Origin of the sequence: Vibrio chemaguriensis (genome assembly GCF_012275705.1) — a bacterium.
Classification (GTDB): Bacteria; Pseudomonadota; Gammaproteobacteria; order Enterobacterales; family Vibrionaceae; genus Vibrio; species Vibrio diabolicus.
Window position 1 is genome coordinate 115,344 of sequence record NZ_SHOE01000009.1, and the last position, 57,671, is coordinate 173,014.

The window sequence follows — 57,671 nt, forward strand, 5'->3', positions numbered from 1 at the left end:
TCCAAATAAAGATCAACACTCCCCTGTTCTGCGGTGTAGTTCGGCCCAACTAACCATTCAATTCCATGATAATCAACGGTGATACCCGCTTTTTGATACGAGCTACCAGGCTCTACCCGTAAGTTGTATTCATACGAATAGTCACTATTAAATACTGCCCCGCTTGCACCCAACGCAAAGCCAACATGAGCAAGAAACATAGGCATTAATTTGCTCTTGTTTTCTGCACAAAACAGCAATAGCACATGAGAAACCACTACCCACGTCGCTAATACCAGAGTAATCAAAGTCGTTATATGAAGCTCTTTAGTAGCAAAAACGAAAATAGCGCTAACCGCAATAACATGAATACCGACAAACCCAATGGTTTTAACGGCATGAGGACTGGCTCCTTTCGTCCACTTCAACACGGGCATAAAGGCGAGAAAGGTCAGAGCAAGTAATGTAAGGGGAAAAACGAGGCTTTTAAAGTAAGGTGCCCCAACGGATATATTACCCAAGCCAAGCAGTTGATAAAGCATTGGGTAAAAGGTACCGAGGAAAACAATCGCCATACAAACAACGAGAAGTCCAATAGCGATGTATACCATGTAGGCACGACTTATTAACGAATCGAGCGTAAAACGAGGAATATGTAGCCCTCGCATAATGAGCACACCAAAGGTGACAATCACCAAAATGCTGAGAACAGCAAGAAGTACTACACCTTTGGTTGGATCAACCGCAAACGCGTGTACTGAGGTTAATACACCCGATCTCACCACAAATGTGCCGAGAATACTCAAACTGAACGTCGCAAAAGCCAATGCGTAGGTGCTCCAAATTGCTCCTTTATTACGCTTCGACAACACACCGCTATGCAGTAGTGCGGTACCCATTAACCAAGGCAGCAAAGACGCGTTTTCTACCGGGTCCCAAAACCACCACCCGCCCCAACCTAACTCATTGTATGCCCACCAAGAACCGATCAAAATTCCAATTGTTAGCGTACCCCAAGCAAAGAAAGCGGCACTACGGGCAACACCATACCATTCATTTATAGGTCGTTTCGCTAATAACGCAGCTAAGGCGAACGCCAGTATCGCGGCATAACCAACGTAACCCAAATACAACAGCGGTGGATGAATAATAAGCCCGATATCTTGCAACATCGGATTGAGATCTCGTCCCTCCAACGCTAGCGTCTGAGCATACTCAAAAGGATTGGACGTGGTGAGGGTAAACCAAGCGAAAATAGCAATAAGTAAGTTCATGATACCCAAGCAATCGCCTGTATATTGAGTGCAAACTGGCGACTTGATAGCAATAAAAGACGCCCATAAGCTCAACGTAACCACCCAAAACAACATAGACCCTTGATGGCCGCCCCAAGCAGCTGCAATCTTAAACGCGATAGGTAACTGGCTGTTCGAGTGTGTAACCACATACTCAAGCGCAAAATTATCCTGAATAAAACAGACTATCAAAAGCGCCAAACAAACTAAGGAGGCTAAGCTGATAATATGAGACGTTGCGGTTTGGTGTGGCAACACTCCCTTCTTCCGCAGCGTAAAGCAAACCCAATGCAGCAGCGTCGCACATGTCGATGCGACAGCCACCAATATCAACAAAAAGAAACCGAGCTCAGCCTCCATTTAGCCTCCTTACACGATGGTCATTTGACCAGCATAGAGAATGAAAGTACGCAGCATGAGTACGCCAACCAAACTCAACGTTGTGACCGCAAAAACGTAACTTCCTCTATGACGAACTTCTGAAGGCGTCAACCAATTGAGAGTCAAAGGCGTTATCATGCCGATGAGCACCACTCCAACCCAGAACCACTGAGCCCAGAATCCACTCGAAATGGCATTCCAAGCCGCGGCTTCATTTTGCCCGCCACTAAAGATAAGCCCGGTAAAAAACGTTACTAAGACGAACAACTCAAATAGCACCACAGGACGCTCAAATCCGTGTACCCAAGACACGCTTGGTCCGTCGGCTGATTCTTTAAACACCAGAATGCCAAACATCAAGCAGGCTGCAGCTCCCGAAGACAAGCTTGAGAACAAGAACAAAATTGGCAGCACCGGGTTATTGAGCATTGGGTAAGTCTTCAGCGCAGACAATAAGAAGCCCGTGTATGCCGCAAGCACGATGGCTAAGAATCCCAATAATAATTCAATGGCGTTGTTGGCTTTCCCCGCCTTAATTAAAATGCCGTCAGCAAAATCCAACAGTTTGCTCGGCAACTTCCCTTCACAAAAGCTGATGATTTGATGGCGGAAGATAACGCCGATCCAAACAAACAGCACTAGCATGTACACTTGGAACAAGATCACGCCCATCGACATTACCGACGTTGGGTTGTAGTAGATCATGATCTTCCAAAACTCTAAAGGCTTGGTTAAATGGAAAATCAAAATTACCAACCCAGCAATGATGCCAAATGGTGCGAGCCAAGCCATCGCTTTCATGATGCCGTTGTTTGCGGGATCACCTTCAATCACTTTGCGTTTTAAATAGATAGAAATCATCACCGCACCTGCTGACATCCCAGCAAGGAATAAGTAAATCGCGATGATCCAATCCCAGACTAGTGAGTCAAAGTGGAATGCACTTTCGAAGCCGTTCATGATGACACCTCCCCTTTGCTATGCGGAATTTTGTACAGTTTAGGTTGCGTACCTAAATGCGATTTATCGCGATAGACAACATGGCTTTCGATAGCTTTGCTCACCTCGCTAGTTGGATCGTTCAAATCACCAAAGATGAGTGCTTTTGTTGGGCAAGATTCCACGCAAGCTGGCTGCTTACCTTGTGCTAGGTTGGTATCACGGCAGAAGTTACATTTATCCGCAGAGTGATCGACTGGATTAAAGAAACGCACTTGGTAAGGGCAAGCCGCTAAGCAATAACCACATCCGACACATTTCTCTTTGTGTACATCCACAATGCCCGTCGCTTCATCTTTGTATGCTGCGCCTGTTGGGCATACGTACACGCATGGTGGGTTATCGCAATGCTGACAGGATTCGCGAGTAAACTGGTATTCCACATCTGGGAATTCGCCAATCGGTTCACTGCGATGAATTTTAAGTCGCGTCACGCCTTCAGGGACTTTATTTACTTCGCGACAAGCATCAGTGCAGGCGGTACAGCCAATACAGGCATTTTCATCATGAACCATACCCATGCGCTTCGCTTGTTCACTGTTGCTGGCATAAAGAGAGGAGCTAACAACGGAAGTGCCTGCAACGCCTGTAGTTAAAATCAACGCGCCGCTACCGGCTAAAAAGTTTCTTCTCGAACATTTCATGCTATCTCTCCTCTTCTTTGGCAAGTTCAGGTTCGACGGCAAATTCAGAGTGACAGTCGACACACTGCTTAATCAGCTGTTTTCTGTCGTACGACAACGCTTTGGTTTTCGCTGCGTGTACATCGTGGCAATTTGAACAAGTGAGGTTTTTGGCGTGCACATCGTGCGTCCAGTGGCTTTCTCTAAGCTGTGTCGGTGCATGGCAATCCACACATTGGCTATTAGCTTTAAGAATCATGCTTGGATCAAGGAACACTTTGTCGTGCACCGCTTTCGATTGCGCGGCAGAAAACTTAATCACATCAGGTGCCCCTTCACGATGGTCGGGACCAATGTTGCTATGGCAATTGGTGCAATTAAGTTGCTTCCCTTGGCCGAGTAGAGCTTGCGGGTCATGCGATAGATTCAGAGTATCTTTAGCATCCTTATGACATTGAAGACATTTATAGTCTCGGTCACGGATCAACTCGACTTGATGACGCTCAGCTTGAGCACCTTCAACTGGCTCTGAAGAAGTCGCATGGGCGGCGGTGAAAAAACCATAGATGGCAAAGATGAAGAGAAATTTCAGCATTGTCTCTATGGTCAATTTTATATTGCCCATATTTTTCTTTCCTTAGCTCGATAATAATTGATAACTCTTATCAACTATTATTTGAGCAACAATTAATTTCCTCTGAAGATATTTTTACACCTTCAAATGACATCAATTCTTATTTTGGAAAGCCACAACGCTAAACCTGTATTTATAATACCTCTATAATTCCTAAGAGGTAGAATCACATGTTCAAAAAGCGAACTTAATCACCTTATTTTTAAAATGGTTACCACCATAACACACTGTGATTAAAGGGGATTACAACATACCACTTTAGGGGTATATGAACTTAAACATGATTAAGATCACTAGCATAAATTGATCTAAAACAAGGCCAATTTCGGTCACTATTTCATCTATTCAATTCACTATTAATATTAACGATAGATCTCCGATTCTTATTTGGAATAGCTCCTCACAACGCTGCTAATAAAAACGAATATGGAGATAACACCGTGAGCATAAAACACTGGATGAGCGCACCTATCGCGGTTGCGACCTTATTCGCCAGCCAATTATTTTTGGTTGGTGCTCCTTTGGCGGCAGAGGATACTGGTCTCATAGAGCCTCGCAATGATACCTTTGAACAAAACCATCCTGACCAATATCACTCTTGGAAAGCCACATCGGAAAGCGAGCATATTGAAGATGCCTTAAGTGAAGACCCAAACATGGTGATCTTGTGGGCCGGTTATGGTTTTGCTAAAGACTACAACAAAGCGCGCGGTCACTTTTACGCGCTTGATGATGTGAGGCAAACCCTCAGAACTGGCGCACCAGCAGACGAAAACTCCGGGCCAATGCCGATGGCTTGTTGGAGTTGTAAAAGCCCAGATGTCGCCCGCGTAATTGAAGAGCGCGGTGAAGACGGCTATTTTGAAGGTAAATGGGCGCGCTTGGGCTCAGAAATCGTCAACCCTATCGGTTGTTCCGACTGTCACAATACGGGTTCTGAAGCCTTCAAGAAAGGCGAACCCGCACTGGCACTGACTCGCCCATACGTCGAGCGTGCTTTTGACACCATCGGCAAAAATTTTGACCAACAATCTCGCTTAGATAAACAAGCGTCAGTCTGCGCTCAATGTCATGTCGAGTACTACTTCACAGGTCCGACTAAAGCAGTCAAATTCCCATGGGACATGGGGACCAACGTCGCTGATATGGAGAAATACTACGACGCGTTGAACTTTAAAGATTGGACGCACGCCGTTTCTAAAGCACCAATGCTTAAGGCGCAACACCCAGGTTTCGAAACTTGGAGAGCGGGTATTCATGGCAAAAACAAAGTGGTGTGTGTGGACTGTCACATGCCTAAAGTAACCAAAGAAGACGGTACGGTATACACTGACCACAAAGTGGGTAACCCGTTTGATCGTTTTGAAGACACCTGTGCGCAATGCCATACTCAAACCAAAGAGCAGCTACAAGGCATCGTTTCGACTCGCAAAGCGCAAGTACTAAACATGAAGCTAACCGCCGAGAAGCAAATTGTGGCAGCGCACTTTGAAGCTGGTGCAGCATGGGAAGCAGGGGCAACAGAAGAAGAGATGCAACCTATCCTACAAGATATTCGCCATGCACAATGGCGTTGGGACTACGCGATTGCTTCTCACGGTGTTCACATGCATGCTCCTGAGGTAGCACTTGAAGTACTCGGTACCGCAGTTGATCGCGCTGCTGACGCTCGTACTAAGTTAGTTCGTTTACTGGCAACAAAAGGCATTACTGACCCAGTTCAAATTCCAGATATCTCGACCAAAGCAAAAGCGCAACAAGCACTAGGTATGGATATGGAAAAGATGAATGCAGATAAGAAGCACTTCTTAGAAACGGTGGCACCAGAATGGGATAAAGCAGCTGCTGAGCGCGAGGCAACGTACTGATCAGTATCGATTACACTAGCTTAAATGGATAAAACGAAGGGCGCACGTTGCGCCCTTTTTGTTTGATAGAAGGCAGAGGAAAACAGATTAGCGACGAGGAAGTCTCGGCCTAGGCTGAATATGTGGACGTGTTTTAGGCACCTGCACATTTGGGCGTGTAACTGGGCGCTGGATCTTCGTTTCCGGCAATGCTTTTCTTTGTTGAACCTTTTCTGCCACGGCTTTGTCTTGTAAAGCCGTAGACTCGATGCGCTCGGGGCGGTTCTCCCACTTGGTTTGAATCTCCTGCTTTTGCTCGTCAGGCAGCGATTGCCAATGATCGTCAAGCTGTCGCTTCATGTTATCGATATTGGCGGACATATCGTCGTCTTTCCAATCTTCGACTTTGTCTTTGATGGATTGCTGTTGGTCTTCATCTAAACCATTCCACCACTCTTCCAGTTTCTCTTTGTATTCATCGTCGTAGTCGCAACAACCCGGATAGTAATAAATCCAGTAGTCGTCATGATCGTACCACCAAGGGTCGTAATAACCGGAAGAGTAATAAACCGTAGATGAGGTGCCAGAATGTTCGGAAGAGCTACAACCCACTAACACGGAGCCGCACAGCACCACCAATATTCCGAACGCTTTATTCTTCATTCGTCCCCCACCTTTCTTCTACTACTTATTAGAGTCTACTCCTACAACAGCTCTTTAGCTTTATTGATCGAGTTAATAATTTGTACTCGATCCAAGCTTGGATCGTTCGAGTCGAGTAATAGCACCCAAGTATCAATGGCTTCCTGAAAGCGGAATGACAAAAAATGATCATTGGCGATCAAAGACAAAGCCGCTTCATTGTGCGGTTCTATCTGCAAAGCTTGTTCTAGAAGCAAACTGACTTCTTGCGTCATTGATTGCTGGTGAATGTAGTATAAGGTCGTCGCTTTCGCAGCAAGTTGCGTGGCACCGACTGGCTCAGTTAGTTGGATGGCGTAATCAAAACAAATCAGTGCGCCATCCAGTTCTCCCTCTAGCAGGTAGCCCTGCCCTAACTGAAACCACAATTCGGCATTGTTTGGTTCTTCACGTAATTGGTCTTGAATTTCCTGCATGATATCGCGAGCAGTCATCATTCGAGAGACTTCAGCTTGAATAGGTTGTGGAGGAGATTGACGCAACAATAAGAAGCTAGCGCTGGTTAACACTAGTACCAAAGCACAAAAACCGAACCATTGTGTCGCTCTTACTCTTGAAGCGCTGAGCGATAATACGACGACGAATAATCCCATCAAAGTGATGGCAATGAAAAACCAAACAGACATAACGCGCTCCCTAGACAAACTGAGTATTAGTGTACTGGTTTAATGCTTGTATTGCGTTGATACAGGTACAAAAAAGCCGAGCAACTGAGGCTCGGCTTTTTACATTAGAATAGTAACGAAAGATTACTCTTCGTTACCTTCCTCTGCATCATCAGCGGCTGGCGCTTCTGGAGTATCTTGCTGCGTATTTTCGTCTGTTGACTCTAACGCTTCTGCTTCTTCACCAGCAGGCAGCTCTTCGTCATCAACTTCTTCAATACGTTGCAAACCAACAACAGATTCGTCTTCCGCAGTACGGATAAGCGTTACACCTTGCGTGTTACGACCAACCTGGCTAACTTCACCCACACGAGTACGTACTAGTGTACCAGCGTCGGTGATCATCATCATTTCATCACCTTCAACAACCTGGATAGCACCAACTACCGGGCCGTTTCGCTCAGAAACTTTGATAGAAACGACACCTTGAGTGCCTCGACCTTTTGTCGGGTACTCGCTCAGCGCTGTACGTTTACCATAACCGTTTTCTGTAACCGTTAGGATGTCGCCTTCGTGCGAAGGAACGATAAGTGATACAACTTGGTCATTTTCAGCCAGTTTCATACCACGAACACCAGAGGCGGTACGCCCCATAGGACGAACACCTTTAAACTTGATCTCTGGCTGACCGTTCTCATCAAGAACTGGCTTACCATTTTCGTCAAGTACTGGAATTTCTTCTGCTTCTTTAAAGCGAACCACTTTACCCGCTTTAGAGAACAGCATGATTTCGTTTTCGCCGTTAGTGATATCCACACCGATTAACGAATCGTCTTCACGTAGGTTTACCGCAATCAGGCCATTTGAACGAACATTTGCAAATTGGTTCAACGGCGTTTTCTTAACCGTACCGTCACCTGTTGCCATGAAGATGAATTTGTCTTCAGAGAATTCATCAACACGCAGAATCGCGGTAATGCGCTCACCTTCTTCTAGTGGAAGGATGTTCACAATTGGCTTACCACGAGCAGTGCGGCTCGCTAGAGGCAATTGGTAAACTTTCAGACGGTATGTTTTACCGCGAGTAGAGAAACACAAGATGTTATCGTGGGTATTCGCCACTAGAAGACGCTCAATGTGGTCTTCATCTTTCATCTTGGTCGCACTCTTACCTTTACCACCACGGCGCTGTGACTCGTAGTCGCTCAGTACTTGGTACTTAACGTAACCACCATGCGATAGAGTAACCACAACGTCTTCACGCGCGATCAGCTCTTCCATGTCGATATCATGGCTCGCAGCTGTGATTTCTGTACGACGAGCGTCACCAAAGCCGTCGCGAACGGCTTCAAGTTCTTCGCGGATCACTTCCATCAAACGCTCAGTGCTTGCAAGGATATGCATGAGTTCAGCGATTTCTTCTAGAAGTGTTTTGTATTCGCCAAGAATCTTCTCGTGTTCTAGACCTGTCAGTTTATGTAAACGTAGATCTAGAATTGCTTGTGCTTGTTGCTCAGTCAGGAAGTACTGACCATCGCGGATACCATATTGAGGCTCTAGCCACTCAGGGCGCGCAGCATCTGTACCAGCACGCTCTAGCATTGCTGAAACGTTGCCTAAATCCCAACCACGAGCGATAAGGCCCGCTTTTGCTTCAGCCGGTGTTGGCGCCTTACGGATAAGCTCAATGATTTCATCAATGTTGGCAAGCGCTAGCGCTAAACCTTCAAGGATGTGGGCACGTTCACGCGCTTTACGTAGTTCGAAAATAGTACGACGAGTCACAACTTCACGACGGTGATCAACGAAGCACTTCAACATATCTTTCAGGTTGAATAGCTGTGGTTGGCCATTGTTTAGGGCCACCATGTTGATACCGAAAGTGGTTTGCAACTGAGTCTGAGCGTATAGGTTGTTTAGAACCACTTCGCCCACAGCGTCGCGCTTACATTCAATAACAATACGCATACCATCTTTATCTGACTCGTCGCGCAGTGCACTGATGCCTTCAACTTTCTTATCTTTAACTAGCTCAGCGATCTTTTCGATCAAGCGAGCTTTGTTTACCTGGTATGGGATCTCAGTGACGATGATGGTTTCTTTACCATTCTTCTCCACTTCGATGTCCGCTTTCGAACGCATGTAGATTTTGCCGCGACCTGTTTTGTACGCGTCTACAATGCCTTTACGACCGCTGATCAGCGCCGCCGTTGGGAAATCAGGACCAGGAATGTAATCCATTAGTTCATCAATAGTGATTTCTTCATTATTGATGTATGCAAGACAGCCATCGATCACTTCGCCAAGGTTATGAGGCGGGATGTTGGTTGCCATACCTACTGCGATACCAGAAGCACCGTTAACCAATAGGTTTGGAATTTTAGTTGGAAGAACCGCTGGGATCTGCTCAGTACCGTCGTAGTTTGGTACGTAGTCTACGGTCTCTTTGTCTAGGTCAGCCAATAGTTCGTGGGCAATTTTTGCCATTCGAACTTCGGTGTAACGCATTGCCGCAGCAGAGTCGCCATCGATAGAGCCAAAGTTACCTTGACCATCGACCAGCATGTAACGAAGCGAGAACGGTTGAGCCATACGTACGATTGTGTCGTACACAGCACTATCACCGTGTGGGTGATATTTACCGATTACGTCGCCGACAACACGGGCTGATTTTTTATATGGTTTGTTCCAATCGTTGCCTAGTACGTTCATCGCGAATAAAACGCGGCGGTGTACTGGTTTTAGGCCATCACGCACATCTGGAAGAGCACGACCCACGATGACTGACATCGCATAGTCTAGATATGAACCTCTAAGCTCATCTTCAATGTTTACGGGCGTGATCTCTTTAGCTAAATCGCTCATAGAGCCATTATCCCTCTATTATCTGATCGTAATTACGATACGTGTAAGGTGCAAAAATATAACACACAATTCATCACTTCGGCATCACTTTCCCTCTCCTTTTATCAGGTTGTGAGCTTGGTTATGAATCAAATGTCGAGAATTTGCACACTCATCCCATATCTTTCTGATTAGTGGTTATATTTCGGTCAATATTGAGCAAAATCGGACTCTGTACGTATGGAACTTAGTTGAAATCGTTAATCCCAATATATCCACACAACGTCAAAAATGCCGGTTTTAGAGTATTGTCACTGGCACTAGTTCAAGGATGAACCAAAAACATGCAAGCCCTTTCAAAGTTACAGAAACCTGTTGTTGCCGCGCCAGTGAGCTCTGTCATGTCCCTTCACTAAGCACATCGAGGTTGTTTGGTTATAAAACGTTGGAGTATACTGACGCCCTCTAAAGGACTCAGATTGAATGCAATAAAACCAATTATGACTAAAGCACAAAACGTCGACCCAAGTGAAATTAAGAAATTCGAGGACATGGCTTCTCGATGGTGGGATTTAGAAGGCGAGTTTAAGCCCCTTCATCAAATTAACCCACTTCGTTTGAACTATGTACTTGAAAAAGCAAATGGCTTGTTTGGCAAGCGCGCACTTGATGTCGGCTGTGGTGGTGGCATTCTTGCTGAAAGCATGGCGAAAGAAGGCGCTATTGTGACTGGACTTGATATGGGCAAAGAACCTTTAGAAGTCGCACGACTACATGCATTAGAAACAGGTACTCAACTGACCTACATTCAGAGCACAATAGAAGACCACGCTATAGAAAACGCAGGGACTTACGATGTCGTGACTTGTATGGAGATGCTTGAACACGTTCCAGATCCTCTCTCCGTTATCCGCTCTTGTGCTGCGCTAGTAAAACCTGGTGGTCACGTGTTTTTCTCAACCTTGAACCGAAACATCAAGTCATACTTGTTTGCTATTGTCGGTGCAGAGAAGCTTCTTAAGATTGTTCCTGAGGGGACTCACGAGCACGAGAAGTTTATCAAGCCTGCCGAAATGATGAAGATGATAGACCAAACAGACCTAACAGAAATGGGCATTACAGGCCTGCATTACAACCCTCTTAATGACAGTTACAAACTCGGCCGTAATGTAGATGTAAACTACATCGTTCATACTAAAAAATACTGAACGCCGTTATGTTAAAAAATGCGTTTTGTAATTGACATTTTTTGTAGAAAATGAATCGAAAGCGGTAGCACAAAGTTGCCGCTTTTTTTGTCTTTTTATGCCTAAAATTCGTGCTCTAGATTCCATTTTAACCAACCTATTTTTCGTAGATAAAAACGGCCAAAGATCAAGGAAAATATTTTTGCATGCGGTTATTTCTAAACCGATCTCAAAACCGTGCTTTTAACCATTCAAGTCTGCCCTTTTCTCATCGGTTAGTGTTCACTTACTGATTTTTTTCATTTTGTCAGTTATCCACAAGTCATCCCCGATCTGTACCTTGATAAATCAGTGTAATAGCACTATCTTGTAACCCGCAAACAAATGAACCCCTATATGTTGTGTTTAAGCGACAATATATAGATAGACTTTGATCACAAAGCCGCCGCAAGCTTTACTCATATTGCACATAAACAAACAAAAATACGGCTTTTATCAGTTTTCTTAGGGAAATAAAGCAGAATGAACCAACAACTTACCGTCACCAAGCGTGATGGCCGTAAAGAAAGTATCGATCTGGATAAAATCCACCGCGTTATCACTTGGGCTGCAGAAGGTCTAGATAATGTTTCGGTTTCTCAAGTAGAACTTCGCGCTCACATCCAGTTTTACGACGGCATCACAACGACAGATATTCACGAGACAATCATCAAGTCTGCGGCAGACCTGATCTCTGAAGAGACTCCGGATTACCAATACCTAGCTGCTCGCCTAGCGGTATTCCATCTGCGTAAAAAAGCGTATGGCCAATACGAGCCACCAACGCTTTATGATCACGTGTCTCGCCTCGTCGATATGGGTAAGTACGATCAACATATTCTAGAAGACTACACAAAAGCAGAACTCGACGAACTTGATGCGTACATCGACCATAAACGCGACCTAAACTTCTCATACGCGGCAGTTAAGCAGCTAGAGGGCAAGTACTTCGTACAAAACCGTGTAACGGGCCAAATTTACGAAAGTGCTCAGTTCTTATATATCCTTGTAGCAGCGTGCCTATTTGCGAAATATCCAAAAGCAACGCGTCTTGATTACATCAAGCGTTTCTACGATGCGACATCGACATTTAAGATTTCTCTACCTACGCCAATTATGTCTGGCGTGCGCACCCCTACTCGCCAGTTCAGCTCATGTGTTCTGATCGAGTGTGGCGACAGTCTTGATTCTATCAACGCAACAGCAAGCTCGATTGTTCGTTACGTATCTCAGCGCGCTGGTATTGGTATCAACGCTGGTCGTATCCGTGCATTAGGCTCAGAGATCCGCGGTGGTGAAGCGTTCCACACTGGCTGTATCCCGTTCTACAAATACTTCCAAACCGCAGTAAAATGTTGTTCGCAAGGTGGTGTTCGTGGTGGCGCAGCGACTGTATTCTACCCAATGTGGCACGGCGAAGCTCGCTCTCTAATGGTGCTTAAAAACAACCGTGGTGTTGAAGAGAACCGCGTTCGTCACATGGACTACGGTGTACAGCTGAACAAACTGATGTACCAACGTTTGGTTGAGGGTGGCAACATCACACTATTCTCACCTTCAGACGTACCGGGTCTATACGACGCATTCTTCGAAAACCAAGAAGAGTTTGAGCGTCTATACGTGAAGTACGAGAACGATCCTTCAATCAAGAAAGAAACGGTTAAAGCGATTGAAATGTTCACTCTGCTAATGCAAGAGCGTGCATCAACAGGTCGTATCTACATTCAGAACGTGGACCACTGTAATACTCACAGCCCATTTGATTCTGAAGTAGCGCCAGTTCGTCAATCGAACCTATGTCTAGAAATCGCACTGCCAACGAAGCCATTAACTAACGTTGAAGATGACTCGGGCGAGATCGCACTATGTACGCTTTCTGCCTTCAACCTTGGTGCTATCAAGTCTCTAGATGATTTCGAAGAGCTATCTGATCTTGTTGTTCGTGCGCTAGATGCACTGCTTGATTATCAAGATTACCCTCTACCAGCGGCATACAAATCGACGATGAACCGTCGTACGCTAGGTGTTGGTGTGATCAACTTCGCTTACTACTTAGCGAAACATGGCGTGAAATACTCTGACGGTAGCGCAAATGGCCTGACTCACCGTACGTTCGAAGCAATGCAGTACTACCTACTAAAAGCATCGGTAGAACTGGCGAAAGAGCAAGGCAAGTGTCCTTCATTCGACGAAACGAACTACGCGAAAGGCTTACTGCCGATTGATACGTACAAGAAAGATATCGACCTAATTTGTGACGAAGCGCTGCACTACGACTGGGACAGCCTACGTAAAGAAATTATGGAGCACGGCCTACGTAACTCAACACTGACTGCGCTAATGCCGTCTGAGACTTCTTCTCAGATTTCAAACGCCACTAACGGTATTGAGCCACCACGTGGTTATGTTTCAGTAAAAGCTTCGAAAGACGGTATTCTGAAGCAAGTTGTACCTGAGTTCACTGAACTTAAAGACAACTATGAACTGCTTTGGAACATCGGTTCGAACGACGGTTACCTACATCTTGTGGGTATTATGCAGAAGTTTGTTGACCAAGCTATCTCTGCTAATACTAACTACGATCCGTCACGCTACGAGACTGGCAAGGTACCAATGAAGAAACTACTTCAAGACCTGCTAACAGCGTACAAGTTTGGTGTGAAAACGCTTTACTACCATAACACTCGTGATGGCGCAAAAGATGAACAGAAAGACGCTGTTCAACCACAAGATGACGATTGTGCTGGCGGCGGTTGTAAGATTTAATCTACCCGCACCTAACACTCCGTAAAGACAGACTATCGATAACCTCCCCTTATGGGGAGGTTTAAAAGGAATTGAGGCATTATGGCTTACAGTACTTTTAACCAAAAAAAGAATGACCAATTGAAGGAACCAATGTTCCTAGGTCAATCAGTAAACGTTGCACGCTACGACCAACAAAAGTTTGAGATTTTCGAAAAGCTTATCGAGAAACAACTTTCTTTCTTCTGGCGTCCAGAAGAAGTAGACGTATCTAGCGACCGTATCGATTACAACAAACTGCCAGATCACGAGAAGCACATCTTCATCTCTAACTTGAAGTACCAAACGCTTCTAGACTCTATCCAAGGTCGTAGCCCTAACGTGGCACTGCTGCCGCTTGTATCTCTGCCGGAACTAGAGACTTGGATTGAGACTTGGTCTTTCTCTGAAACGATTCACTCTCGTTCTTACACGCACATTATTCGTAACATCGTGAACGACCCTGCTGTGGTATTTGATGATATCGTTGAGAACGAGCACATCCTGAAGCGTGCAAAAGACATCGCGCACTACTACGACGATTTGATTCAAGCGACGAATGATTACCATCGCTACGGTGAAGGTGAGCATGTCCTTAACGGTGAAACGGTTAAGGTTAGTCTGTACGACCTTAAGAAGAAACTGTACATCTGTCTGATGTCTGTGAACGCTCTAGAAGCGATTCGTTTTTACGTAAGTTTCGCATGTTCTTTCGCTTTCGCAGAACGCGAACTAATGGAAGGTAACGCGAAAATCATCAAACTGATTGCACGTGATGAAGCGCTTCACCTGAACGGTACGCAACACATGATCAACCTGCTACGTAACGGTCAGGATGATTTCACTTTCATGCAAATCGCAGAAGAAGCAAAACAAGACTGTTTTGACCTATTCAAAGAAGCGGCTGAGCAAGAAAAAGAGTGGGCAGAGTATCTATTCAAAGATGGCTCGATGATCGGTCTAAACAAAGACATCCTAAGCCAATATGTTGAATACATCACCAACATCCGTATGCAAGCAGTAGGTCTACCTGCAGCTTATCCAGAGGCAACAACCAACCCAATCCCATGGATTAACGCTTGGTTGTCTTCAGATAATGTTCAAGTTGCGCCTCAAGAAGCGGAAATTTCTTCTTACCTTGTGGGTCAAATTGACAATGAAGTTCGCGCAGACGACTTCGAAGGATTCGAGCTGTAATGGCAACACTCAAAATCAACAAACTCATCAGTATTGAATCCAACCCTTCCAATACAATTTTGGAAACAATGGAGCAAGCTGGCTTATTACCAGAATACAACTGTCGTGATGGGCACTGTGGCGCTTGTCGCTGCAAGTTGGAATCTGGTGAAGTGGAGTATGTTGGTTTTGCCATGGCTTACACGCAAAGTGATGAGATATTACCTTGTATCTGTAAAGCAAAATCGGATTTGTCACTCAGTGGCGTTAACTACGCGATGAAAGAAAAGCAGCGCGCATAACGTGACTCGACGGTATAAAACGCAAAAGCCAAGGTGATTACCTTGGCTTTTTTGTATCTACGTGTTTTATCTCTCAGGCTGTTATAGGTCTCTGGTTATAAAGCACTACCTGGGAGATGCATCTCTTTAACTTTCTCTAAAAATGCATAATGTGCAAACATCGGTTTACGTTCTAGGTAACGACGCAACAAGTCTAGTGCTGCCGTGCTGATCACTTTAACTTGATCATTGCGCGGATACTTTTTCGAGAGTTTATATAACGCTCCCCACTCGCCTGACGGTGTCGATAAAGCGACGGAAAAAACACCCTCTTCAATATCACCAGTGACGAGTGATAAATCCGTCCCACACTTCTCTCGCGTCGCTCCTGCCAGAGCAAACGTTTCTGCTAATGGGTCTCCGCTGTTGCTCATCGCTTGAGTCTGGCTTGGTAGTACCCAACCATGTCCAAGTTGCCTTTCAGCGTTTTCATCACTATTTAACCAATAAGTTAAGTATCCACCACTGCTTTTTTCGGAAACCGACACGGTTAACTCTTTATCCACCAACAGCTGGCCGACATTTTCAACCATAGGTAAATCAATACTAACGGTATTGCTTTCAAGATGCTTATTGATCATCTGTACCAACTTCAAACGCTGTTCAAACTGGTCAGAAGGGCCAAAGAGTTTCACTTCAATAAAAGGTAAGTAAGAGCGATAACCAAGCTCATACCCTTGAGGAAGTTTTAGCTGATCAAGCTTGTCCGAGATGCCGGATTCGGAAAGGCCAAACGTATAGATTCGACTACAACATGAACCTTGCACCTCTGGAAAAGCTCTTCTCAGATCAGGCAAAATTTGCGTCTCTGCCATAAGCTTAAATTCACTTGGCACACCCGGCGTAAAATAAAAAATGGCATCATTAATCAGCATCTTGAAACCACAGGCCGTGCCTATCGGGTTATCCAGAATCTCAGCCGTTTCTGGTAGCATGGCTTGTTTTAAATTACTGTCTGGCATTGGGATGCCACGTCGAGCATACAAACTTTCTAGATGCTGCAACCACTCTTTGAAAAGCACGAGTTTACACTCAGCAGCTCTCGCTGCGGCGGCCGCACTCATATCATCGGTCGTTGGCCCTAAACCACCATTCACGATCACCACGTCATTGTTGAAGCTCAACATTAAAAACTCTTCAACCAAGCTCGACAGGCTATCACCAACCGTTGAGCGCTTTGTTAAGCCAAATCCATGTTGATAAAACAGGCTAGATAACCATGCCGCATTAGTATCAACAATATCACCGTGGAGCACTTCCTCACCGGTACTAAGCATTGCTATTTTCACAACTGACTCCTGAACATAAGCACAATCCTATTATTCGTTATAGTGCTTATTTTTCTTTTTATTTGGACGAATCTCGACGAGATATATTGGGACTAAATAAGGATCAAGTATTTAAATGGTTGATGTTTTGAGGGATAATTGCGAGCCCGATCATCACACCATCAACTCGGAGACCTTTGTGTCAAAATCATCCATGTTCAAGAAAACTCTAACTGGCCTTTGCTTGACTTCGTCAGCGCTTGCGCACGCAAGTCAGTACGATATGACCAGTCATACGGAGTTTTCTTACACACCTGATTGCTTGTCAGGTTACTGCGAAACGACGACTCTGTACACCTTCGAGTCTCAAAATCGCGGTCTTATGTTTGAACAGAATAATGATGATTCATTAAATCTTGATGCAGGGCTTCAGCCTAAACATCTCATTATCCCTCAAGATAAAGACTGGGATTACCTCATGGGTCAAACATACACCATTCTTGGCCTGAGTATCGCAACCGTTGGTATGATGACTTTCCTTCCAGAAAGTATCACTAAATGGGACGAAGAAGACCGAGACATGAGTAAGCTGGGTCAAAAATGGAAAGATAATGTCTCTGACGGGCCTGTTTGGGATCGTGATGAACATGTCCTCAACTACATCATGCATCCTTATTTTGGCGGCGTTTACTACACAGCCGCACGCCACGCTGGCTATAACGAGTTTCAGTCATTCTTGTACTCCGCAACCATGTCAACGTTCTTTTGGGAGTACGGAGTAGAGGCATTTGCAGAAGTGCCATCTTGGCAGGATATTTTTATCACACCATTCTTTGGTGCTGTGGTTGGCGAAATGATGCTCACTGCTGAGCAAGATATTGTAGCAAACGGCGGCGAAGTCATGGGCTCTGAAACCGTCGGTGATGTATCACTCTTCTTCCTAAACCCTGTTGGGCATATCCATTATTGGGTAACCGATGCATGGGGCGGTAGTGCAGAACTACAATTTAATTCATCACCTTGGTTTGGTAATCAAGACGTCGCAAAATTCGCAATGGACGCAGGCGCCAACTACGACAGCCAATTTTACGGTGTCGAACTAAAAGTAACATTTTAGCCTTGACTTGAGTTGATACTCAGTAGAAAAGCAGCCTTATGATGGCTGCTTTTTTGTGCCCTAAACATCGTTTTAATTATTTGCTTCACGAATTAGTGTCAAAAATTGACTTTCATCAAACATAACCCTCCCCTAGCACCTACACTAAATAAAAGGATTTATTCCAATAACTTAAGTAGCACGTTTATTCGTACTGCGTCCAAACCTTATTCCAGGAGGGGACATTATGAACACCGTATTTATTGTTAATTTTGTCGGACAAGCGTCACCCGCAACCATCAAAGAACTCGCAGCAATCACTCATGAAAATGGCGGTAAATGGCTGATAAGCAAAGTAAACTTTATTGAAGATCAAGTTGCAGGTGTCATCAAAGTAGAGCTTCCAAGAGAAAATGCCGACATCGTTAAAGAGGCGTTCTCTTCATGTCAAACTCTTGTGGTTAGGTTCGTTGACTCGGATCCTCACTCGCATCGTGAAGACACTATCTTTCAGCTTCGCTTAGATGCCAACGATAGAGCAGGTATTGTGAATGAAATTACTCACGTTCTCGATAATCAAGGCATTTCAATTCTAGATATGGATTGCCAACGCGTATTCATTGCAGGCGGCGGTGGGGTAAGCTCCAGCTTATTCAGCGCAAAAATGGCGATTAAATTGCCTAGCGAGCTAGAGATAGAGGACGTGGCTAATGAGTTAGAATCTCTGAGTGAAGACACTCGTGTAATTGTAGAAAGCTAACTGCATACCTTTAACGCTTCCCCAATAAAAAAGAGCAGCAATTCAGCTGCTCTTTGTCGTTCTAATACTCAATACGTTTTATTTCACCGACCACTGAGATAGTGAACGTTTGAAATCAGAGTAGTCAAATTCATTCAGTTTTTGAATGTCACCATTCGAGCGTTCACAGTAAACCGAAGGCATACGTAGACCGTTAAACCAGTTCAGTTTCACCATGGTGTAACCTGCACTATCTAGAATGTGAAGACGCTGTCCGATCTCGAGAGGCTGTTCGAAGTTCGCCACGCAAAACTGGTCACCAGCTAAACAAGAGCACGATCCAATCACGTATTCATGTTCACCGTTTTCAGATGCTTCAAGAATTGACGCTGGCTCGTTGTAGATAAGCGTATCCAAACGGTGAGCTTCTGTTGCTGAATCGACAATCGCCGTCTTCTTCACGTTCTCCACGATATCAACCACTGTTACGACAAGATCGGTTGTCTTAGTGATGATCGCTTCACCCGGCTCTAGATACATTTGTACGCCGTGTTTCTCTGAGAATGCTTTAAGCGCTAAACCCAACTTCTCGATGTCGTACCCCGGCCATGTGAAGAAAACGCCGCCACCCATGCTTACCCAGTCCAGCTTATCTAGGTACTCGCCAAACTGCTCTGAAATAGCATCGAGTAAGCCGATAAACGCATCCACGTCTTTGTTCTCACAGTTCATGTGGAACATCACGCCATCAATACCATCAAAAATTTCCGGTTTGATGTGGTCAGCCTGAACACCAAGACGAGAGAATTGACGAGCTGGGTTTGCTAAGTCTTGCCCTGCGTAGCTCACACCTGGGTTTAGGCGCAAGCCAATCGATGCTTTACCTTCGACAATATGACGATAAGCCGCTAACTGTGACTGAGAGTTAAAGATCATCTTGTCACAGATGTCCGCCACGTCGCGAACGTCATCTTCGCTGTAACCCACACTGTATGCGTGTGTTTCGCCGCCAAACGTTTCGTAGCCAAGCTTCACTTCAAACGGGCCAGAGCTGGTTGTTCCGTCTAAGTAAGGCTTGATGATGTCGAATACACCCCATGTTGAAAAGCACTTCAGTGCTAATACAAGCTTCACACCAGAGATGTCTTTTAGCTGTTTTGCTTTCTCTAGATTCTCAATCAGCTTGTCTTCATTGATCATGAAGTATGGCGTTTTTAGTTCGTTTTGTTGCATTTTGATACCTTACGTCCCTTCGCCTTAGCAAAGGCACTATAAAATCGAACAAAGCCGACGCAAGTGCATCGGCTTAAACGTACAAATAAGAGTCGCTAAATTCTTACTTCAATTTATGGATAACAGGTTGTCCTGGCTCCAGTTCTTGAACATGCCAATCTAGACCAATCGATGGCATGGTTTCTAGGAATGGGTCTGGATCTAGCTGCTCCATGTTGAACACGCCTTTGTCTGCCCACTTACCACGGAAAAACTGCAAAGCCGCGGTGATCGCAGGTACGCCAGTGGTGTATGAGATAGCTTGGTGTTCAACATCTTCGTATGCAACTTCGTGATCTGCGTTGTTGTAGATGAACACACTGCGCTCTTTACCGTCTTTTTTACCTTGAACCCAAGTACCGATACACGTTAGGCCAGTGTAACCAGGAGCTAGTGATGTTGGATCTGGCAGCAACGCTTTAAGCACGTGCAAAGGTTGAACAACCGTGCCGTCGTGAAGCGTTAGTGGATCTGGGCTGAGTAGACCGATGTCACGCATTACATTGAAGTAATTTAGGTAACGGTCACCAAAGCCCATCCAGAATTCGATACGTTTCGCCGGGATGAACTCTTGCATAGATCGAACTTCGTCGTGCGCCATTGAGTACACTTTATGTGAACCACAGTTCGGGAATTCAAACTCAAGCATACGTGAGTGACAAGGTACTTGTTTCCACTCGCCGTTTTCCCAGTAGAAGGAATCACCTTGAATCTCAAGCATGTTCGTTTCTGGGTCAAAGTTAGTTGCGAACTTCTTACCGTGGTCACCTGCGTTTACATCCATTACGTCGATAGTATCGATTTCATCGAACAGATGTTTCACCGCGTATGCAGCAAACACCGATACTACGCCCGGATCGAAACCGGCACCAAGAATACCTGTGATACCCGCCTCTTCAAACTTCTCACGGTAGCCCCACTGCCAATCGTAAGCTTGAGGTACTTGTTGGCCTTCAGAACACAAATCAACCGCAACAGATGTATCAAGGTATGACACTTTAGCTTGGTAACATGCTTCCATAATAGACATGTTCACCCAAGGAGGACCTGCGTTGATCACTAAGTCAGGTTGTACTTCTTTAATTAAAGCAACTAAAGAATCTACGTCGTCCGCGTTTACCGCACGAGCTTCTAGTTTCTTAGTTGAATCTTTCAGATTGTTTTTCTTCTGAATCGATTCGATGATTTTCTCACACTTACCTACGGTACGTGATGCGATTGTGATATCACCCAGAACGTCGTTGTTTTGTGCTGCTTTATGTGCAACTACCCAGCCAACACCGCCTGCACCAATCTGTAGAATTGCCATAGTTTTCCGTTACCTTTGTTAAACTAGCTCTGCCGCTAGCGTATTGATTTTTGAGAGCAAAGATTCAAAGTCCGCCGTCGTCAGACACGGGTTCAAAATCGTAAATTTCAATGCAGTTTTATCGTCAACAATGGTTTCACCCAATACCGCGATACCGCGTGTTAACGCTTCTAAGCGCAACGTTTTGTTCAGTTCGTCAAGATCCGCTGATTCATGTGTCGCGCGGAACAGAACCGTAGATAGTGATGGTTCAGCCAACAACTCAAAGTGTTTGTTATCTCGAATCATGTCCGCAACTTCAAGCGTCTGATCAAGCAAATGATCGTACATATCGCCTAGGGCTTTTGGCCCCACGCTTTGCATCGTCATAAACACTTTTAGCGCATCAAAACGCTTAGTTGTAGCAATAGACTTATCCACTAAGTTCGGCAGTTCGTCGTGTTCGCGGTTCAAATAGTCTGCGTGATGAAGCAGGAATTTAAAGTTAGACTTGTCATTCACCAACAGCGCGCCACAACTGATGGTTTGGTAAAACAACTTGTGGAAGTCTACGCTGATGGAGTGTGCACGCTCACAACCTTTCAGACGGGCTTTTTGGCTACTTAGAATCAGAGCTCCACCGTATGCACCGTCGACGTGCATCCACATGTCATGTTTCGCTGCCATATCGGCGATAAAGTCTAGGTCATCAATAGCACCGTGATCCGTTGTGCCCGCTGTGCCGACAATTGCAAATGGGATCAAACCTTCTGCTTTTGCCTGATTTAGAACTTCGTCTAACTTAGTGACATCCATCGTTCCATCGGCATTAGCATCGACGGTCATAACCGCTTTTTCACCCAATCCCATCCAAGACGCTGATTTTTGAACCGTGAAGTGGGATTTTTTCGAACACACTATACGCAGCTTGTCTGCGTATTCAGGAAGGCCAAGCTTTTGAATTGAGTGTGCACTGAGTTTGTCAGCAATCCAATCACGCGCAAGCATCAAACCCATTTGATTACTTTGCGTGCCGCCGCTCGTGAAGATACCGTCCGCTTTTCCACCTAACTCGTATTTATCGCATAGCCAGTTCACAACTTTCTGTTCAACATAAGTCGCTGATGAAGCTTGATCCCATGAGTCCATTGATTGGTTCAAAGCCGCAATCATTGCCTCTGCGGCAATAGCAGGCATCAACGGTGGAGTATGAAGGTGAGCGATACAATCTGGATGTTGAGTAAAAATCGCGTTTTTCGCGACCAACTCGGCTGCATCATCAATAACCGTTTTGAGAGGCGCATTTTTATTGTCAAGATCAACAGCATGGATCGCTGCTTCCAATGCTTTTGGATCCATACCTGAGTATGGTGCAGCAACCTGTTCAAACACTGATTTCATTGCTGTCGTAGTGTGATTCATCACCGAAGCAAACTCATTGCTGCCCAACTCTCCAGTGTGGATGAAATGCTTCTTCCATTCATCTTGTGGCTGAGTTTCGATGTGACTACCGCCGGCGGCTAAAATCGCGTCTTCAAATACACGTAAAGCAAAGTCGATTTGCTCAAACGAGATGATAAGAGGAGGAAGGAAGCGAATTACTGCGCCTTCACGTCCGCCTTTCTCAACGATCAAGCCACGCTCAAGTGCTGCGCGTTGAATGGAAAGAGTGAGTTCACTATCCGCTTGAGGTTCGCCAAATTTATTGAGCTCACCGTTTGGATTTTTAATCTCCACACCAAGCATCAAGCCTTTGCCACGTACTTCTGCGATACAGTTCACGCGCTTTTGAATGCTTTCAAGACCATAGCGCAAATACTGGCCCGCAATATTGGCGTGCTCAACCAGATTGTCACGCTGGATGATTTCTAATGCTTTCGCACCAGAGACCATGGCTAACTGATTGCCACGAAACGTACCTGTGTGTTCGCCCGGCTTCCAAGTATCATGCTGCTTGTTGATAACCAATAACGACATTGGTAAGCCACCGCCAATAGCTTTTGATAAACACAGGATATCTGGAACAATGCCCGACTCTTCAAATGCGAAATTGTAGCCAGTTTTACCAACACCACACTGGATCTCATCGAAGATCAGTAAGATACCGTGTTCATCACAAATACGACGTAACTCTCGCAGCCAGAATGCTGGCGCAGGAACAACACCACCCTCACCTTGCACTGGCTCAACGATGATCGCAGCAGGCTTCATAATGCCCGATTCATCATCGTTTAAAAGACGATCGATATAGCGAATGCTTGCTTTCGCACCTTCATCACCGCCAAGTCCAAATGGACAACGCAAATTGTATGGGAAAGGCATAAAGTGCACGTCTGACATTAAACCAGTTCGACGCGCTTTCGTACCTAGGTTGCCCATCATGCCCATTGTGCCGTTAGTCATACCATGATATGCGCCACGAAAAGCAAACATGGTGTTACGACCAGTAGTCTGCTTTGCGAGTTTGATCGCGGCTTCAACTGCATCGGCTCCAGACGGACCACAAAATTGGATAACGCTGTTCTCACTTAACTCTTGAGGAAGAAAGGATTTAACAGATTGAATAAACGTCGTTTTTGCTGATGTTGCAATATCTAGCGTCTGATATGGCAGACCCGAATCTAATTGCTCTTTCAGAGCTTGGTTTATTTCAGGATGGTTATACCCCAAAGCTAGAGTGCCCGCCCCCGCAAGGCAGTCTAAAAAGATCTGTCCACGTGTATCTTCAACCAAGCAACCAAAAGCTTGTTTGATTGCGATTGGCAAGCGACGTGGATAAGAACGTACTTCAGATTCATGCTCAGCCTGATCAATCAATACTTGATCTGGCGTTAAGTCATACGTTCCCTCGACGATAGGAACCTGAGACGAAAAAATGTTTGCGATATTGCTATCGACTTCAAAGGCAGTGCTCATACTACATAATCCCTTGAATTATAATAATTCTATATCCTGTATTAATAATCATTGGAATGAAGTTACAGGAGGTGTGTATACCCCTCCGCATTTGTCAGTGCAAAATGACAAATACAGATCATCTGCCACGATATTCGTGACTTTATATGTAAAAGGGATTAATCAAGGTTCCGTAATGCACCCGTTTTGTAAAACAGGACATTTCGGCAGTATGAAGCTGATTAGTGTGTGTTTATTCAAAGGTTTCAATGTTGGGTTTCCCATTAATATGCCGCTTTTACAGCATTAGTATCCCGTCTATCGACAAAAGGCTTTGCCGATACCTACCCTACGCAGTGTCACAATCAGCTTGAATGGTCACTACGCGTATCCCCCAGAGATCAAACGTTGTTAATTACGCTCCGAGATTGCGCGCGAATTTATCACAAAATAAAATCTTCTGGCAACGATTTTTCATATTAGTAACAGTGACGCAAATCACAACAAAGTTCCCCCTAGTGATATTTGTACATTCATACTCATCTACAACGCTTTTCTTCTTTTCTCAAATACCTGTTATTTAAACAAATATCCTTACAATATCAGCGCCATGAACCAAAACGGTTTATGAACATACCACTCTCTAATCGTAGAACATTATTTTCAGTATCCAAGGTATTTAACAGAGCTAGTATTTACGTTACTGCTCAGCCTAAAGCGATGAGTCTTTATTCACAGAACTTTGATTGACTAAACTTAAACTAGCTGGATGGGTATGGCCATGAAGTGACGTTGCTATGACTAAAATTAACAAGAAGTTAAGTTAGTAAGCTGAAGGAGCTCAGTGCTTAACGAAATCCATCACAGAGAAGAAATTTAAGATTTGAAGAAATACAAAAAAGGCCCAACATTTTCATGCTGGGCCTTAAATCTGGAGCGACACACGAGGTTCGAACTCGTGACCTCAACCTTGGCAAGGTTGCGCTCTACCAACTGAGCTAGTGTCGCGTTTAATATGAGATGGTGCCCCGGGCCGGACTTGAACCGGCACAACGCGAACGTCGAGGGATTTTAAATCCCTTGTGTCTACCAATTCCACCACCAGGGCACACAAATATTCTTTGTGATGCCTTTACAGAAAAGTAAAACACCATCTGATACCGCTAACGCCATATCAATAAAATTTGGAGCGACACACGAGGTTCGAACTCGTGACCTCAACCTTGGCAAGGTTGCGCTCTACCAACTGAGCTAGTGTCGCATTTATTCTCGAAAGCCATTCACTCTCAAAAGAATAATGGAGGCGCCTCCCGGAGTCGAACCGAGGTCCACGGATTTGCAATCCGCTGCATAGCCACTCTGCCAAGGCGCCTCATTTGTGAATAAAGCTAAGCTTTTTCACCACCCTACTGAGCTGTGCTCTCTTGGGTACGGGATGCATTCTACGGATTCGAGCGATCGAGTCAACACTATTTTTATTTTTTTAAATCGTTTGACTAGAATTTGTGCGAAAGACGGTAGATTGCTTAGTTTTAATACTAAAAATCGCTTAAATACACTTGTTTATCATAAAACTTTGGCTACGCCTTACACTGCTGGCCGTGCGTTACGTGTATTGAAGCGTTAACAATCAGGAGACTCGCTTCTCTGAGACTCTCCAAGGGCAAAAACAAGACTTAGATCACATATGGAATTCTATCGAAACAGGAACTCTCAGATAGAAATTTCAAGCATGGCCGTTAGCAAGCATTAAAAAACGTGAGAAGCAAAGAAATGCTGTAGATTATCTTAGATACAAAAAAGCAGGCTATTAAGCCTGCTTTCTAATATCAGAATTTAATGATGCTCTTCATTCAACAGATCATCTTTCGCAGCTGCTAAATATTGAATCATTGACCAGTACGTCAAGAAAGTTGCCACATACAAGGCCGCAAAGCCTAGCCAAACCATCCATTCATCGTAACGCCATATCAACACCCATAAGGCGAACATTTGCGAAACAGTTTTTACTTTGCCAACCCAAGATACCGCAACACTCGCTCGCTTACCGATTTCAGCCATCCATTCTCGCAATGCTGAGATAATGATTTCTCGCGCAATCATCGTTACCGCAGGAATGGTCACCCAAATTGAATGATAATGTTCCGTGATTAGAATCAATGCCGTTGCCACTAGCACTTTATCAGCGACAGGATCAATAAACGCGCCAAAACGAGAAGTTTGGCCAAGTTTACGGGCCAACATACCGTCAAGCCAGTCAGTAAAACCCGCTACCCAAAACACCATTGCTGCTGCAAACGGTGCCCATGAATAAGGTAGATAAAAGACAACCACAAAAACAGGGATTAGGAACAGTCTAAGAAGAGACAGAATGTTCGGGATATTCAAACGCATTTTATTATTCTCTTACACATTGCGGCTTAATGTTGCGCGATTTTCCTTATTGTTTCAATGCTTGGAAAATAATTTCTGCTAAAGAGTGACTTATTCCCGGTACTTTGGCGATTTCTTCGACACTTGCACGTTTAAGTTCTTGTAACCCACCCATGTACTTGAGTAACGCCTGACGTCGTTTAGGGCCGATTCCCTCAATCCCTTCAAGTGCACTAGTACGTCTGGTTTTACCTCGCTTAGCACGATGCCCCGCTATAGCATGGTTATGGCTTTCATCACGAATATGTTGAATAAGGTGCAGCGCTGGAGCATCGCTTGGTAAATGAAACTCGTCCCCATCGACTGTAATCAGCGTTTCTAAGCCTGGTTTGCGAGTGACCCCTTTCGCAATACCAATCATGATGGGACGCTTTGGCCAATCACCCCAATATTGCGAAATAATATCATGCGCACGATTTAACTGACCTTTACCACCATCGATAAAGATGATGTCGGGAATTTTCTCTACGTCCAATTGCTTCGAATAACGGCGCTCCAACGCTTGCCCCATTGCAGCGTAATCATCACCACCGGTAATCCCAGTAATGTTGTAGCGACGATACTCTTGCTTTACGGGGCCTTCGTTGTTGAACACCACACATGACGCAATCGTGCTTTCACCCATAGTATGGGAGATATCAAAACACTCCATTCGAGCTATAGACTCCAACTTCAATGTTTCGCGAAGCGCATGAAAACGCTGATTAATCGTCATCTTGTGATTGATTTTGGTGGTAATCGCCGTTAGTGCATTCGTGTTCGAAAGCTTGAGATACCTTGCTCTAGAGCCAGTTGGCGAGGTATGGAAATGAACCTTACGACCAGCAACTTCACTTAACGCTTTCTGTATTGGCGCGATATCTTCTGCCAACTCTTGATTCAAAATAATACGAGAAGGAATCGTGCGTGCTTCGTTATGGCTCAAATAGTATTGAGTCAGAAAACTATCGAACACTTCCTGCTGGCTTGTATTTTGTGGGATTTTCGGAAAATGGCTACGGCTACCAAGCACTTTGCCTTGGCGTATCATCAGGATATGGATACACGCGATACCATTCTCCTGAGCAAACCCGAGTACATCCATATCATCCATGCTGTCTTCTGAGACGTACTGCTGCTCTTGAACACGTCTAATCGCTTGGATTTGATCGCGAAATTTAGCGGCATCTTCAAAGCGCAATTGCTGACTGGCAACTTCCATTTTCTCGATCAGTTGTTTGAGTACTTGCTGGTCTTTGCCTTGCAAAAACATGCGCACAAAGCCAACCAACTCTGCGTATTCTTCATCAGAAATGATGGTATCAACGCATGGCCCTGCACAACGGCCAATTTGGTACATCAAACATGGGCGCGTTCGGTTGGAATAGACAGTGTCTTCACACTGGCGCACAGGAAATATCTTTTGCAGCAAATGCAATGTTTCTCTTACTGCACCAGAATCTGGGTAGGGGCCAAAATATTCACCTTTGCGCTTCTTGGCGCCACGGTGGATAGAAAGCCGTGGGTGCTTATGACCGCTAATAAAGATATAAGGGTAAGACTTATCATCTCGCAGCAAAACATTGTATTTCGGTAAATACTGCTTGATGTAGTTATGCTCTAAGATGAGCGCTTCTGTCTCAGTGTGAGTCACTGTGACGTCAATTTTGGCGATATTACTGACAAGCGCGCGAGTTTTCTCACTGTCTACTTTTTTCCGAAAGTAGCTTGAAAGGCGCTTTTTTAGGTCTTTGGCTTTACCTACATAGATGACAACAGCTTCGGCGTTGTACATTCTGTAAACGCCGGGCTGATGAGTTACTGTCTTGAGAAAGGAAGCCGAATCGAAGGGAGGATTCACACTAAAGGGTCTCGGTGTCCAGCATTCCGTGGCGAATCGCTAAGTGAGTTAACTCAACGTCACCATTAATGTCCAATTTACTAAAGAGTCGGTAGCGATAGCTGTTGACTGTCTTTGGACTTAAATTAAGTTGCTCAGAAATATCCGTTACCTTTTGACCTTTGGTGATCATAAGCATGATCTGCAATTCACGTTCGGATAAGTCTTTAAAAGGGTTCTCAGAGGCTGGAGAAAATTGACTCAATGCCATCTGCTGCGCAATCTCTGGTGAGATGTAACGCTGCCCACTATTAACTACACGAATCGCATTCACCATTTCATCAGGGCCAGCACCTTTGGTTAAATAACCAGACGCACCTGCCTGCATCACCTTGGTTGGAAACGGGTTTTCTGTATGAACGGTAAGTACGATGATTTTCACATCAGGATTCACGCGAAGAATTTTTTTAGTGGCTTCCAAGCCACCAATTCCTGGCATGTTCATGTCCATTAAAACGACGTCAGCATGATTACTGCGACACCATTTTACTGCATCTTCACCGCTGTCAGCTTCTCCTGCTACGTTCATTCCACGGACGTCTTCAATAATACGTCGTATCCCTGTGCGAACCAGCTCGTGATCATCTACAAGGAAAACATTTATCAAACTTGTATCTCCACACTTTGTATTGGTTCTGCACCCACATAACCATTATTTGTTAAATGTGGATATCAGTATGACTGCCTATATACTAACGTAATCGACAAAAAATTGCTTTCTATGAATATGTGCTGAAACGCAAACTTTAGCAAGAACTTATTCATAAACCACTCTATTATTTTAGAGCGTGATGAGCAGAACCGAAATCTAAGAAAAGACAATTAACAACATTAAGTACAATAAATCAAGTAACTAGGTTTCATATTGCCCAGAGAAACACGCTATAACTTAAAATGACACTATCCCTCTTGCACCAAAGGCTAACTTGTAATCACTAATTCCAGCAAAAATTTGAACCGTTTTCTTTACTGGTTATTTTTACAGTTCTTAATGTTAAACTAGCGTTCTTCAAGTTTTCTAAGGTTTCTCACATTTGAATATCCAACAAGGCTTTCTGCTTACTCGACAGGCACGAGACATCAAAGGTCAAACTCAAATCGAGCTGTGGCTTTCGACAGAAGCAGGTCCTACTCAGTTAATTATTAATGGTGAGAAGCCAGTATTTTTCATCGCTCAGAAACACTCAGAGCAAGCAAAAACACTCGCGCGAGAAAAAAACATACCCGTCGACATCCGCCTTTTGGATCTCAAAACGTTTGAACATACGCCTCTTTCTGCATGCTATACCAACGTAACCAGAGACGCTCTCACACTTAAAGACACGTTCGCTCAAAATGATATCACTACGTACGAAAGTGATATTCGCCTCGCCGATCGCTACCTCATGGAGCGTTTTATTAAAGGCAGTATTGAGTTTACAGGCAATGTGACTCGTACCAATGGCTACCAACGCGTCCAGAACGCAAAATGCCGTACGGGGCAATATGAGCCGAAGTTAAACGTTGTCTCGTTAGATCTAGAATGCTCTGAGAAAGGCATTCTTTACTCCATCGGATTAGACAGCGTCATGGATTCCCGCGTTATCATGATCGGAGAACCAGAACCTTCGGATACACCGATACAATGGGTCCAGGATGAAAAGGCGCTTCTAGAAGCACTCATCGATTGGTTTAAACAATTCGACCCCGATGTCATTGTCGGTTGGAACGTCATTGATTTTGACTTTCGCCTGCTACACAAACGAGCAGAATGGCACAACATGAAGCTAATGCTTGGCAGAGCAGAGCAAGCCAGCTTTTTTAGAAGTTCATCTCAAAGCCAACAAGGGTTTATCTCCATTCCCGGGCGAGTTGTGATGGATGGTATCGATACGTTAAAAACGGCTACTTATCACTTTCGGTCTTGGTCATTAGAGTCTGTATCTCAAGAACTCTTGGGGGAAGGTAAAGAAATCCACAACGTTCATGACCGTATGGATGAAATCAATCGTATGTACCGCTCCGAAAAACCATCGCTGGCTAAATATAACTTACAAGACTGCGTGTTGGTGAACAAGATTTTCAATCACACTCACCTGCTCGACTTTGCAATAGAGCGTTCTCGGCTCACTGGTGTAGAACTGGATCGTGTAGGCGGTTCGGTTGCAGCATTCACAAACCTATACATGCCTCAGATACACCGAGCAGGCTACGTTGCCCCAAACCTACACCCTGAAAATTGGATTGCGAGCCCCGGCGGTTACGTGATGGACTCCATCCCTAACCTATATGACTCCGTTTTAGTATTGGACTTTAAGAGTCTATATCCATCGATTATTCGCTCTTTCTTGATTGATCCTATGGGTTTGGTTGAGGGGTTATTACTCGATATTGGAAAAGAAGATAATCAGGCTGTACCTGGCTTTCGCGGTGGTCAGTTCCATCGTACGAAACACTTTTTACCAGAAATGATTGAAAAGCTTTGGGCAGCACGTGATGTTGCAAAGAAGAACAATGAAAAAGCTTTTTCTCAGGCAATCAAAATCATCATGAACTCGTTTTATGGCGTACTGGGATCATCGGGATGTCGTTTCTTTGATACTCGGTTAGCTTCTAGTATTACCATGCGCGGACATGAGATCATGAAGCAAACTAAAGTGCTGATTGAGGAACAAGGCTATCAAGTGATTTACGGCGATACGGATTCCACATTTGTGTCGTTGAATCGACCATACAGTCAAGTAGAAGCCGACGCTGTTGGAAATCAATTAGTTGATTACATCAACTCTTGGTGGCAAGAACATCTGCGCTCTGAGTACAACCTAACATCTATGTTGGAAATTGAATATGAAACCCACTATCGCAGATTCCTTATGCCAACGATTCGTGGCGCAGAAACTGGCTCGAAAAAGCGCTATGCGGGTTTAATCGGTGAAGGAGAGCAAGAGCGGATTGTATTTAAAGGGTTAGAAAGTGCCCGTACTGACTGGACCTCGTTAGCACAGAAATTTCAAAATACACTCTATAGCATGATTTTCCATGGTGAAGACCCAAGCGACTATGTCCGAGAGATGGTTGAGAAAACTAACAACGGTGAATTTGATGAACAGTTAGTGTATCAAAAGCGACTGCGCAGAAAACTGCATGAGTATCAGAAGAACGTCCCGCCACAAGTGCGTGCAGCTCGTTTAGCGGATGAGATAAATGCCAAGCTTGGACGCCCATTACAGTATCAAAACAAAGGACGAATTGAATACATTATAACCGTGAACGGTCCTGAACCTTATGAGTACCTCAATAGCCCGATTGATTATCAACATTACATTGATAAACAACTCAAACCCGTTGCAGATGCGATTCTCCCTTTCATTGGGACGGATTTTGACAGGCTTTCAGCGCCTCAAATGGGGTTGTTTTAACCGATACGAAACTCTGTTTTCTGGTACTGTTTGACTAACCAATCACCAAACGCATCAATTAGCCCGATAACAGAACGCTTGGGAATACCCCGGCCAGAAAGTAAAATTTCTAGCCGCTCGATCTCAAGCTGCTTTTCAGGATGATAAGTTAAGAATACCTTGCCACATTGTATAGGGTCATCAAACCAACGTTTATCTCGATACATCACCAAAGAGTATGACGCCCTTAGTAGCTTTTTAGCAATCACGCGTTGAGCGGCCACCTGCTCTTCTATCGTCTTCGCTTGGACGATTTTTTTGCGATACACCGTAATCCAATCTTCCACATCCATATTCCAGTGCTTAGCAATTTCCCAACTTGGGACGTAATCACCAAAACAGTCTGCTAGATCATCACCATAAACACAGACACAGCAATGCTTAAGCATAAAGCCCCAAGTGAAAATACTATCTAAATTAGCTACTTCGCTCACTAAGGCTGTACGGACCGATACACCATTAACTTGAGGGTAACTCTGCTGCGCACGCCACTTAATTGTGTTGAGCAAAGTCGCGCGATTGTGCTCAAAGGATGATTGAGTAACGACAACCAGGTCTAAGTTCGACCTCCCAGCGACCGCTGTTTTGCGAGCGACGCTACCATACACATAAACGCTGTGTAAGTTTTGCCCCAGTCCACCTTTGAGACAAGCGGTGACTTCTCTAATTAAAGGCGCAAACTCTGGTTGAAATGGTTGTTTAGGATCGATAACAGGCAGAGACATGACTTAAAACGTGTTCTCAGATGGTTCAAGAAGTTGGACTATATGTTCTCTTAGCCGACTCACTGAATCAAGTCCATTCAGGTGTTTAGTCATGGGAGTAACAACAAATTTCTGCAATGAATTTTAATGCTAGGCGGCTAACTTAGCGCTATAATCACCGAGTTTTGCTTAATAAGTATGAATAGGAATATACAATGCCAAAGGCAAGTGAAATCAAAAAAGGCTTCGCAATCGAGTCTAATGGTAAAACTCTTCTAGTTAAAGACATCGAAGTAACGACTCCTGGCGGTCGTGGCGGCGCTAAAATCTACAAAATGCGTTGTACAGATCTAAACACGGGCGCACGTGTAGATGAGCGTTACAAGTCTGATGACGTTGTTGAAACGGTAGAAATGAACAAACGTGCAGTTGTGTACTCATACGCTGACGGCGATGAGCACATCTTCATGGATAACGAAGACTACTCACAATACACATTCAAGCACAATGAAGTTGAAGACGACATGCTGTTCATCAACGAAGATACACAAGGTATCCACATTATCCTTGTTAACGGTGCTGCTGTGGGTATTGAACTACCATCTTCTGTTGAGCTAGTGATTGAAGAAACTGACCCTTCAATCAAAGGTGCTTCTGCATCTGCTCGTACTAAACCAGCACGCTTCGCTTCAGGTCTTGTCATCCAGGTTCCTGAGTACATTGCAACTGGTGACCGTGTTATCATTAACACAGCTGAACGTAAATACATGAGCCGAGCATAAGCATGTCTGATTTGATTTCTTACGACGACGTCATCGACGCAGCGTACGACATTTTCCTTGAGATGGCTCCAGATAATCTAGAGCCTGCTGACGTGATTCTGTTTACTGCGCAATTTGAAGATCGTGGTGCCGCAGAACTTGTTGAAACTGGTGATGACTGGATTGAACATGTTGGCTTCGAGATCGACAAAGAAGTATATGCAGAGGTTCGTATCGGCCTAGTAAATGAGGAAAATGACGTTCTTGATGACGTATTTGCTCGTATGCTAATCAGCCGAGACCCTGAACATAAGTTCTGCCATATGCTTTGGAAACGCGATTAACGTTTCTTCATCATGATAAAAAATACCAGCCTAGCGCTGGTATTTTTTTATCTGCTGTTTTTGTTTAGCTGCGATATTTGTTTATCCAAACACCCTTCTCTATATCGGCTTTAGATCCTTTCGCTATGTAACAGATAAGAAAAAGGCTTGCCAAGTTGGCAAGCCTTTCTGATGTTTTGCTATCGATTAACGATGCTTGTTACGTGCACCTTGATCACCAGCGGTCTTCTTCGGCTTACGACGAGAAGGGTTGTTGCTGCGACCTTTTGGCGTGTTAACACGCTCTTCATGGCGCTTAACTGCGCGACGAATTTTTTGGCTGCGTGCACGCTCACGTTTGCGTGACGTGTTGTCTTTGTTCAGATCAAGCATGGTTTCTTTCTCTGGACGAAGCTCTACAAGCTCACGCAAGTAGTTTACTTCTTTCAGGTCAAGCTCCATCCAACCACCACGAGGCAGTTTCTTGTCTAAGAAGATGTCGCCGTAACGAACACGTTTCAGACGACTAACGGTACACTCTTGCGATTCCCATAGTCGACGAACTTCGCGGTTACGACCTTCGTTGATAACAACGTAAAACGTGTGGTTCATGCCTTCACCACCCGCGTAAACAACATCTTCGAAGCGAGCTAAACCGTCTTCCAGTTCAACACCTTTTACTAGATTACGAACTTTCTGTTCAGTTACTTCACCGAACACACGTACTAGGTATTCACGTTCAACTTGGCGGCTTGGGTGCATTAAGCGGTTCGCCAGTTCACCATCCGTTGTGAAAAGCAGAAGACCAGAAGTGTTCGCATCCAGACGACCAACTGAAATCCAACGAGAGCCACGAATTTTTGGCAGACGATCAAAAACAGTACGACGACCTTCTGGATCGTGACGAGTACACAGTTCACCTTCAGGTTTGTAGTACGCAAGTACACGACAAATCACTTCTTCTTGAATCTTTGCAGAGACAATGTGACCATCGATACGAACTACGCTGCTCTCGTCTTCAAGTCTTTCACCAAGCTTAGCGACTACACCGTTCACGCTAACGCGACCAGATTTAATTAACGATTCAATCTCACGACGAGAACCGTGACCAGCACGTGCTAATACTTTTTGTAACTTTTCGCTCATTTATCTACCTATGTGTCGTCTTCACAGACGTCTAGACCAGGATTGGTCTGTATTTTGCTAATTACCCATTTCAGTGGGATTTTTCGGTCCGACATTATACGTAACTTTCTCAGTTAATGTAAGCTAAATCGGCGCCATTCTCCACACCCAAAATTCACTTTAAAACATCGAAAATATTTACTCTATTCTGCAACTTTTTTCCTACTTAATGCTGATATTGCCCAGCGAGAATCCCACTAATATCGGTCTTCCCGAGCCACTTTAACCGTGCAGTACCTGATAAAATTGTCAGGGTTACAACGATAACCACTTGGGGTGTGTTTACTGTTCGTGTTGCTTTAAAAACAACGAAGAATAAGCCGTCCCTGTTTGCTGCTAAGTAATACCAATCATCGTGGATAAATGAGCACTCATAGCAAGAAAGAAGCATCGGTAAGTCACTATTTACTATTACGTTATCGTGTATTTTAACTAGCTAGATTGGCTCTGCATTTTCGGCGATTGGCATAAATCAGACAAAAAGGAATAGAACAATGTCTATGCTAAATCTAGACCTAAATTGGATTTTTGGGACATCTCAAGATGACAATATGACCGGTACAAAAGGGTCTGAAACAACCGATATTTTCTTCGGCTTCTGTGGTGATGATAAGTTCGTAGGATACGGAGGAAGTGATGTTGTCTTCGGGGGCTGGGGAGACGATACCTTGCTCGGTGGCCGAGGGAACGACTTTGTTTCTGGCGGCTTTGGCAACGACTTCCTATCAGGCGGATTAGGAAATGACAAGCTCTTTGGTGGTTGTGGCGATGATACAATTTTTGATTACTCAGGCAACAACTACTTGAGTGGGGGTTGGGGTAACGACACGCTCGTCGTTGGCGATGGTGAATCAGTACTGAGCGGCGGCTGTGGAGACGACACTTTCGTGCTTACAAACCGCCTGGCTATTGGTGTACCGGATCAACCTGTATCCTCCAACGATATTGATATTAAAGCCGATATTGTCGATTTTAATATTTTTCATGACAAACTTGTCTTCGATATGGGCAGAGACACCGACAATGATGGCATTCGCGATACGTTCTTGGATTCAGCGGATGATCTGACTTTATCTTATAATGAGTGTGGCTGGGCAGTATTCTCTAGTGATGAATACAATGTCGAAGTAACATTAAACGGCGTGAGCTCTGCATACATCAACTATGCTGAACAAAATGGTATCGACATTTTCGATTTCGCTTAATCTCAAACAGTTAAGTTCAATGAGATATTCGATATGACAACTAAAATAGGAGGCGCGATGCCTCCTATTTTGTTTGACGGTGGTGTACGTCTATTAGTCGAATTATTCGAATGGTGCCGGGTCACCTGATCCCAAACGCACCACAACAGGTTCACCTTCGCTAAAGTCAATGACGGTCGTAGGTTGTTCACCTAAGTAACCGCCATTAAGAATCACATCAACCGCATGTTCTAGTTTATCGCGAATATCTTCCGGATCAGACTCTGTTACGTCACTGCCAGGTAGAATCAACGACGTAGACATCATCGGTTCACCTAATGCTTCCAACAAGTCCAAGGCAATTTGATTGTCTGGAACACGGATACCGATGGTCTTACGTTTCGCGTTCATCAAACGACGCGGCACTTCTTTCGTGCCTTTGAAGATGAAGGTGTAAGGACCTGGTGTGTTGTTTTTCAGTAGTCGGAATGCAGAGTTATCTACTCGCGCATATAGAGAAAGCTCCGACAAATCACGACACAATAAAGTAAAGTTATGCTTATCATCCAGACGACGGATCTGACAGATTCGTTCCAGTGCCTGTTTGTTCTCCAACTGACAGCCAAGTGCGTACCCTGAATCGGTAGGGTACACCACAACGCCGCCGTTACGAATGATTGCTACTGCTTGATTAATCAAGCGAGCCTGTGGGTTTTCTGGGTGAACGTAAAAAAAACTGGCTCATTGTAATTCCTCATTATCGAGCCTCTCGGCTCTATATTCTTATGTGGAGCTTGAATGCCGCCTTGTTGTGTTTTATCAAGTGACTTCAAGATTCAAAGTGTTGTTCAGTTCCAACGACAAGGAAAGCCACATTAATACCCAATATACACTTTCCAGTTATTTGATGCTGAAACCCACGCTTTGAGGTTACTTTGATATATCCAACGAAGGATCAATACCCCAACCTTTCCAAACTGGTTCGACGCCTGCGGGCAACCAAAGGTTCCTTCCTAGCTCCATCCAAGGGGATGGGTAGTGAAAATCACTGCCTTGAGACGCTAATAGTTTGTATTGTATAGCATAATCAGCCAAGTTGCGCCTTTCTTGTTGCGCTTGCTGCGGCTGTGCAACTTCCATCGCATCGCCGTTTGCTTCTACAAACGCTGCTAGAAGACGCTTAATCCACTTCGCTGTCAACTTATATCTTCCAGGATGCGCTAATACCGCCAAACCACCAGCAGCATGGATAGCATCAACCGCATCTTTCATCGAGCACCAATTCGGTGGTACATAACCTGGGTTATTACGCGTTAGGTATTTTTTAAACACCATTTGCATGGTTTTTGCGTAACCATTATCCACCAACCATTTCGCGAAGTGCGCTCTCGTAACAGGCGCATCACCGGCGATCTGCCTTACTTCTTCGAGCACACCTTCCCGAGTTGCTTTTTGTAGTCGCTCTGCAATCAACTCTGACCTTGTTATGCGGTGCTGCTTCTGCTGCTCGATGAGGGCGGATAATTGTTCATTTTCCGGTTCGATATTCAAACCAACAATATGAATGTCTTTGTTTTGCCAGACAGTCGATATCTCAATGCCGTTGATGATTTTGATCGGTAAATTATTGTCTTGAACGTGTTGCTTGGCTAACGCCAAACCGTCAACCGTATCGTGATCAGTGATCGCCAAAACCTCGATATCAAAACTCAGCGCCCTTTCCACTAAATCTTTAGGCTCTAACCGACCGTCCGATGCAGTGGTGTGACTATGTAAATCAATTCTCATATTTTTATCGTTTTAATGCTGTTTTGGGGTTGACTTTTTACTCTCGCACTAGTTAACTAGTACACAAATACAAAGTACGTAATTTAAGGTTCACCATGTTACAAGAATTTAACCAAAACCAAAAAGCGAAAGTTGCGGTTTGTCTTAATAAGACAAACTCATCAGATCTTGCTTGGTGGCGCACTTGGACTAGTTCTTGGTGGGCAAACGTATACTTCTAGTTTATAGAACCAAACGTTGTAAAGCCCGCTACTTAAGCGGGCTTTTTTGTTTTGTTGCTCATTTCACATTCAACTGCCTAAACATTAATCGAATATGGCTAACTCTAGATTGGGAGAACGTTTGCTTTATGCGACTATGTACGGCAGGAAGATTTAGACAGCTACAAGGAGGTCTTGTGAATAAGGCCATAGAAATCAAGAAACTTGGATGCCTAGAAGTATTAAAGACTTCGGTTCCTTACACTCAAGACCCAACACGTTTGTTCCATACCATTTGTGAGAACAAAAGAGATAGCTTGCTTCTCGAATCCGCTGAAATTGATTCGAAACAGAATCTAAAATCACTTTTAATCGTAGATTCAGCGGTGCGCATCGTTTGTTACGGCCACACTGTTAGCATGCACGCCTTGACCAACAACGGTAAAAACCTACTGTCTCACCTAAACCAGAACATCCGTGGTGACGTTGAAAGTAAGTTCGATGGCAAAACGCTGACTTTGGAGTTTAGCCAGCCATGCGACACGTTAGATGAGGACTCTCGACTACGTGAAGCTTCTTCTTTTGACGCACTACGTTTAGTGCAACACAGCTTCGATATTTCACAGCAAGACAAACACGCTATTTTCCTTGGCGGTCTGTTTGCCTACGACTTAGTCGCAAACTTCGAGCCGCTTGGTAATGCAGAAGCAACCAATCAATGTCCAGATTACGTTTTCTACGTCGCCGAAACACTGCTGGTTGTCGACCATCAAACGGAATCTTGCCAGCTTCAAGCGACGTTGTTTGTTGACGGTTCAGAGAAAACAGCGTTAGAGACTCGTATTGCAGAAATCTGTGCACAATGCGCAGCGCCAAAACTGCTGCCAAATGCAGAGCAAATAACAGATGTAACGGTAGAGCCTAGCGTGTCTGATGCAGACTTCTGCCAAACTGTTCGCGACTTAAAAGAGTTCGTAGTGAAAGGCGATGTGTTCCAAGTTGTACCATCTCGCCGATTCACTCTACCTTGCCCTTCTCCACTCGCGGCTTACAAAGAACTGAAACAAAGTAACCCAAGCCCTTACATGTTCTACATGCAAGATGAGCTGTTCACTTTGTTTGGCGCATCACCAGAAAGCGCGCTTAAGTACGAAACCGACACCAACCAAATTGAAATCTACCCAATTGCAGGCACACGTCGCCGTGGTAAACGCCCGAATGGAGAGATCGATTTCGACCTAGATAGCCGCATCGAACTTGAACTGCGCACCGACATGAAAGAAAACGCAGAACACATGATGTTGGTTGACTTAGCACGTAACGACGTCGCTCGTATTGCTCAAGCTGGCACTCGCCACGTCGCAGACCTACTAAAAGTCGACCGCTACAGCCACGTAATGCACTTAGTATCTCGTGTGGTTGGTCAACTGCGTGAAGACCTAGACGCCCTGCACGCATACCAAGCTTGTATGAACATGGGCACGCTCACTGGCGCACCAAAGATTCGTGCAATGCAGTTGATTCGCGATGTAGAAGGCGCACGACGCGGTAGCTACGGCGGTGCTGTGGGTTACCTTACCGGCGAAGGTACACTCGACACATGTATCGTAATTCGCTCAGCTTACGTTGAGAACGGCATTGCTCAAGTTCAAGCAGGCGCAGGCGTTGTGTTCGACTCAGACCCACAAGCGGAAGCAGACGAAACGCGCGGTAAAGCACAAGCGGTAATCTCTGCTATTCAAGCAGCGCATTCTCAACCTACGAACAAGGAGTAGCAGACATGGCGAACATCGTATTCATCGATAACTTTGACTCGTTCACCTACAACCTTGTGGATCAATTCCGCTCGCTAGGTCACTCAGTCAAGATTTACCGAAACAACATCCCAGCAGAAACCATCGAACAAGCGGTAAACGAGCTTGAAAACCCAGTGGTTCTGCTATCGCCAGGCCCTGGTGCACCGTCAGAGGCAGGCTCAATGCCAGAACTTATCCTACGCATGAAAGGCAAAGTTCCGATGATCGGTATTTGTCTTGGTCACCAAGCGATTGTTGAAGCGTACGGCGGCACCGTCGCTGGCGCGGGTGAAATCATTCACGGTAAGGTCTCTATGATGGAGCACCAAAACCATGCGATTTACCAAAACCTACCATCACCACTTGCGATTGCACGTTACCACTCGCTGGTTGCGACCAAGGTTCCTGAGAGTCTAACCATCACGGCAGAAGTGGATGACTTGGTGATGTCTGTTGTACATGAAGAAGATAAAGTTTGCGGGTTCCAGTTCCACCCGGAATCTATTATGACGACCTACGGAGCAACACTGTTGGCCAATGCCATTGAATGGGCGCTTGAAGAATCAACTTCAGTGAACCCACTCACTGCTTAAAAAGCACTTGGCACATAAGAAATTTAGGAGAGGAAATATGGAAGCAATCATCAACCCTATTATTACCAAACTGTACGAGCAAGAATCGCTTACTCAGGAAGAGAGCCAACAGCTGTTTGACATCATCATCCGTGGTGAACTAGACCCAATTTTGATGGCATCAGCACTGACTGCACTAAAAATCAAAGGCGAAACGCCAGATGAAATTGCAGGCGCGGCCAAAGCACTGCTGGCAAATGCAAACCCATTCCCTCGCCCAGATTACGATTTCGCAGATATCGTAGGTACGGGCGGCGACGGTCACAACACCATCAATATTTCAACCACCGCGGCATTTGTTGCTGCAGCATGTGGTCTAAAAGTGGCAAAGCACGGCAACCGCAGCGTTTCAAGCAAATCGGGTTCTTCTGACCTTCTTGATTCATTTGGTATCAACCTAGCCATGAGCGCAGAAGATACGCGCAAAGCGGTCGACGATATCGGTGTTGCTTTCCTATTTGCACCTCAATACCACGGTGGTGTGCGCCATGCTATGCCTATGCGTCAAACCATGAAAACACGCACCATCTTTAACATTCTTGGCCCACTGATTAACCCTGCTCGTCCTAATATCGAATTGATGGGCGTTTACAGTGAAGAACTGGTTCGTCCTATCGCAGAAACCATGCTACAAATGGGTATGAAGCGCGCCGCTGTAGTACACGGCAGTGGCTTGGATGAAGTAGCGATTCACGGTGAAACAACCGTTGCCGAAATCAAAGACGGTAAGATCACAGAATACAAACTAACGCCTGCAGACTTCGGTCTAGAAGCACACCCACTAGAAGCGATCAAAGGTGGCGATCCTGAAGAAAACAAAGCGATCATTACCAATATTCTGACAGGTAAAGGTACAGACGCACAATTGGGCGCAGTGGCAGTGAACGTAGCTCTGCTAATGCGTCTATTCGGCCACGAAGATTTAAAAGCCAACACGCAACAAGCGATTGAGGCAATGAATTCAGGCAAGGCGTACCAATTGGTACAACAACTTGCCGCACACGCTTAAGGAATTGAAGAAGATGACTGACTTCAACACTCAGCAAGCTGACAATCTGTCTGAACACGTTTCTAAGAAAGAAGCAGAAATGGCAGAAGTACTGGCGAAAATTGTCCGCGACAAATATCAATGGGTAGCAGACCGTAAGGTGTCTCAACCGCTAAGCACATTTCAGTCTGATTTACTGCCATCGGATCGCAGCTTCTACGATGCACTGAGTGGCGAAAAGACAGCATTCATCACCGAATGTAAGAAGGCATCTCCTTCTAAAGGTTTGATTCGTGATCACTTTAACTTGGATTACATTGCATCGGTTTACAACAACCATGCTGATGCAATTTCAGTCCTAACTGACGAGAAGTACTTCCAAGGTAACTTTGACTTTCTTCCTCAAGTGCGTGGTCAAGTCAAACAACCAGTTTTGTGCAAAGACTTCATGGTAGACACCTACCAAGTTTACCTAGCACGTCATTACAGTGCTGATGCCGTACTTCTGATGCTTTCTGTCCTCAATGACGAAGAGTACAAAGCGCTAGAAGAAGCAGCTCACAGCCTGAATATGGGCATTCTGACCGAAGTCAGCAACGAAGACGAGCTTCATCGTGCCGTTAATCTAGGCGCACGCGTTATCGGCATCAATAACCGTAACTTGCGCGACCTAAGTACCGATTTGAATCGTACTAAAGAATTGGCACCGACCATTCGCGAACTGGCACCAAACGCGACGGTAATTTCAGAGTCTGGCATTTATACGCATCAACAAGTTCGTGATTTAGCGGAATACGCAGACGGCTTCTTGATTGGTAGTTCGCTGATGGCGGAAGACAACCTTGAACTTGCAGTACGTAAAGTGACGTTAGGCGAAAACAAAGTGTGTGGCTTAACGCATCCGGATGATTCAGCAAAAGCATATCAAGCTGGCGCGGTATTTGGTGGCCTGATTTTTGTCGAGAAGTCGAAGCGTGCGGTCGACCTTGAAGGTGCTCGCTTAACCATGAGCGGTGCTCCACTGAATTACGTTGGCGTTTTCCAAAATCACGATATCGATTTTGTTGCATCCATGGTGACCTCTCTGGGTTTGAAAGCGGTGCAATTGCATGGTCAAGAAGACCAAGCTTACGTAAACCAACTCAAAGCCGAACTGCCAACAACAGTAGAAATTTGGAAAGCTTATGGCGTGACTGATGCCAAGCCAGAACTGCTTGCAGACCACATTGACCGCCATCTATTAGATGCTCAAGTTGGCACCCAAACTGGCGGAACTGGTCAAGTGTTCGACTGGTCACTGATCGGCGACCCAAGTCAAATTATGCTAGCGGGCGGACTGTCGCCAGAAAATGCTCAACAAGCAGCGACACTCGGTTGCTTGGGGTTAGATTTAAACTCTGGTGTAGAAAGTGCACCAGGCAAAAAAGATTCACAGAAGTTGCTTGCGGCATTCACCGCCATTCGCAACTACTAAAGCTGGATATCAGCTAAAAAATTTAAAGCTATTCGTAGCGAAAAATACGAGAAGGAATATAACGATGGCAAAACTGAATGCCTACTTTGGCGAATACGGCGGTCAGTACGTTCCGCAAATTCTAGTTCCTGCATTGGAGCAACTAGAGCAAGCGTTTATCGACGCGCAAGAAGATCCAGAATTCCGCAGTGAGTTCATGACGCTTCTTCAAGAGTATGCGGGCCGCCCAACGGCTTTAACTCTAACTCGTAACCTAACTAAAGGTACGAAAACCAAACTGTACCTAAAACGTGAAGACCTGCTTCACGGTGGTGCCCACAAGACTAACCAAGTGTTGGGTCAAGCGCTACTAGCGAAACGCATGGGCAAAAACGAAATCATCGCTGAAACTGGCGCAGGTCAACACGGTGTTGCAACCGCACTAGCGTGTGCACTACTTGGCCTTAAGTGTCGTGTTTACATGGGAGCAAAAGACGTTGAGCGTCAGAGCCCGAACGTATTCCGTATGAAGCTAATGGGCGCAGAAGTCATTCCGGTTCACTCAGGTTCAGCGACACTTAAAGACGCATGTAACGAAGCGCTGCGCGACTGGTCTGCAACTTATGAAGATGCGCACTACCTACTAGGTACAGCAGCTGGTCCTCACCCATTCCCAACCATCGTGCGTGATTTCCAACGAATGATCGGTGAAGAAACTAAGAATCAGATTTTGGCACGTGAAGGTCGTCTTCCTGATGCAGTTATCGCGTGTGTGGGCGGCGGTTCAAACGCGATTGGTATGTTTGCTGACTTCATCGAAGAAGAAAGCGTTCGCCTCATTGGTGTTGAGCCAGCAGGTAAAGGTATCGATACTGACCAACACGGTGCACCACTTAAACATGGCAAAACGGGCATCTTCTTTGGTATGAAAGCGCCATTGATGCAAGATCCAAACGGCCAAGTTGAGGAGTCTTACTCTGTATCTGCGGGTCTTGATTTTCCTTCAGTTGGTCCACAGCACGCACACCTAAACGCAATTGGCCGTGCAGAATACGACAACGTAACTGACGACGAAGCGCTCGAGGCATTCCAAGAACTGGCTCGCAGCGAAGGGATCATCCCAGCTCTAGAGTCTTCTCACGCTCTAGCTCATGCATTGCGCATGGCTCGTGAGAATCCTGAGAAAGAACAACTATTGGTCGTAAACCTATCTGGTCGTGGTGACAAAGACATCTTCACCGTACACGCCATCCTAGAAGAAAAAGGAGTGATTTAATGAGCCGTTATGAGAAGATGTTTGCGCGTCTAAACGAAAAAAACCAAGGCGCATTTGTACCGTTCGTAACGGTTTGCGATCCAAACGCAGAACAATCTTACAAGATCATGGAAACCCTCGTTGAGTCTGGCGCAGACGCCCTTGAACTTGGTATTCCATTTTCAGATCCGCTTGCAGATGGCCCAACCATCCAAGGCGCTAACATTCGTGCGCTAGATTCAGGCGCAACACCGGATATCTGCTTCGAACAAATTGGTAAGATCCGAGCTAAATACCCAGATCTGCCTATTGGCCTTCTGATGTACGCGAACCTTGTTTACTCTCGTGGTATCGAGAACTTCTATGAGCGTTGTGCAAAAGCAGGCATCGATTCTGTTTTGATTGCAGACGTACCAACCAATGAAAGTGCAGAGTTTGTTGCAGCAGCAGAGAAGTTTGGTATTCACCCAATCTTCATCGCACCACCTACAGCCAGTGACGAAACACTGAAGCAAGTATCAGAACTGGGTGGTGGCTACACTTACTTGCTTTCTCGTGCTGGCGTGACAGGTGCAGAAACCAAAGCAAATATGCCAGTTGGTCACATGTTAGATAGATTAAACCAGTTCGATGCACCACCAGCGCTGCTTGGCTTCGGTATTTCTGAACCAGCACAGGTGAAACAAGCAATAGAGTCTGGCGCAGCAGGGGCTATCTCCGGCTCAGCTGTGGTGAAAATCATTGAAGCGAATGTCGAGCAGCCACAAATTATGCTCGATAAACTTGGTGATTTTGTGTCAGCGATGAAAGCTGCCACTCAGAAATAATTTCCATTTGATGTAACGCTATAGCGCCCGCTTAACATTCTGTTTAGCGGGCGTTTTCTTGTATGGCGTTTATACCATATCATTTTTTATTCAACGCCCGCACTTTCCAAACCAATCTAAAGCAGAGCAATCAAAGAGTGATAAACTTTGCCACTTAACCAGCACAAATAATAGCTAGAGCAGGATGCAGTAAGGTTGCACATGGAAGAAGTCAAAGCATTATTAGCCAAATGTCCTGTATTATCAGGGCTGCCCGAGAAAGGACTTAGTGAAGCAGCACAAATAGCTAAAGTTCGCTGTTTCGACGAAAAAGCACTGATTTGCAATAAAGGGGAACCTCAATCTTCTCTTATGGTCATTGCACAGGGTGCCGTACGAATTAATTCGATGAGTTCAAAAGGCAAAGAAGTCACATTAATGATTTTCGAGGCAGGAGGCTGGTTTGGAGACAATGTTTTTTCTCCCGGCATGCCCCGTATTTTTGGCGCAACCGCGCATTCGGGCGTGACCTTACTGGAACTACCTGGTGATAAGTTTCGCCAATTACTCGCCAAATATCCTCAAAGTTACCCTACGATTCTCGACTTACTTAGCCGCCGCTTATGGTCTGCAATTTCTGTTATCGAAGATGATGCGATTAGAGGAATCGAAGAGCGGATTGCAAGAAGGTTGCTGTTGCTTGCTGAATACCAACACAACCAAGCTATCAATACTCAGCCGTGTGTCGTGAGAGTGACTAGAGAGCATATCGCCAACATGATGGGGCTAACTCGTCAAAGTGTTCATAAAGTACTAAAAAACTTAGAGAGTATTGGGATGCTAGAACTGAAATATGGTTCAGTGACCATTACCAATCCAAAACGCTTAGAAGCGCACATAAAACAACTCGAACAATAGAGTAAACAGATAGTTCATGTGTACACGCTAGCGAGAGATTGCCATCTTCTATTCTTGAGTAACGTGCACAACACCACTCGCTCCAGACAAGTGGCGCTGTAACCCAAAGTTCATTGAATTGACTAAGCCACATTCAATTCAGATTTCAATTCACGCTTTAAAATCTTTCCTGTCGCACTCATCGGGAGATGCTCACGAATTTCAACATAACGAGGATATTTAAAAGAGGCTAACTGCTCTTTGCCCCACTTTTGTAATGTTTCCGCGTCAATGTACTCTCCCGGTTTAAGCACAACGTAAGCTTTTATCTCTTCGCCATACTCTTCATTTGGAATCCCTATCACCGCTACCATTGAGATTGCAGGATGAGTCATAAACACTTCTTCAATTTCTCTAGGGTAAACGTTAAATCCACCTCGAATGATCAGATCTTTCATTCTATCGACGATAAATAGATTACCTGAGCTGTCAAAACGGCCAACATCACCAGTATGGAACCAGCCATTTTGTAGCGCGGATTCAGTGACTTCCGGGCGGTCAAGGTATCCCTTCATAACATTATGCCCACGCACAACAATCTCACCTTCTTCACCGATCGGTAGCGCATTGCCTTCAATGTCGACAACTTTTACTTCAACGCCTTGAATCGGTTGACCTACCGATCCTGGTATACGTTCCTGATCTAAATGATTAAAACATGCAATAGGACTTGTTTCTGATAACCCGTATCCTTCAAGAATTGGGACATTAAATTGTTCCTCAAAGGATCTAAATATTTCGGTTGGCAACGGGGCTCCACCGCTGATAGCAACACGTAGTGAGGATGTATCAAATTGGTGTTGGACATGAAGCAAACCGATATACATCGTTGGCACCCCAGCAAACAACGTCACTTTGTGTTTTTCCATCAGCTCAAGAACATGTTTAGGCTCAAACCTAGGCACTAACACCAAGGTTGCCCCGCCCAAAACACTAGCATTTAAGTGGACGGTTTGACCAAAGGTATGAAATAAAGGCAAAGTTACTAAGTGAATATCATCGGCCTGGCTGCCCATAATGTTTTGTGCCACCAGAGCATTCATTATGATGTTCTGCTGCGTCAGTTCAGCTCCTTTTGGTAAGCCTGTCGTCCCTGATGTATACAAAATAACACAAGTATCATCTGCGTTACGCGGTACATAATCTGACAATGGTTCTGCATCCGCTATAAACGCATTGAGAGTTGGCACACCATTCCATTCGTTTTCACTTTGAGATTGAGTCATCACGACCATATTTTCACATATATCAGCCTGCTCAAACGCTTTAACCCCCTCTTTTGCCATTGGCAGTTCTGCTGTCCCTTCAAAACAGAAGTAAAACTTCGCTTTTGAATCTTCTAAGTGATACTTAATTTCTCGCGCTTTCAAAAGCACATTTAATGGGACAGCAACCGCGCCAGCTTTTTGTATCGCATAATAAACAAACGCGAAAAAAGGAATGTTTGGGCATGAGAGCGCAATACGATCGCCCGGAACGACCCCTTTGTTGATTAAAGATGCCGCGATCTTTCCGGTAATCGCATCAAACTGCGCATAAGTTATCTCGACATCACCACATATCAACGCCGTCTTATCTGGTTTACTCGCAGCATTTCTTTGTAATGCAGCAGCAAGATTCATCATAATCGCTTCACCTCTTACTTGTTGATTTTCGTTTTATCGGCTCGGGAGCATTAACAGAGAGAGCACTCCCCTACACTAAAATGTTGGTACTTAATATTTGTCTCGCCCATTTCTGATTAACATTATGTTTACAATGCAATCAAAACTAAGAATGTAAAACAATTAACATTTCACAAAGCTAATTGGTAAAAGTGTGAGCTTGAAAGAAATTAATTGTTATAAATATCAATCCAAGTCACGCAAGACGCAGACTACGCTCGCAAACACAAAACTCATCTCAGTTAACAAAAAACAAACAAGAAAAAGAAATAAACAAAAACAATTACACAGCTAAAAGGCATAACAAAAATCAATAGCAAACGTTTGCCATTGAACAAAACTTTATCGTTCGTCAATAAAATATCGATTAATCCATCAATAATACCTTGCTGCATATTGCCAATTGTAAACGATAAGTGTAAAAAGCAAGGCGAGATAATTATCCATAAAACCATTTATGGTTAGTGGGTAATTTTAGGATTTTACATTTTATTAGCACAGAGGTTATGGAAGTGTTAAAAGAAAAGAGTTTGCTAAACAACATTGGCGTACAAGTCGTAATCGCCATGATCGTGGGCACAGCCGTTGGTGCCATGATGGGTCATGATGCGACAGTGTTCGCTCCTTTAGGTGCTATCTTTATCAACTTAATCAAAATGTTGGTTATTCCTTTGGTCGCTGTAGCCTTGATTTCTGGTGCAGCTGGTCTTGGGAACAGCCAGTCAGCAGGTAAAGTTGGCATCGTCACTCTAGGTTATTTTGGTTTAACATCCGCCCTAGCCGTTGCGCTTGCACTATTTATGGGTGAAGTATTCCAACCAGGCATGGGTATCGACGTCTCTGGCGTTGAAGGAATGTTCTCAGCAGAATACGCTTCAAAAGGTGAACTACCTACTTTCTGGGCAACCATCACTGGCATGATCCCAACCAACGTTTTCCAATCACTAAATGAAGCAAACATCCTACAGATCCTCGTTTTCTGTATGTTCTTTGGTATTGCAATTTCTAAGCAAGCAAAAGAGCGTCGTGAGCCAATCATTAATGGTGTTAACTGCATCGTTGACGCAATGGTTTGGATGATCAACAAAGTGATGATCATTGCCCCTATCGGCGTGTTCGGTCTGATGGCAGAAGCAGTCGGTACATTCGGTTTTGGCGCACTAATGGTGGTATTCAAACTGTTCGTTGTTTACGTTGCCGCAATCCTAATCTTCGGTTTCGTTGTTTACCCAGCAATGGTGCATATTTTCACCAAGACATCAGCGAAGAAGTTCCTGTCTTCAATGAAAAAGCCACAAGCTGTTGCGCTTTCAACGGCCTCTTCTATGGCGACACTGCCTGTCACAATGGACACCTGTGAAAAAGAACTGGGCGTAAAAAATTCAACCGCGTCATTTGTTCTGCCTCTAGGCGCAACGATCAACATGTCAGGTAATGCGATTTACTATGGCTTGGTTGCTATCTTCTTTGCTCAACTGTTCAATATCGACCTAGGTATGGGCGCTTACATTGCAATTATCGTAACGTCTACATTGGGTGCGGTTGGTCAAGCGGGTGTTCCTGGTCCTTCTTTCCTAGTGGTTGCCGTACTTCTTGCCGCTGGCATTCCAATTGAAGGTCTACCACTGCTATTCGCTCTTGACCGTATTTTCGATATGATTCGTACAGCACTAAACATCACTGGTGATGCAGCATGTGCAGTTATCGTTGATGCGCTAATAGAAGAGGAAGCGGCAGAAGCTGAGCTTAAAAAGCAAGAAGCTTAGTCCTTTCTCGAATGAACTAAAAACCGCTCACTATGAGCGGTTTTTTTGTCTTTTCTTGCATTACGTAACTATACAAATAGAAACCAATAGCATAAATTTATCAAAATGATATAAACCATTACAAAATATAAAAAACGTCAGAACTAGGTTATATCATGAGTCTTAAGCTGTCTTTGGAGCCCCTCGCCAGTACAGATTTGCCGATCGAATCAAAACAAAAGGCGCTGGTTGACACGGTTCTTCTTACTCTTACACCGCAAGAAAGGTCTTCTCTTTTTCAACAAGTTGCTTTGTATAGAATAAAGCTTCTTAAATCCCTCTTTCCTAAATACGCATCTAAGAGTCTGTCCGTACTGTTTGAATTAATGGATTATCGAAATTTAGTACAGCAGTATCCAACGCCTTTCTCCGAAGAGGCGCTCTTAATTGAACAAATTGCCGCAGATTGTTACCCGCATTGGATGGTTTTCTGGTGTGAATGTGAGATTGCTGCGATCAAGCAAAAGCACCCTTTAAATGAAGCGACAAGACCAACTCAGCTCTCGTTTGACGACCGCGACTATTCAAGCATATTGATCGAAGATATTGCCGAATGCGACCTAAAGGTAACACTGCCAAATCACGCTGCATTAATGCCGATTTCCGAAGCAATCACACTGAGCAATCTTGAGCTCTTCGTCCAAACTGAACAATGGTTTGAGATATTGCCTCTATTATCACTCTCGCAGAAAGGTCAACACTTTGTGCTATTGTTCAAGCAGTCATCTACACCAATCATGGTCTCCTCCGCTTTGGTGCAAAACTGGCACCAAAGAAATACCTGGCTCAGCTATTCATCACCATTTAGTAGTGAGCAATGGCAGTTTTGCCTTCCTGATTATGGCTACATTACTCTTAATCAATTAGGCCTTTTTGGAGGTAACGATCTAACTCGCCAACGGACTCTTATTGAATTTGATGCGCAGTTCCAATCTCACTTGAAAAACACTGAAGCGGTTTGCGAAGTGCTGCGTCTGACAGTGGGTGGCAACATCCAACAAAAACTGTACTTTTTGTATTTGGCACAAAAAGCATTGATGAGTGAGCTATATAAAGCAGGCTATAAGCTCAGCTTTACCATTATTGAACAAATATTTATGTTAAATTTCTATCAATCTATTGATTTAGAGGCCTACTTTCACTCAGGATACCGCGACATTAACGGTGACGGTACCAAGACATACCGCGGTTTCTGGAATTTAGGTATGATGGTTGAAGCATTTCAAGACATACAGTTTCGCGACTACAAACACCGCGTACGAACAAAAAGAATTGATGAAAAGGTGAATGAACATGCTTGATATTCATCTTCACGGCCTTTTTTATCCAAAAGCAATGACGCTATACGCCACTGTACTGGTGGTGTTCGCTTGGTTGTTATATTACTGCTATCGCCTAAAACAGAAGAGTGAAACGATTTTAGGCTCGCATCATGCGCCGTACATTGCTTATTCTAGTTGCATCATCGTTTGGATCAGCAGCAACGCATACTTCCATACCGACTTATTGCCGGAGTTGGGCTCCGCTGGCGGTATTTTTATGGCTAAGTTGGCGAACTTGGCGTCATTCTTTGCCTTTGCATTCGCGTTCTATTTTTCTTGCCAGCTAGCGGCTGATATCAAAAAAACTGCGGTCAAAGCCTGGCAAAAAAATCGTCTTTGTGGCACTAGCAACGTACTCGCTTTACATCAACTTAGTACCAAACCTTACTGTCGAAAATGTCACCATTAGCGGCCCAAGCCAGTTCGTGATCGAGTTTGGTCCCCATACCTCATATTTCTTTATTAGTTTGCTGACATTTGTTGTATTAACCCTGCTGAACTTGATTACCATGCGAGCGAACAGCAGCAAACTCACGCTGGCAAAAAGTAACTATATGATCGCCGGCATTTTGGTCTTCATGTTATCAACTGCAGTGATACACCTTGGAATGACTTACTTCCTTGGTGACTTTTCCTTAACCTGGTTACCACCAGCACTTTCAATTAGTGAAATGTTGTTTGTAGGCTATGCCCTGCTTACCTCTCGCTTTTATAGCGCTAAATACCTCACATACTTAACCGTTAGCGCGCTGTTTGTCTGTGCCATTTTCGTCCTCCCGCTGGGCGCAATATTTATTCCTATCTCAGAAGATAACCAATGGCTTGTAGCGGTGCCTTTATGCGCACTCATCGGTATCACTTGGCACTTGCTTTACAAACGCGTCAGTCGTTTCGCGTCCTATTTTATTTATGGGAAACGACATACACCCGTTCAACAAATTCTTGGATTAGAAGAGGAATTTAAACGCTCAATAGATGATGCAATGCGCCAGTTAGCAGCGTTACTGAATATACCAAATAATAAATTGCAGCTCGTCACCAGCAGTTACACCGAAACGTTTTATGAAGATTATCTGCCGTCAAGCAAGTCTGTTCTCGTGCTTGATGAACTGTCTGAAGAAATTGATTATGCCTCCTCGTCTAAAGGCTCAATGCGCAAGCTCTACGAACGTATGCGATCCAGCAATACGGCGCTCGTAATGCCTCTTTTTGGTCGTGGAAAGTCCGTTACGCACTTACTGATTTCTTCACACAAAATGGATAATAAGCTGTTTTCTAATGAAGAAATTTCAGCATTGCAAACCTTATTAGTTCGCATCCAGAGCACCATCGAGGCCGATAGAAAAGTACGCCAAAGCCGTGCGCTCGCTAACTCTATTGCGCATGAAATGCGTAACCCTCTCGCTCAAGTTCAATTACGATTTGAAGCTTTAAAACAGCATATCGAATCAAACGCTTCACTTGAGACGTTAAAGAGTGAGATTGATAAAGGAGAAGCAGCGATTCAGCGTGGTCGCCAACTCATCGACATTATTTTGCGAGAAGTCAGCGACAGCTCACCAGAGCACGAACCCTTAACTATTACGTCTATACATAAAGCTGTCGATCAAGCGGTCAGCCGTTATGGCTTCGAAAACGATCAAATAATTGAAAGGATCAATCTGCCCCAAGAGCACGATTTTGTCGCGAAATTAAACGAAACTCTGTTTAACTTTGTCATTTTCAATTTGATTCGCAATGCTATCTACTATTTTGATTCTTATCCCGATAGTCAAATTGAGATTCGTAGCCAAACGGGGGCCTACGAAAACATTCTGGTCTTCAGAGATAGTGGCCCTGGCATAGATAGCAGTATCTTACACAAGATATTTGACGACTTCTTCTCGTTTCAAAAAAGTGGCGGCAGCGGCCTTGGCTTGGGCTACTGTCAACGCGTTATGCGCTCTTTTGGTGGACGAATTGAGTGCCAGTCTGAATTGGGCGAATTTACAGAGTTCTACTTGTATTTCCCGGTCGTTCCAAACGCACCCAAGCCAGAGACGTTGAGAACACCGGACTTCAATGGCTGGAAAGTAAATGCACCACATTCTGAACCTCGCACAGCCCAACACGTACAAGTAAGTAACGATGCACCAACAGTGCTCATTGTTGATGACAAAGAGGTGCAGCGTACTTTGGTTCAAATGTACTTAAAAAGGCTGGGAGTCAACAGCTTACAAGCAAATAATGGCGCTTCTGCGGTGGAGCTATTTCAGTCGCACAAGATTGATTTGGTGCTTATGGATGTACAGATGCCAGTGATGAATGGATTTGACGCAAGCCAACGAATTAAGCAAATTGCGTCTTCCGTTCCGATCATCGCACTATCTGGAGAGTCTGGAGCCAAAGAGCTGGAGCTCATTGCGAAACTCATGGATGACAGACTTGAAAAGCCAACCACGTTAAATGCGCTCCAAACCGTCATCAAGCGCTGGTTGCAACATGAGAGTTTTGCTACTTCCAACACTTTCTAATTTGCGAAGATAAAACTGGCACTAGATGTGCATTACTGAAGTAAATCGAATTATCCAGAGGGTCAAGCAAGCTGCAAATGGTTAGCGGATGAGCTTGATAAGGAGATCGCCATGTTACTTCATCGACACACATACTACGGCTTGATTCATCATGGAATCAAAGCACTACTACTCGATCGCTTAGGCCACTATACAGAAGAAGAATACCATCAGTATTTGAGCCTGATGACCGGCAAATCCACTTGCTTTACGATGTCTCTCGAAGAGCTTGAAGCAACCGTTGATAACCTGTTACGTGAAGGCTATTTAGAAGATTTCAAAACGCTTATTTCTCAATATCAACGTGTTGCTTGAATCTTAAATTCTATCAACTCAATTGCCGCTCTATCGCGGCAATTTTTATGCCTTCGATTTACTACTTCATCTTTGCGAAATGTTGCTTGTTGTATCATTCAGTCAGGGGATTACTTCTCTTACCTCTTACCTTGACGGTATTCACATCTTGTCAGATTCCGTTAGACTGTCTTCAATTCACTAATTAGGTAGATTTTGCCACCATGAAGCAAATCCTAGATTTTATCCCACTCATCGTCTTCTTCGCTTTGTACAAGATGTACGACATCTACGCAGCAACAGGAGCGCTGATCGTTGCAACGGCAATTCAGCTTGTCGTCACCTATGCTCTTTATAAAAAAGTCGAGAAAATGCAGCTAATTACGTTCGTTATCGTGACGATATTCGGCAGCATGACCCTTTTCTTCCACGACGACAATTTCATAAAATGGAAAGTCACCATCATTTATGTGATTCTCGCTATCGGTTTAGCAGCGAGTCACGCAATGGGGAAATCAGCCATCAAAGGCATGTTGGGCAAAGAAATTTCACTACCTGATGCTATTTGGGCGAAGATCAACTGGGCTTGGGTCGGCTTCTTCTCATTCTTTGCTGGTCTGAACATTTATATCGCTTACGAGCTACCACTGGATGTTTGGGTCAACTTCAAAGTATTCGGAATGTTGATTGCGACATTTGCCTACATGATTGCGACTGGCTTCTACATTTACAAACACATGCCAAAAGAACAAAAAAACAACTCATCCGATGTGTCGACTGATGATTAAAAACTCAGTTTTGCTATAATCCGCGCACTTTGCAGCGACCTTCGGGTCGCTGTTTTGCTCCATGTATCACTAAACCGATCAAACGGCATACCGGAATCAGACCATTCTTGCTGCTGTAAACCAACTTTCTCTGGTCCGGTGTCTGCGGTTTTTTTAAGGACCTTTGGTTCTAGGTATTTACTATGTTGGCGCTTAGTTTGAGCGCCTTTAAGATTTAGGATGTCACAATGAGTCAAGAAATTAGCTCTCCGAGAGGTCAACTGCTGCTTCGTACCCTTGCAATGCCTGCCGATACTAATGCCAATGGCGATATTTTTGGTGGTTGGATTATGTCTCAGCTCGACCTAGCAGGTGCGATTCTAGCCAAAGAGATCTCTTCTGGTCGCGTTGTTACCGTTTCAGTGTCCAGCATTACCTTCAAGAAGCCTGTAGGTGTTGGCGATGTCGTTTGCTGCTATGGCGAATGCACTAAGATTGGTCGCACCTCAATGAGTGTCGATCTGGAAGTATGGGTCAAGCCGGTAAAAGCACACGGTGTCGGCGAGCGCTTCATGGTTTGTGATGCGACTTTCAACTACGTAGCCATTGACAGTGAAGGCAAACCACGCCCAGTTCAGAATTAGTCAACCTACAGCGCTAACTGTTAGAAAGGATCTCACATTTTCTGTTGTTCACTTGTGAGAGACACAAAAAAGGCGTTAAATTAACACTTTACCCTACCAATTAAGGAACTATGCTATGTGGTATGTCATCTTTTCTCAGGACGTCGAGAACTCGCTGGAAAAACGCATGAGCGTTCGCCCGCAACACTTGGAGCGCTTACAAAAGCTTCAAGACGAAGGTCGCCTTCTTACTGCTGGTCCTATGCCTGCGATAGACTCTGACAACCCAGGAGAAGCTGGATTTACGGGCTCGACTGTCATCGCTGAGTTCGCCTCTCTAGAAGACGCTAAAGCGTGGGCAGAAGCCGATCCTTACGTAGCGGCTGGTGTTTACGATAATGTCATCGTGAAACCGTTCAAAAAAGTGTTTTAATTTATGAAAAAATTACTGTGTCTTTTCTTGGCATTTGGTGCGTTAGCGGGCTGTTCATCTACCGATGATAATCAACGCCAGCTTGAGCTATTGGCATCAAACCGAGCGGGAGTCTTGTCCGCAGGTCTCCCTTTGGAATACGGTCCACTGCAGATAATGCGTGTCTCATCCAACAAAAATGTTGTTGAAATGATGATGATTTATAACGATGACGCACTCGGTGCAAAGCCGTTAAATCAAGTACTGAATACCAGTATCTACACCTATTGCAATAACCCGGAAGTTCGTAAGCAAATTGATATGGGCTTAATGTACCGTATTAAAGTGCGTAACTCTCGCGGTCAGTTGATGGCAGATGAGTTGGTTTCCGCGCAAACTTGTACTCAAATGAAATAGTCACAGTGAGTGCGTTGTTTTCGATACGAGTAATTCATCCGCTATTGCGGGATAGTATAACGACGAGAATGAACGGCTAAGAATAGAAAAACGGAGACAACGGTCTCCGTTTTTATTTGCTAAAAAGGTGCCTTACGCCAGCTCAGCACGAAGTTTCTTTGCCGCTGACACGAGGTTCGCCAATGCCGCTTCTGTCTCTGCCCAGTTACGTGTTTTCAGACCACAGTCTGGGTTCACCCACAAACGTTGTACCGGAATCTTTTCTGCCGCTTTCTTTATTAGGCTTTCAATCCACTCTTCCGTCGGAATGTTTGGTGAGTGAATGTCATAAACACCTGGACCGATTTCGTTCGGGTAATTGAACTCTTCAAACGCTTTAAGCAGTTCCATATTTGAGCGTGATGTTTCAATGGTAATCACATCCGCATCGAGCGCTGCAACAGAATCGATGATTTCATTGAACTCGCTGTAACACATGTGAGTGTGAATCTGAGTTTCTGGTTTTGCACTCGCTGCTGAGATCTTAAATGCATTCACCGCCCATTCTAAGTACGCTTTGTGATCGCGCTTTTTCAACGGCAGACCTTCACGAATCGCAGGCTCATCGATTTGAATGATATTGATGCCTGCATCTTGCAAATCAGAAACCTCATCACGCAGTGCTAATGCCAGTTGTTGCGCGATTTCTTGACGAGTGATGTCTTCACGCGGGAACGTCCAACATAGAATCGTCACTGGGCCAGTTAACATGCCTTTCATCTGCTTGCTGGTTAGCGATTGTGCGTACGTCGACCATTCAACCGTAATCGGCTTTTCACGCTCAATGTCGGCAACCACAATGGCTGGTTTCACACAGCGCGAACCATAACTCTGTACCCAACCAAACTTCGTCGTTTGGAAGCCCGCCAAATTCTCCGCGAAGTATTCCACCATGTCGTTACGTTCTGCTTCACCATGCACAAGTACATCTAGGTCGAGCGCTTCTTGGCGTTTTACGGCATCCGCAATGTGTCCTTTAAGTGCGTGGATATAGTCGGACTCAGATAACTGACCAGTACGATAAGCACTGCGCTGAACACGGATTTCACCTGTTTGAGGGAAAGAACCGATGGTCGTGGTTGGCAACAAAGGTAAACCCAACACTTCAGCTTGATGCGCAGCACGCTCCGCGTAAGGTGCGCTGCGCTCGGCAAGTGACGCTGTAATACTGTTTAAACGAGCTTGCACTTGGGGCTTATTCACATGTGTTGCCGTTTTACGTGCTTTGATTGGCTGGCTATAGGTATCACAAGCGAGAATCGCATTTTGATCACCGTCGAGTGCTCGGCCAAGCAAAGCGACTTCTGTCACTTTTTGTTTTGCGAATGCAAACCAGCTTTTCACTTCTTCACTTAGCTCTGTTTCCAGTTCCAGATCAACTGGGCTATGTAATAGAGAGCATGAACTCGCAACCCAAAGGTTGTCGCCCAGCTTTTCTTTTACTGGCTGTAGACGTTCAAGTTGCGCACTCAAATCCGAGCGCCACACGTTACGACCGTTGACCACGCCAGCAGACAGCACCCACCCCTCCGGTAGTTTGGCAACCACGTCGTCAAGCTGCTGAGGCGCGGCAGATAAATCGATATGTAAACCATCCACTGGTAGCTTTACAATTTTGTCTAGCGTATCGCTTATAGAGTCAAAGTACGTCGTTAGCAGCACTTTTACATCGCTTCGAATCACTTGGTACGCTAGCTTGAACGCATCAGCCCACTGACTTTCAAGCTCTAGTGACAAAATTGGCTCATCAATCTGAACCCACTCAACACCTTGACTTGCGAGCTTTGCCAAAATAGCTTGGTAAGCCGTAAGCAATCGTGGCAGTAGCGTCAGGCGATCGAACCCTTCTTCTACCTCTTTACCTTCTTTACCTAAGTAAAGATAACTGACTGGGCCAAGCAAAACTGGCTTCACTTTATGCCCAGCTTGGGTTGCTTCGTTGACTTCTTCAAACAGTTGAGGCCAACTCACTTCAAATGTATCGTCCTTGCTAAATTCAGG

The 57,671-nt window shown here is 44.8% G+C and carries 46 protein-coding genes, 4 tRNA genes, 1 pseudogene and 1 other annotated feature (2 of these 52 cut by a window edge); of the genes and pseudogenes, 27 read left to right on the forward strand and 24 right to left on the reverse strand.

The annotated features are described in order from the left end of the window. The 4 genes in view from EX191_RS10755 to nrfB are tightly spaced (at most 9 nt apart) and all read right to left on the reverse strand, a layout consistent with a single transcriptional unit that may run on beyond the window. Window positions 1–1,634, reverse strand: the 5' portion of a protein-coding gene (locus EX191_RS10755) for a heme lyase CcmF/NrfE family subunit (protein ID WP_193447732.1). Its footprint begins 271 nt before the window's first position; only the first 1,634 of its 1,905 coding nucleotides appear in the window; the start codon lies at window positions 1,632–1,634; its stop codon lies beyond the left edge, outside the window. Between the two features lie 9 nt (window positions 1,635–1,643). Then, the gene (nrfD, locus tag EX191_RS10760) at window positions 1,644–2,615 is read right to left on the reverse strand and encodes a cytochrome c nitrite reductase subunit NrfD (protein WP_193447733.1); all 972 of its coding nucleotides are present in this window, start codon (window positions 2,613–2,615) and stop codon (window positions 1,644–1,646) included. Next, window positions 2,612–3,298 carry a cytochrome c nitrite reductase Fe-S protein gene (gene nrfC, locus EX191_RS10765; protein ID WP_017636123.1) on the reverse strand — a complete coding sequence of 229 codons (687 nt, stop codon included), beginning with the start codon at window positions 3,296–3,298 and terminating at the stop codon, window positions 2,612–2,614. Before nrfC ends, nrfD begins: the two co-directional genes overlap by 4 nt. Before the next feature lies 1 nt (window position 3,299). Further along, entirely contained in the window at window positions 3,300–3,902 is a 603-nt protein-coding gene (nrfB, locus tag EX191_RS10770) for a cytochrome c nitrite reductase pentaheme subunit (protein WP_193447734.1), read from the reverse strand. 467 nt (window positions 3,903–4,369) lie between these two features. Between nrfB and nrfA the strand changes: the two genes are divergently transcribed. Beyond that, window positions 4,370–5,779, forward strand: a complete 1,410-nt coding sequence (gene nrfA / locus EX191_RS10775; protein ID WP_152812101.1) for an ammonia-forming nitrite reductase cytochrome c552 subunit — start codon at window positions 4,370–4,372, stop codon at window positions 5,777–5,779. Between the two features lie 87 nt (window positions 5,780–5,866). On the opposite strand, the gene EX191_RS10780 is transcribed toward nrfA, so the two are convergent. The 3 genes from EX191_RS10780 to gyrA all read right to left on the reverse strand — a co-directional run bounded on the left by EX191_RS10780 (window position 5,867) and on the right by gyrA (window position 9,930). Continuing rightward, window positions 5,867–6,421 (reverse strand): hypothetical protein, encoded by a 555-nt coding sequence (locus EX191_RS10780; protein WP_193447735.1) that lies wholly within the window; start codon window positions 6,419–6,421, stop codon window positions 5,867–5,869. Window positions 6,422–6,462: 41 nt separating this feature from the next. After that, the gene (locus tag EX191_RS10785; protein WP_193447736.1) at window positions 6,463–7,086 is read right to left on the reverse strand and encodes a TPR domain-containing protein; all 624 of its coding nucleotides are present in this window, start codon (window positions 7,084–7,086) and stop codon (window positions 6,463–6,465) included. A gap of 123 nt (window positions 7,087–7,209) precedes the next feature. Continuing rightward, on the reverse strand, window positions 7,210–9,930 hold the full coding sequence (gene gyrA / locus EX191_RS10790) for a DNA topoisomerase (ATP-hydrolyzing) subunit A (protein WP_005394780.1): 2,721 nt from the start codon (window positions 9,928–9,930) through the stop codon (window positions 7,210–7,212). Between the two features lie 479 nt (window positions 9,931–10,409). Here gyrA and ubiG point away from each other — a divergent pair, with 479 nt between their 5' ends. The 4 genes from ubiG to yfaE all read left to right on the forward strand — a co-directional run bounded on the left by ubiG (window position 10,410) and on the right by yfaE (window position 15,397). Continuing rightward, complete coding sequence (gene ubiG / locus EX191_RS10795; RefSeq protein ID WP_031780424.1) at window positions 10,410–11,117, forward strand: bifunctional 2-polyprenyl-6-hydroxyphenol methylase/3-demethylubiquinol 3-O-methyltransferase UbiG; 708 nt, start codon at window positions 10,410–10,412, stop codon at window positions 11,115–11,117. A 501-nt stretch (window positions 11,118–11,618) separates the two neighbouring features. Continuing rightward, entirely contained in the window at window positions 11,619–13,901 is a 2,283-nt protein-coding gene (gene nrdA / locus EX191_RS10800) for a class 1a ribonucleoside-diphosphate reductase subunit alpha (protein WP_005394788.1), read from the forward strand. An 81-nt stretch (window positions 13,902–13,982) separates the two neighbouring features. Next, window positions 13,983–15,116, forward strand: coding sequence for a class Ia ribonucleoside-diphosphate reductase subunit beta (nrdB, locus tag EX191_RS10805; RefSeq protein ID WP_005376818.1), 1,134 nt, complete (start codon window positions 13,983–13,985; stop codon window positions 15,114–15,116). After that, window positions 15,116–15,397, forward strand: coding sequence for a class I ribonucleotide reductase maintenance protein YfaE (gene yfaE, locus EX191_RS10810; RefSeq protein ID WP_005376817.1), 282 nt, complete (start codon window positions 15,116–15,118; stop codon window positions 15,395–15,397). Before nrdB ends, yfaE begins: the two co-directional genes overlap by 1 nt. 95 nt (window positions 15,398–15,492) lie before the next feature. Here the strand turns inward: yfaE and EX191_RS10815 are convergent, their stop codons facing one another. Next, window positions 15,493–16,725 carry a CinA family nicotinamide mononucleotide deamidase-related protein gene (locus EX191_RS10815; RefSeq protein WP_134647470.1) on the reverse strand — a complete coding sequence of 411 codons (1,233 nt, stop codon included), beginning with the start codon at window positions 16,723–16,725 and terminating at the stop codon, window positions 15,493–15,495. Window positions 16,726–16,918: 193 nt separating this feature from the next. Here EX191_RS10815 and EX191_RS10820 point away from each other — a divergent pair, with 193 nt between their 5' ends. Together EX191_RS10820 and EX191_RS10825 are read left to right on the forward strand one after the other, a co-directional pair. Continuing rightward, the gene (locus EX191_RS10820) at window positions 16,919–17,821 is read left to right on the forward strand and encodes a DUF3943 domain-containing protein (protein WP_031780425.1); all 903 of its coding nucleotides are present in this window, start codon (window positions 16,919–16,921) and stop codon (window positions 17,819–17,821) included. 226 nt (window positions 17,822–18,047) lie between these two features. Then, window positions 18,048–18,560, forward strand: a complete 513-nt coding sequence (locus EX191_RS10825) for a glycine cleavage system transcriptional repressor (RefSeq protein WP_005394795.1) — start codon at window positions 18,048–18,050, stop codon at window positions 18,558–18,560. Between the two features lie 78 nt (window positions 18,561–18,638). Here the strand turns inward: EX191_RS10825 and nspC are convergent, their stop codons facing one another. The 10 genes from nspC to uvrY form a co-directional block, all read right to left on the reverse strand. Beyond that, window positions 18,639–19,772 carry a carboxynorspermidine decarboxylase gene (nspC, locus tag EX191_RS10830; protein ID WP_005394797.1) on the reverse strand — a complete coding sequence of 378 codons (1,134 nt, stop codon included), beginning with the start codon at window positions 19,770–19,772 and terminating at the stop codon, window positions 18,639–18,641. A gap of 103 nt (window positions 19,773–19,875) precedes the next feature. Continuing rightward, window positions 19,876–21,120 (reverse strand): carboxynorspermidine synthase, encoded by a 1,245-nt coding sequence (locus EX191_RS10835; protein WP_012841628.1) that lies wholly within the window; start codon window positions 21,118–21,120, stop codon window positions 19,876–19,878. Window positions 21,121–21,138: 18 nt separating this feature from the next. After that, window positions 21,139–24,015: a pyridoxal phosphate-dependent class III aminotransferase gene (locus tag EX191_RS10840; RefSeq protein ID WP_193447737.1), complete on the reverse strand. Its 2,877-nt coding sequence runs from the start codon at window positions 24,013–24,015 to the stop codon at window positions 21,139–21,141. 911 nt (window positions 24,016–24,926) lie between these two features. Continuing rightward, a tRNA-Gly gene (locus EX191_RS10845) sits at window positions 24,927–25,002 on the reverse strand. A gap of 13 nt (window positions 25,003–25,015) precedes the next feature. Continuing rightward, window positions 25,016–25,102 (reverse strand) — tRNA-Leu (locus tag EX191_RS10850). A gap of 77 nt (window positions 25,103–25,179) precedes the next feature. Beyond that, a tRNA-Gly gene (locus EX191_RS10855) sits at window positions 25,180–25,255 on the reverse strand. Window positions 25,256–25,292: 37 nt separating this feature from the next. Continuing rightward, window positions 25,293–25,366: transfer RNA gene (locus EX191_RS10860), tRNA-Cys, on the reverse strand. A 464-nt stretch (window positions 25,367–25,830) separates the two neighbouring features. Further along, entirely contained in the window at window positions 25,831–26,388 is a 558-nt protein-coding gene (gene pgsA, locus EX191_RS10865) for a CDP-diacylglycerol--glycerol-3-phosphate 3-phosphatidyltransferase (RefSeq protein WP_005394805.1), read from the reverse strand. Between the two features lie 46 nt (window positions 26,389–26,434). Next, window positions 26,435–28,267, reverse strand: coding sequence for an excinuclease ABC subunit UvrC (gene uvrC / locus EX191_RS10870; RefSeq protein ID WP_025767270.1), 1,833 nt, complete (start codon window positions 28,265–28,267; stop codon window positions 26,435–26,437). A 1-nt stretch (window position 28,268) separates the two neighbouring features. After that, window positions 28,269–28,913 (reverse strand): UvrY/SirA/GacA family response regulator transcription factor, encoded by a 645-nt coding sequence (gene uvrY, locus EX191_RS10875; RefSeq protein ID WP_005386783.1) that lies wholly within the window; start codon window positions 28,911–28,913, stop codon window positions 28,269–28,271. Window positions 28,914–29,340: 427 nt separating this feature from the next. On the opposite strand from uvrY, the gene EX191_RS10880 reads away from it, so the two are divergent. Then, complete coding sequence (locus EX191_RS10880; protein WP_193447738.1) at window positions 29,341–31,704, forward strand: DNA polymerase II; 2,364 nt, start codon at window positions 29,341–29,343, stop codon at window positions 31,702–31,704. Here EX191_RS10880 and EX191_RS10885 read toward each other — a convergent pair. Beyond that, the gene (locus EX191_RS10885) at window positions 31,701–32,468 is read right to left on the reverse strand and encodes a nucleotidyltransferase family protein (protein ID WP_012841624.1); all 768 of its coding nucleotides are present in this window, start codon (window positions 32,466–32,468) and stop codon (window positions 31,701–31,703) included. The genes EX191_RS10880 and EX191_RS10885 overlap by 4 nt on opposite strands. 194 nt (window positions 32,469–32,662) lie before the next feature. Here EX191_RS10885 and efpL point away from each other — a divergent pair, with 194 nt between their 5' ends. Both efpL and EX191_RS10895 read left to right on the forward strand, forming a co-directional pair. Then, window positions 32,663–33,229: an elongation factor P-like protein EfpL gene (efpL, locus tag EX191_RS10890; RefSeq protein ID WP_005376801.1), complete on the forward strand. Its 567-nt coding sequence runs from the start codon at window positions 32,663–32,665 to the stop codon at window positions 33,227–33,229. Between the two features lie 2 nt (window positions 33,230–33,231). After that, window positions 33,232–33,552, forward strand: coding sequence for an HI1450 family dsDNA-mimic protein (locus tag EX191_RS10895; protein WP_021709119.1), 321 nt, complete (start codon window positions 33,232–33,234; stop codon window positions 33,550–33,552). Between the two features lie 186 nt (window positions 33,553–33,738). Here the strand turns inward: EX191_RS10895 and rluB are convergent, their stop codons facing one another. Continuing rightward, window positions 33,739–34,677, reverse strand: a complete 939-nt coding sequence (gene rluB, locus EX191_RS10900) for a 23S rRNA pseudouridine(2605) synthase RluB (protein WP_005376798.1) — start codon at window positions 34,675–34,677, stop codon at window positions 33,739–33,741. 533 nt (window positions 34,678–35,210) lie between these two features. Here rluB and EX191_RS10905 point away from each other — a divergent pair. Then, entirely contained in the window at window positions 35,211–35,921 is a 711-nt protein-coding gene (locus EX191_RS10905) for a calcium-binding protein (RefSeq protein ID WP_193447739.1), read from the forward strand. A gap of 102 nt (window positions 35,922–36,023) precedes the next feature. Here EX191_RS10905 and EX191_RS10910 read toward each other — a convergent pair whose 3' ends face one another. Both EX191_RS10910 and rnm read right to left on the reverse strand, forming a co-directional pair. Next, a complete protein-coding gene (locus tag EX191_RS10910; RefSeq protein WP_054701252.1) occupies window positions 36,024–36,599 on the reverse strand; it encodes an L-threonylcarbamoyladenylate synthase in 576 nt (191 codons plus the stop codon). A gap of 231 nt (window positions 36,600–36,830) precedes the next feature. Then, the gene (gene rnm / locus EX191_RS10915) at window positions 36,831–37,688 is read right to left on the reverse strand and encodes an RNase RNM (RefSeq protein ID WP_193447740.1); all 858 of its coding nucleotides are present in this window, start codon (window positions 37,686–37,688) and stop codon (window positions 36,831–36,833) included. Between the two features lie 95 nt (window positions 37,689–37,783). Here rnm and trpL2 point away from each other — a divergent pair, with 95 nt between their 5' ends. From trpL2 to EX191_RS10955, 8 genes are all read left to right on the forward strand, one after another. Continuing rightward, a complete protein-coding gene (gene trpL2, locus EX191_RS10920; RefSeq protein ID WP_005394819.1) occupies window positions 37,784–37,909 on the forward strand; it encodes a tryptophan operon leader peptide in 126 nt (41 codons plus the stop codon). After that, window positions 37,856–37,959: a sequence feature (Trp leader region), on the forward strand. It overlaps the preceding gene by 54 nt. A gap of 126 nt (window positions 37,960–38,085) precedes the next feature. Continuing rightward, entirely contained in the window at window positions 38,086–39,663 is a 1,578-nt protein-coding gene (locus EX191_RS10925) for an anthranilate synthase component 1 (protein ID WP_193447741.1), read from the forward strand. Between the two features lie 5 nt (window positions 39,664–39,668). Next, complete coding sequence (locus EX191_RS10930) at window positions 39,669–40,277, forward strand: aminodeoxychorismate/anthranilate synthase component II (RefSeq protein ID WP_193447742.1); 609 nt, start codon at window positions 39,669–39,671, stop codon at window positions 40,275–40,277. A gap of 37 nt (window positions 40,278–40,314) precedes the next feature. Then, window positions 40,315–41,325 (forward strand): anthranilate phosphoribosyltransferase, encoded by a 1,011-nt coding sequence (gene trpD, locus EX191_RS10935; RefSeq protein WP_193447743.1) that lies wholly within the window; start codon window positions 40,315–40,317, stop codon window positions 41,323–41,325. Between the two features lie 13 nt (window positions 41,326–41,338). Beyond that, window positions 41,339–42,778 (forward strand): bifunctional indole-3-glycerol-phosphate synthase TrpC/phosphoribosylanthranilate isomerase TrpF, encoded by a 1,440-nt coding sequence (gene trpCF, locus EX191_RS10940; protein WP_193447744.1) that lies wholly within the window; start codon window positions 41,339–41,341, stop codon window positions 42,776–42,778. A gap of 64 nt (window positions 42,779–42,842) precedes the next feature. Beyond that, window positions 42,843–44,033, forward strand: coding sequence for a tryptophan synthase subunit beta (trpB, locus tag EX191_RS10945; RefSeq protein WP_005394827.1), 1,191 nt, complete (start codon window positions 42,843–42,845; stop codon window positions 44,031–44,033). Next, window positions 44,033–44,839: a tryptophan synthase subunit alpha gene (gene trpA / locus EX191_RS10950; RefSeq protein WP_065646052.1), complete on the forward strand. Its 807-nt coding sequence runs from the start codon at window positions 44,033–44,035 to the stop codon at window positions 44,837–44,839. Before trpB ends, trpA begins: the two co-directional genes overlap by 1 nt. A gap of 201 nt (window positions 44,840–45,040) precedes the next feature. Next, complete coding sequence (locus EX191_RS10955; protein WP_006743300.1) at window positions 45,041–45,736, forward strand: Crp/Fnr family transcriptional regulator; 696 nt, start codon at window positions 45,041–45,043, stop codon at window positions 45,734–45,736. Between the two features lie 122 nt (window positions 45,737–45,858). On the opposite strand, the gene EX191_RS10960 is transcribed toward EX191_RS10955, so the two are convergent. Then, window positions 45,859–47,400, reverse strand: a complete 1,542-nt coding sequence (locus EX191_RS10960) for a long-chain-fatty-acid--CoA ligase (RefSeq protein ID WP_005394831.1) — start codon at window positions 47,398–47,400, stop codon at window positions 45,859–45,861. 545 nt (window positions 47,401–47,945) lie between these two features. Here EX191_RS10960 and EX191_RS10965 point away from each other — a divergent pair. From EX191_RS10965 to EX191_RS11000, 8 genes and pseudogenes are all read left to right on the forward strand, one after another. Continuing rightward, the gene (locus tag EX191_RS10965; RefSeq protein WP_012841620.1) at window positions 47,946–49,205 is read left to right on the forward strand and encodes a dicarboxylate/amino acid:cation symporter; all 1,260 of its coding nucleotides are present in this window, start codon (window positions 47,946–47,948) and stop codon (window positions 49,203–49,205) included. A 155-nt stretch (window positions 49,206–49,360) separates the two neighbouring features. Continuing rightward, a complete protein-coding gene (locus EX191_RS10970; protein WP_193447745.1) occupies window positions 49,361–50,545 on the forward strand; it encodes an acyl-homoserine-lactone synthase in 1,185 nt (394 codons plus the stop codon). Further along, a pseudogene (gene luxN / locus EX191_RS10975) lies at window positions 50,538–53,079 on the forward strand (quorum-sensing autoinducer 1 sensor kinase/phosphatase LuxN). The gene EX191_RS10970 and the pseudogene luxN overlap by 8 nt, the downstream one beginning before the upstream one ends. Window positions 53,080–53,190: 111 nt before the next feature. After that, window positions 53,191–53,433 (forward strand): hypothetical protein, encoded by a 243-nt coding sequence (locus EX191_RS10980; RefSeq protein WP_193447746.1) that lies wholly within the window; start codon window positions 53,191–53,193, stop codon window positions 53,431–53,433. A gap of 203 nt (window positions 53,434–53,636) precedes the next feature. Further along, window positions 53,637–54,200, forward strand: a complete 564-nt coding sequence (locus EX191_RS10985; protein ID WP_005392849.1) for a septation protein A — start codon at window positions 53,637–53,639, stop codon at window positions 54,198–54,200. Window positions 54,201–54,427: 227 nt separating this feature from the next. Next, window positions 54,428–54,823: an acyl-CoA thioester hydrolase YciA gene (gene yciA / locus EX191_RS10990; RefSeq protein WP_005392848.1), complete on the forward strand. Its 396-nt coding sequence runs from the start codon at window positions 54,428–54,430 to the stop codon at window positions 54,821–54,823. A 115-nt stretch (window positions 54,824–54,938) separates the two neighbouring features. Continuing rightward, the gene (locus tag EX191_RS10995) at window positions 54,939–55,235 is read left to right on the forward strand and encodes a YciI family protein (protein WP_005392847.1); all 297 of its coding nucleotides are present in this window, start codon (window positions 54,939–54,941) and stop codon (window positions 55,233–55,235) included. Window positions 55,236–55,238: 3 nt separating this feature from the next. Next, window positions 55,239–55,631, forward strand: a complete 393-nt coding sequence (locus tag EX191_RS11000; RefSeq protein ID WP_048625727.1) for a GspS/AspS pilotin family protein — start codon at window positions 55,239–55,241, stop codon at window positions 55,629–55,631. Between the two features lie 132 nt (window positions 55,632–55,763). On the opposite strand, the gene metE is transcribed toward EX191_RS11000, so the two are convergent. After that, window positions 55,764–57,671: the 3' portion of a 5-methyltetrahydropteroyltriglutamate--homocysteine S-methyltransferase gene (gene metE, locus EX191_RS11005; protein ID WP_193447747.1), read on the reverse strand. 384 nt of this gene lie beyond the right edge of the window; the window shows 1,908 of its 2,292 coding nt (coding positions 385–2,292); its start codon lies beyond the right edge, outside the window; the stop codon is at window positions 55,764–55,766.

Coding starts and splice junctions, on each gene's coding strand:
- EX191_RS10960 (WP_005394831.1), bottom strand. CDS start 47,400: ATGATGAATCTTGCTGCTGCATTACAAAGAAATGCTGCGAGTAAACCA.
- pgsA (WP_005394805.1), bottom strand. CDS start 26,388: ATGCGTTTGAATATCCCGAACATTCTGTCTCTTCTTAGACTGTTCCTA.
- EX191_RS10825 (WP_005394795.1), top strand. CDS start 18,048: ATGAACACCGTATTTATTGTTAATTTTGTCGGACAAGCGTCACCCGCA.
- yciA (WP_005392848.1), top strand. CDS start 54,428: ATGAGTCAAGAAATTAGCTCTCCGAGAGGTCAACTGCTGCTTCGTACC.
- EX191_RS10930 (WP_193447742.1), top strand. CDS start 39,669: ATGGCGAACATCGTATTCATCGATAACTTTGACTCGTTCACCTACAAC.
- nrfC (WP_017636123.1), bottom strand. CDS start 3,298: ATGAAATGTTCGAGAAGAAACTTTTTAGCCGGTAGCGGCGCGTTGATT.
- ubiG (WP_031780424.1), top strand. CDS start 10,410: ATGACTAAAGCACAAAACGTCGACCCAAGTGAAATTAAGAAATTCGAG.
- EX191_RS10995 (WP_005392847.1), top strand. CDS start 54,939: ATGTGGTATGTCATCTTTTCTCAGGACGTCGAGAACTCGCTGGAAAAA.
- EX191_RS10820 (WP_031780425.1), top strand. CDS start 16,919: ATGTTCAAGAAAACTCTAACTGGCCTTTGCTTGACTTCGTCAGCGCTT.
- nrfB (WP_193447734.1), bottom strand. CDS start 3,902: ATGGGCAATATAAAATTGACCATAGAGACAATGCTGAAATTTCTCTTC.
- gyrA (WP_005394780.1), bottom strand. CDS start 9,930: ATGAGCGATTTAGCTAAAGAGATCACGCCCGTAAACATTGAAGATGAG.
- nspC (WP_005394797.1), bottom strand. CDS start 19,772: ATGCAACAAAACGAACTAAAAACGCCATACTTCATGATCAATGAAGAC.
- EX191_RS10985 (WP_005392849.1), top strand. CDS start 53,637: ATGAAGCAAATCCTAGATTTTATCCCACTCATCGTCTTCTTCGCTTTG.
- nrfD (WP_193447733.1), bottom strand. CDS start 2,615: ATGAACGGCTTCGAAAGTGCATTCCACTTTGACTCACTAGTCTGGGAT.
- EX191_RS10955 (WP_006743300.1), top strand. CDS start 45,041: ATGGAAGAAGTCAAAGCATTATTAGCCAAATGTCCTGTATTATCAGGG.
- trpB (WP_005394827.1), top strand. CDS start 42,843: ATGGCAAAACTGAATGCCTACTTTGGCGAATACGGCGGTCAGTACGTT.
- EX191_RS10980 (WP_193447746.1), top strand. CDS start 53,191: ATGTTACTTCATCGACACACATACTACGGCTTGATTCATCATGGAATC.
- trpA (WP_065646052.1), top strand. CDS start 44,033: ATGAGCCGTTATGAGAAGATGTTTGCGCGTCTAAACGAAAAAAACCAA.
- EX191_RS10965 (WP_012841620.1), top strand. CDS start 47,946: ATGGAAGTGTTAAAAGAAAAGAGTTTGCTAAACAACATTGGCGTACAA.
- EX191_RS10835 (WP_012841628.1), bottom strand. CDS start 21,120: ATGGCAATTCTACAGATTGGTGCAGGCGGTGTTGGCTGGGTAGTTGCA.
- EX191_RS11000 (WP_048625727.1), top strand. CDS start 55,239: ATGAAAAAATTACTGTGTCTTTTCTTGGCATTTGGTGCGTTAGCGGGC.
- trpD (WP_193447743.1), top strand. CDS start 40,315: ATGGAAGCAATCATCAACCCTATTATTACCAAACTGTACGAGCAAGAA.
- EX191_RS10785 (WP_193447736.1), bottom strand. CDS start 7,086: ATGTCTGTTTGGTTTTTCATTGCCATCACTTTGATGGGATTATTCGTC.
- efpL (WP_005376801.1), top strand. CDS start 32,663: ATGCCAAAGGCAAGTGAAATCAAAAAAGGCTTCGCAATCGAGTCTAAT.
- rnm (WP_193447740.1), bottom strand. CDS start 37,688: ATGAGAATTGATTTACATAGTCACACCACTGCATCGGACGGTCGGTTA.
- EX191_RS10840 (WP_193447737.1), bottom strand. CDS start 24,015: ATGAGCACTGCCTTTGAAGTCGATAGCAATATCGCAAACATTTTTTCG.
- nrdB (WP_005376818.1), top strand. CDS start 13,983: ATGGCTTACAGTACTTTTAACCAAAAAAAGAATGACCAATTGAAGGAA.
- nrdA (WP_005394788.1), top strand. CDS start 11,619: ATGAACCAACAACTTACCGTCACCAAGCGTGATGGCCGTAAAGAAAGT.
- EX191_RS10885 (WP_012841624.1), bottom strand. CDS start 32,468: ATGTCTCTGCCTGTTATCGATCCTAAACAACCATTTCAACCAGAGTTT.
- EX191_RS10780 (WP_193447735.1), bottom strand. CDS start 6,421: ATGAAGAATAAAGCGTTCGGAATATTGGTGGTGCTGTGCGGCTCCGTG.
- yfaE (WP_005376817.1), top strand. CDS start 15,116: ATGGCAACACTCAAAATCAACAAACTCATCAGTATTGAATCCAACCCT.
- trpCF (WP_193447744.1), top strand. CDS start 41,339: ATGACTGACTTCAACACTCAGCAAGCTGACAATCTGTCTGAACACGTT.
- nrfA (WP_152812101.1), top strand. CDS start 4,370: ATGAGCGCACCTATCGCGGTTGCGACCTTATTCGCCAGCCAATTATTT.
- EX191_RS10895 (WP_021709119.1), top strand. CDS start 33,232: ATGTCTGATTTGATTTCTTACGACGACGTCATCGACGCAGCGTACGAC.
- trpL2 (WP_005394819.1), top strand. CDS start 37,784: ATGTTACAAGAATTTAACCAAAACCAAAAAGCGAAAGTTGCGGTTTGT.
- rluB (WP_005376798.1), bottom strand. CDS start 34,677: ATGAGCGAAAAGTTACAAAAAGTATTAGCACGTGCTGGTCACGGTTCT.
- EX191_RS10905 (WP_193447739.1), top strand. CDS start 35,211: ATGTCTATGCTAAATCTAGACCTAAATTGGATTTTTGGGACATCTCAA.
- EX191_RS10970 (WP_193447745.1), top strand. CDS start 49,361: ATGAGTCTTAAGCTGTCTTTGGAGCCCCTCGCCAGTACAGATTTGCCG.